The sequence below is a fragment of the Pseudarthrobacter sp. R1 genome (genome assembly GCF_024494415.1).
GTDB lineage: Bacteria > Actinomycetota > Actinomycetes > Actinomycetales > Micrococcaceae > Arthrobacter.
On sequence record NZ_JAMKFI010000009.1, the window covers coordinates 576972 to 634642 of the forward strand.

At 58.7% G+C, this 57671-nt stretch carries 41 protein-coding genes and 3 pseudogenes (1 of these 44 only partly in view); 17 read left to right on the top strand and 27 right to left on the bottom strand.

Features of this window, described 5'->3' with window-relative positions:
* Positions 1–741: 741 nt before the first annotated feature.
* The 5 genes and pseudogenes from M8J71_RS23715 to M8J71_RS20080 all read right to left on the bottom strand — a co-directional run.
* Positions 742–1082, bottom strand: a pseudogene (locus M8J71_RS23715) (Re/Si-specific NAD(P)(+) transhydrogenase subunit alpha); the annotation flags it as partial.
* A 338-nt stretch (positions 1083–1420) separates the two neighbouring features.
* Positions 1421–3061 carry a malate synthase A gene (aceB, locus tag M8J71_RS20065; RefSeq protein ID WP_256249553.1) on the bottom strand — a complete coding sequence of 547 codons (1641 nt, stop codon included), beginning with the start codon at positions 3059–3061 and terminating at the stop codon, positions 1421–1423.
* 80 nt (positions 3062–3141) lie between these two features.
* Positions 3142–4458, bottom strand: a complete 1317-nt coding sequence (gene aceA / locus M8J71_RS20070; RefSeq protein ID WP_256249554.1) for an isocitrate lyase — start codon at positions 4456–4458, stop codon at positions 3142–3144.
* A gap of 228 nt (positions 4459–4686) precedes the next feature.
* A complete protein-coding gene (locus M8J71_RS20075; RefSeq protein WP_256249555.1) occupies positions 4687–6930 on the bottom strand; it encodes a glycoside hydrolase family 2 TIM barrel-domain containing protein in 2244 nt (747 codons plus the stop codon).
* 166 nt (positions 6931–7096) lie between these two features.
* On the bottom strand, positions 7097–7228 hold the full coding sequence (locus M8J71_RS20080; protein ID WP_256249556.1) for a hypothetical protein: 132 nt from the start codon (positions 7226–7228) through the stop codon (positions 7097–7099).
* Between the two features lie 1307 nt (positions 7229–8535).
* On the opposite strand from M8J71_RS20080, the gene M8J71_RS23720 reads away from it, so the two are divergent.
* On the top strand, positions 8536–9471 hold the full coding sequence (locus M8J71_RS23720) for a nuclease-related domain-containing protein (RefSeq protein ID WP_374114871.1): 936 nt from the start codon (positions 8536–8538) through the stop codon (positions 9469–9471).
* 307 nt (positions 9472–9778) lie between these two features.
* Here M8J71_RS23720 and M8J71_RS20085 read toward each other — a convergent pair whose 3' ends face one another.
* The 6 genes from M8J71_RS20085 to M8J71_RS20110 all read right to left on the bottom strand — a co-directional run bounded on the left by M8J71_RS20085 (position 9779) and on the right by M8J71_RS20110 (position 18424).
* Positions 9779–10588: a carbohydrate ABC transporter permease gene (locus M8J71_RS20085; protein ID WP_256249557.1), complete on the bottom strand. Its 810-nt coding sequence runs from the start codon at positions 10586–10588 to the stop codon at positions 9779–9781.
* Between the two features lie 56 nt (positions 10589–10644).
* Positions 10645–11493 carry a carbohydrate ABC transporter permease gene (locus tag M8J71_RS20090; RefSeq protein ID WP_256249558.1) on the bottom strand — a complete coding sequence of 283 codons (849 nt, stop codon included), beginning with the start codon at positions 11491–11493 and terminating at the stop codon, positions 10645–10647.
* 147 nt (positions 11494–11640) lie between these two features.
* Positions 11641–12822: an ABC transporter substrate-binding protein gene (locus M8J71_RS20095; protein WP_256249559.1), complete on the bottom strand. Its 1182-nt coding sequence runs from the start codon at positions 12820–12822 to the stop codon at positions 11641–11643.
* A gap of 1373 nt (positions 12823–14195) precedes the next feature.
* Positions 14196–15443, bottom strand: coding sequence for a D-arabinono-1,4-lactone oxidase (locus M8J71_RS20100; RefSeq protein ID WP_256249560.1), 1248 nt, complete (start codon positions 15441–15443; stop codon positions 14196–14198).
* Positions 15444–15729: 286 nt separating this feature from the next.
* A complete protein-coding gene (locus M8J71_RS20105) occupies positions 15730–16770 on the bottom strand; it encodes a proline racemase family protein (RefSeq protein ID WP_256249561.1) in 1041 nt (346 codons plus the stop codon).
* Positions 16771–17083: 313 nt separating this feature from the next.
* On the bottom strand, positions 17084–18424 hold the full coding sequence (locus tag M8J71_RS20110; protein WP_256249562.1) for an ABC transporter substrate-binding protein: 1341 nt from the start codon (positions 18422–18424) through the stop codon (positions 17084–17086).
* A 976-nt stretch (positions 18425–19400) separates the two neighbouring features.
* Here M8J71_RS20110 and M8J71_RS20115 point away from each other — a divergent pair.
* A pseudogene (locus tag M8J71_RS20115) lies at positions 19401–20619 on the top strand (AMP-binding protein); the annotation flags it as partial.
* A gap of 39 nt (positions 20620–20658) precedes the next feature.
* Here M8J71_RS20115 and M8J71_RS20120 read toward each other — a convergent pair.
* The 4 genes from M8J71_RS20120 to M8J71_RS20135 all read right to left on the bottom strand — a co-directional run bounded on the left by M8J71_RS20120 (position 20659) and on the right by M8J71_RS20135 (position 26768).
* Complete coding sequence (locus M8J71_RS20120) at positions 20659–22017, bottom strand: MFS transporter (RefSeq protein WP_256249563.1); 1359 nt, start codon at positions 22015–22017, stop codon at positions 20659–20661.
* Positions 22018–22904: 887 nt separating this feature from the next.
* A complete protein-coding gene (pdxS, locus tag M8J71_RS20125) occupies positions 22905–23801 on the bottom strand; it encodes a pyridoxal 5'-phosphate synthase lyase subunit PdxS (protein ID WP_256249564.1) in 897 nt (298 codons plus the stop codon).
* A 60-nt stretch (positions 23802–23861) separates the two neighbouring features.
* On the bottom strand, positions 23862–24455 hold the full coding sequence (locus M8J71_RS20130) for a short chain dehydrogenase (RefSeq protein ID WP_256249565.1): 594 nt from the start codon (positions 24453–24455) through the stop codon (positions 23862–23864).
* A gap of 768 nt (positions 24456–25223) precedes the next feature.
* Positions 25224–26768: an APC family permease gene (locus M8J71_RS20135; RefSeq protein ID WP_256249566.1), complete on the bottom strand. Its 1545-nt coding sequence runs from the start codon at positions 26766–26768 to the stop codon at positions 25224–25226.
* Between the two features lie 500 nt (positions 26769–27268).
* On the opposite strand from M8J71_RS20135, the gene M8J71_RS20140 reads away from it, so the two are divergent.
* The 3 genes from M8J71_RS20140 to M8J71_RS20150 are packed head-to-tail and all read left to right on the top strand — an operon-like array spanning position 27269 to position 30001.
* Entirely contained in the window at positions 27269–28042 is a 774-nt protein-coding gene (locus M8J71_RS20140) for an electron transfer flavoprotein subunit beta/FixA family protein (RefSeq protein ID WP_256249567.1), read from the top strand.
* A gap of 12 nt (positions 28043–28054) precedes the next feature.
* Positions 28055–29026: an electron transfer flavoprotein subunit alpha/FixB family protein gene (locus tag M8J71_RS20145; protein WP_256249568.1), complete on the top strand. Its 972-nt coding sequence runs from the start codon at positions 28055–28057 to the stop codon at positions 29024–29026.
* A gap of 42 nt (positions 29027–29068) precedes the next feature.
* Positions 29069–30001 carry a cytochrome b/b6 domain-containing protein gene (locus tag M8J71_RS20150; protein ID WP_256249569.1) on the top strand — a complete coding sequence of 311 codons (933 nt, stop codon included), beginning with the start codon at positions 29069–29071 and terminating at the stop codon, positions 29999–30001.
* A 471-nt stretch (positions 30002–30472) separates the two neighbouring features.
* Here M8J71_RS20150 and M8J71_RS20155 read toward each other — a convergent pair whose 3' ends face one another.
* The 5 genes from M8J71_RS20155 to M8J71_RS20175 all read right to left on the bottom strand — a co-directional run bounded on the left by M8J71_RS20155 (position 30473) and on the right by M8J71_RS20175 (position 37258).
* Positions 30473–32134 carry a CocE/NonD family hydrolase gene (locus M8J71_RS20155; protein WP_256249572.1) on the bottom strand — a complete coding sequence of 554 codons (1662 nt, stop codon included), beginning with the start codon at positions 32132–32134 and terminating at the stop codon, positions 30473–30475.
* Between the two features lie 449 nt (positions 32135–32583).
* Positions 32584–33633: a proline racemase family protein gene (locus M8J71_RS20160; protein ID WP_256249573.1), complete on the bottom strand. Its 1050-nt coding sequence runs from the start codon at positions 33631–33633 to the stop codon at positions 32584–32586.
* Positions 33634–33687: 54 nt separating this feature from the next.
* Positions 33688–35169 (bottom strand): aldehyde dehydrogenase family protein, encoded by a 1482-nt coding sequence (locus M8J71_RS20165; protein WP_256249574.1) that lies wholly within the window; start codon positions 35167–35169, stop codon positions 33688–33690.
* A gap of 38 nt (positions 35170–35207) precedes the next feature.
* Complete coding sequence (locus M8J71_RS20170) at positions 35208–35642, bottom strand: hypothetical protein (RefSeq protein WP_256249575.1); 435 nt, start codon at positions 35640–35642, stop codon at positions 35208–35210.
* Positions 35639–37258 (bottom strand): GMC family oxidoreductase, encoded by a 1620-nt coding sequence (locus M8J71_RS20175; RefSeq protein ID WP_256249576.1) that lies wholly within the window; start codon positions 37256–37258, stop codon positions 35639–35641. The genes M8J71_RS20170 and M8J71_RS20175 overlap by 4 nt, the downstream gene beginning before the upstream one ends.
* 347 nt (positions 37259–37605) lie before the next feature.
* On the opposite strand from M8J71_RS20175, the gene M8J71_RS20180 reads away from it, so the two are divergent.
* The 5 genes from M8J71_RS20180 to M8J71_RS20200 all read left to right on the top strand — a co-directional run bounded on the left by M8J71_RS20180 (position 37606) and on the right by M8J71_RS20200 (position 43951).
* On the top strand, positions 37606–38316 hold the full coding sequence (locus M8J71_RS20180) for a FadR/GntR family transcriptional regulator (protein ID WP_256249577.1): 711 nt from the start codon (positions 37606–37608) through the stop codon (positions 38314–38316).
* Between the two features lie 178 nt (positions 38317–38494).
* Complete coding sequence (gene dapA / locus M8J71_RS20185) at positions 38495–39373, top strand: 4-hydroxy-tetrahydrodipicolinate synthase (RefSeq protein WP_256249578.1); 879 nt, start codon at positions 38495–38497, stop codon at positions 39371–39373.
* Between the two features lie 486 nt (positions 39374–39859).
* A complete protein-coding gene (locus M8J71_RS20190; RefSeq protein WP_256249579.1) occupies positions 39860–41329 on the top strand; it encodes a gamma-aminobutyraldehyde dehydrogenase in 1470 nt (489 codons plus the stop codon).
* A gap of 122 nt (positions 41330–41451) precedes the next feature.
* Positions 41452–42123, top strand: a complete 672-nt coding sequence (locus tag M8J71_RS20195) for a 3'-5' exonuclease (protein ID WP_256249580.1) — start codon at positions 41452–41454, stop codon at positions 42121–42123.
* Between the two features lies 1 nt (position 42124).
* Complete coding sequence (locus M8J71_RS20200; protein WP_256249581.1) at positions 42125–43951, top strand: putative nucleotidyltransferase substrate binding domain-containing protein; 1827 nt, start codon at positions 42125–42127, stop codon at positions 43949–43951.
* A gap of 295 nt (positions 43952–44246) precedes the next feature.
* Here the strand turns inward: M8J71_RS20200 and M8J71_RS20205 are convergent, their stop codons facing one another.
* From M8J71_RS20205 to M8J71_RS20225, 7 genes and pseudogenes are all read right to left on the bottom strand, one after another.
* On the bottom strand, positions 44247–44957 hold the full coding sequence (locus M8J71_RS20205) for a FadR/GntR family transcriptional regulator (protein ID WP_256249582.1): 711 nt from the start codon (positions 44955–44957) through the stop codon (positions 44247–44249).
* A 160-nt stretch (positions 44958–45117) separates the two neighbouring features.
* Positions 45118–45558 carry an aconitase X swivel domain-containing protein gene (locus M8J71_RS23725; protein ID WP_374114872.1) on the bottom strand — a complete coding sequence of 147 codons (441 nt, stop codon included), beginning with the start codon at positions 45556–45558 and terminating at the stop codon, positions 45118–45120.
* Complete coding sequence (locus M8J71_RS20210) at positions 45545–46786, bottom strand: aconitase X (RefSeq protein ID WP_256249583.1); 1242 nt, start codon at positions 46784–46786, stop codon at positions 45545–45547. The genes M8J71_RS23725 and M8J71_RS20210 overlap by 14 nt, the downstream gene beginning before the upstream one ends.
* A complete protein-coding gene (locus tag M8J71_RS20215) occupies positions 46773–48431 on the bottom strand; it encodes a dipeptide ABC transporter ATP-binding protein (protein WP_256249584.1) in 1659 nt (552 codons plus the stop codon). The genes M8J71_RS20210 and M8J71_RS20215 overlap by 14 nt, the downstream gene beginning before the upstream one ends.
* Positions 48428–49168: an ABC transporter permease gene (locus M8J71_RS20220; protein WP_256249585.1), complete on the bottom strand. Its 741-nt coding sequence runs from the start codon at positions 49166–49168 to the stop codon at positions 48428–48430. The genes M8J71_RS20215 and M8J71_RS20220 overlap by 4 nt, the downstream gene beginning before the upstream one ends.
* Positions 49169–49192: 24 nt before the next feature.
* Positions 49193–49369, bottom strand: a pseudogene (locus M8J71_RS23730) (hypothetical protein); the annotation flags it as partial.
* A gap of 2 nt (positions 49370–49371) precedes the next feature.
* On the bottom strand, positions 49372–50445 hold the full coding sequence (locus M8J71_RS20225) for an ABC transporter permease (protein ID WP_256249586.1): 1074 nt from the start codon (positions 50443–50445) through the stop codon (positions 49372–49374).
* Positions 50446–52421: 1976 nt separating this feature from the next.
* Here M8J71_RS20225 and M8J71_RS20230 point away from each other — a divergent pair.
* From M8J71_RS20230 to M8J71_RS20260, 7 genes are all read left to right on the top strand, one after another.
* Positions 52422–54017: an ABC transporter substrate-binding protein gene (locus M8J71_RS20230; RefSeq protein WP_256249587.1), complete on the top strand. Its 1596-nt coding sequence runs from the start codon at positions 52422–52424 to the stop codon at positions 54015–54017.
* 56 nt (positions 54018–54073) lie between these two features.
* Positions 54074–54880, top strand: coding sequence for an SDR family NAD(P)-dependent oxidoreductase (locus tag M8J71_RS20235; RefSeq protein ID WP_256249588.1), 807 nt, complete (start codon positions 54074–54076; stop codon positions 54878–54880).
* 1 nt (position 54881) lies between these two features.
* On the top strand, positions 54882–55682 hold the full coding sequence (locus tag M8J71_RS20240) for an SDR family NAD(P)-dependent oxidoreductase (RefSeq protein WP_256249589.1): 801 nt from the start codon (positions 54882–54884) through the stop codon (positions 55680–55682).
* A gap of 479 nt (positions 55683–56161) precedes the next feature.
* A complete protein-coding gene (locus M8J71_RS20245) occupies positions 56162–56551 on the top strand; it encodes a transposase family protein (protein WP_256249591.1) in 390 nt (129 codons plus the stop codon).
* A complete protein-coding gene (locus tag M8J71_RS20250; RefSeq protein WP_256249593.1) occupies positions 56457–57119 on the top strand; it encodes a transposase in 663 nt (220 codons plus the stop codon). The genes M8J71_RS20245 and M8J71_RS20250 overlap by 95 nt, the downstream gene beginning before the upstream one ends.
* Positions 57056–57337: a transposase gene (locus tag M8J71_RS20255; RefSeq protein ID WP_256249594.1), complete on the top strand. Its 282-nt coding sequence runs from the start codon at positions 57056–57058 to the stop codon at positions 57335–57337. The genes M8J71_RS20250 and M8J71_RS20255 overlap by 64 nt, the downstream gene beginning before the upstream one ends.
* A gap of 229 nt (positions 57338–57566) precedes the next feature.
* A protein-coding gene (locus tag M8J71_RS20260; RefSeq protein WP_256249595.1) for a hypothetical protein crosses the window boundary here: on the top strand, positions 57567–57671 show its start. It continues 312 nt past the right edge of the window; only the first 105 of its 417 coding nucleotides appear in the window; its start codon is at positions 57567–57569; the stop codon falls past the right edge of the window.

Below are 57671 nucleotides of genomic sequence, written 5' to 3' on the forward strand. Positions count from 1 at the left end.
CGCAACCAGGACCACCAGTGGAACACCAAAGGCAGCAAGGCCGGGCACCCCAGCACGCCCTCAGCCCGCAAACCACCAAAAACCGCATCCAGCGGGACCAGCGCAAGCGGATCGGTGGATCAAGGCTAAGCATTCAACCTGGAACAGGACCACGAGCCTAATGGGAGTGTACCGTTTGGCCCGTTCGGGACAGCTCGGTATCCGAGCCGCTGGTAGGTGAGCACTAGACGACGTCATAGCGCTGGAAATGACACGCTAGTCGGCAGGGTGAAGAGAATCGCAGGACGGAAGAAACGCTCACCGCAGCTTGACACCTTAGATCCGATGAGCGATGGCCGGCCGGCGCAGATGTCAAAGCCGACCAGCCCCGGGCTACGCGAGTCATCGCGTCCCGGAGGCAAGAACGCCGCCTTCAACGACTCCGCGATATTCCCGTCGCCGGGCCGGCGGACATGCTCTGGTACAAGTACCGCTGGTACTGCGAGGAAGTCGCGTACGGCCGGCCGCCGTTCTTCGGATGAACCCCGCAGGTGCCGCGCTGTGCCCGCTCCACGGCCAGGCTGCGGGACGGGCTCGTGACAGCGGTCATCCACCCAGGCAGGGCCGTGTTGGAGACCGCCGCCGGTGGGCAACCAGGCAGGATGCGATCCAGGAAACAGGATGCTGGATCGGGGAACTCTACAACCGCTCCCGGCAACCCTGGGTAACACCCACACCAGTCGAACCCGAACATTCCCTCACCAGCGAGCTGAGCACGTCCATCGACTGCGCCCGTGAGATCCGCGGAACGGCGTCCAGAGCGAGGGCTGTGAGCGGCCGGGCCGCCAAGGCCTCAACGAGATCCGGCTTGAGGCCAGGGGCAAGCATCCCAATCAGAGTTGCGCCGTCCGCCAACCGGGCGATCTCGTCCTCGGTGGGAGGATTGATCCGCAGCCCCAGGCTTCGTCGGCGCCAACAACCACGGCGCCAGCAGCAGCGTATGCCTTATCACGGAAGGATACTCCTTCCCCGGCACCCTTTTCGACGACCACGTCGTAGCCCAGTTCCAGCAACTGCCCGACGGTGACAGGCGTAGCCGCCACCCTCGATTCCTGGCCTCACTCAGCCACAATCCCGATTCTTGTCACAATAGTTCTTTCTCATCATTCACGCGGTTCGGCGAGATTCGCCCCCGGATACAACTGGTGTTGTTTATTCTTTAGAGGGCTCCCAGCTCAAGCCGACCGGTTGATGGTTGGCTCACAGATTAGGGACGGTTTTTGGTTGTGCCCAGGTCATCCACTGCAAGAACGCCTGGGCGAAAGTGTTTTCGTTGGTGGCGGCTGTGGTTATGTGTCCCCTTCTTGGGGCAACAGCAACTACAGCGAGAGCCGCCACGTGCTCGGCATTTTCCAAACCGGAATTCCGGGGGCCGCCTGGCTTAGGCCAGGGCGACTTCTTCAGCAGTTGCCTTTTCGCGGGCTTCGGTGAGGTAGCGGGCGTAGGCGGGGAGCGTGAGGAAGGACGGGAAGTCGCGGGCGAGGGTGACTTCTTCGAAGATGTCGCGGGCGTCTTCGAAGCGGTCGCCATCGAAGCGTTCGAGCCGTGCGAACTCTTCATCGAGGAGTTCCTCGATCCAGTGGTGGGTGATGATTTCGCCGTGGTCGGTAATAGCGCGGGCGTAGATCCACTGCCAGAGCTGGGAGCGGGAGATTTCGGCGGTGGCGGCGTCTTCCATCAGGTTGTGGATGGTAACAGCGCCGTTGCCGCGCAGCCAGGACTCGAGGTAGCGGATCCCGACTTCGATGTTGTTCCGGATGCCCTGTTCGGTGATGGTGCCCTGGGTTGCGGCCACGTCAATCAGGGCCCGGTCATCAGGGGTGACGTCCTCGCGGGTACGATCCAGCTGGTTCGGCTTTTCGCCCAGGATTGAGTCGAATACCTCGCGGCAGACCGGCACGAGGTCGGGGTGGGCCACCCAGGAGCCGTCGAACCCGTCATCCGCTTCCCGTAGTTTATCTGTACGGGTCTTGAGAAAAGCATCAGCATTTACCGCCGCGTCCCTTCTGCTGGGCACGAATGCGGCAGGGCCGCCGATGGCCATGGCGCCGCGTTTGTGGCAGGCCCGGACGAGTTGTTCGGTGTAGGCGCGCATGAAGGGTGCGGTCATGGTCACCTGGCCGCGGTCCGGGAGGACGAAGCGGGGGCCGCGGGTGCGGAAGTTCTTGATGAGGGAGAAGATGTAGTCCCAGCGGCCGGCGTTCAGGCCGGAGGCGTGGTCGCGCAGTTCGTAGAGGATTTCTTCCATTTCGAAGGCTGCGGTGATGGTTTCGATCAGCACGGTGGCGCGGATGGTGCCCTGCGGGATGCCGAGCAGGTCCTGGGCGAGGATGAAGATGTCGTTCCAGAGCCGGGCTTCGAGGTGATTCTCGATCTTGGGCAGGTAGAAGTACGGGCCTTTGCCCTGGGCCAGGAGGCGGCGGGCGTTGTGGAAGAAGAACAGGCCGAAGTCCACGATGCCGCCGGCGATCGGGGCGCCGTCGATGAGCATGTGCTTTTCGGGCAGGTGCCAGCCGCGGGGGCGGACCACGATGGTGGGCAGTTCGCCGGCGGGGCGGAGCTTGTATTCCTTGCCCTCGGGGCTGGTGAAGTCGATCCGGCGTTCCAGGGCGTCGGTGAGGTTCAGCTGGCCCTTGATGACGTTCCGCCAGGTGGGGGTGGAGGAGTCCTCCATGTCCGCCAGCCAGACCTTGGCGCCGGAGTTCAGGGCGTTGATGGTCATCTTCTTATCCACCGGGCCGGTGATCTCCACCCGCCGGTCTTCCAGCCCCGGTGCCGGCGGAGCGACCCGCCAGGACGGGTCGTTGCGGATGTGCTCGGTCTCCCGCAGGAACCTCGGATCCTGGCCGCCGGCAATGTCAGCCCGCCGGGTCCGGCGTGCCTGCAGCAGTTCCTGCCGACGCTCGGCAGTAGCCCGGTGCAGCTTCGCCACGAACTCCAAAGCGTCCAGAGTCAGTACCTGATTCTGACGATGCACGGGCTGCGCCTTCAGGGTGACGCCCTGGATGGTAATACTGTTCATTAAAATTCTCCTGGTGCAGATACAACTGAAGAGCAGCAGGCCACGCGCCGCGTCGCCTGCTGCCAGTCAGCCGAATAGTCTTAGTGGAACTGGTCTTCTTCGGTCGATCCGACCAGGGCGAGGGTGGATGCGTTCGGGTTGAGCGCGGTGGCGATGTCGTCTAAGTAGCCGGTGCCGACTTCGCGCTGGTGCTTGGTTGCGGTGTAGCCACGGGATTCGGAGGCGAATTCCTTTTCCTGGAGTTCGACGTAGGCGCTCATGCCTTCGCGGGCGTAGCCGTGGGCGAGGTCGAACATTGAGTAGTTCAGGGCGTGGAAGCCGGCGAGGGTGATGAACTGGAAGGTGAAGCCCATGGTGCCGAGTTCGCGCTGGAACTTGGCGATGGTGGCGTCGTCCAGGTGCTTGCGCCAGTTGAACGAGGGTGAGCAGTTGTAGGAGAGCATCTGGTCCGGGAATTCGGCCTTGACGGCTTCGGCGAATTTGCGGGCCAGTTCCAGGTCGGGGGTGCCGGTTTCCATCCAGATCAGGTCCGAGTAGGGGGCGTAGGCCTTGGCGCGTGCGATGCAGGGTTCGATGCCGTTGCGGACCTTGTAGAAGCCCTCGGCGGTGCGTTCGCCGGTGATGAATTCCTGGTCGCGTTCGTCGACGTCGGAGGTGATCAGGGTTGCTGCCTCGGCGTCGGTGCGGGCGATGACCACGGACGGGGTGCCGGCGACGTCGGCTGCCAGGCGGGCGGCGTTCAGGGTGCGGACGTGCTGCTGGGTGGGGATCAGGACCTTGCCGCCGAGGTGGCCGCACTTCTTCTCCGAGGCGAGCTGGTCTTCCCAGTGAACACCGGAGGCCCCGGCCTGGATCATGGATTTCATGAGTTCGTAGGCGTTCAGCGGGCCGCCGAAGCCGGCCTCGGCGTCGGCGACGATCGGGACCAGCCAGTCCTCGACGGTCTGGACGCCTTCGGAGAATTCGATCTGGTCGGCCCGGAGCAGGGCGTTGTTGATCCGGCGAACCACGGTGGGGACGGAGTTGGCGGGGTAGAGGGACTGGTCCGGGTAGGTGTGGCCGGAATTGTTGGCGTCCGCGGCGACCTGCCAGCCGGAAAGGTAGATGGCCCGGAGCCCAGCTTTGACCTGCTGGACTGCCTGGTTGCCGGTGAGGGCGCCCAACGCGTTGGTGTAGCCGCCGGTCTTGTGCTCTTCGGTGAGCTGCTTCCACAGCTTCTCGGCACCGCGGCGGGCCAGGGTGTGCTCTTCGGAGACGCGGCCGCGGAGACGGACGACGTCGGAGGCCGTGTAGTCCCGGGTCACACCTTCCCAACGCGTGTTGGCGGTCCATTCAAGTTCCAGCGCTGCGGCCTGCTGCTCTGCGGACTGTTCTGCGGGTTCAAATGAAGCCGTCATCGTTGATCTCCTGATCATGCTGTTTGTCTGGTTCCATGATTGCGGCTGTGCAATCCGGTCCATTTGTCTGTTCATGCTTTCCGCCGTTATAGGCAGTCGGCGTTGCGAGCGACCAAAGTAAGGCCGACGCCGACCCGCCGGGATTCGGCGGGTCGGCGGGTTCTCTAAGATTCGGTACCGCGAAGGCTATGAGATATTGGTTTGCGGAGAGTGTTTTGCTTGCTCAACTCAGCTCAGCTCGAACGCTTGTCCCAACTGAGCGTCTACGATTGCGGAGGGCTGCACCGATTCTTCCTGCAAGGTCAGCCACCTCCGGCTGACCGTAGAGGAACCGTCGGCCGCTGTAGCCGACGCCTGTAGCGTGTAGGTGCCAGGCTTTGCCGGCAGAGTTACATTGAAACGGATTGTGTGCTGCCCCAGGCTGCCCAGAAGGAAACGTTCCTCCGCAAGCTCGATTTGCCCGTTTGATCCCTCGAGGGTCAGACGAAGATTGCCTTCCTTGATTTCGGCCTCGTCATTGCAGAGCATTACATCTATCGTTCGTTGCGTTCCAACTTGAAGCGTGCGCTGCCAGAAATTGAGGTAGACGCCTAGTGGTTTGAAGGATTCCCCTACGTAGTCTTCAAAGTCTGCGTGAAGTTGCAGGCGTTCGATGTCCGCAAAGTAATCCGATGTATATCCGCCTAGCCTGCTGCTGGCGAGGTATCCGTAAAAAAGAACCCCCGCGTGGTGTCGGTACGAACGCCAGTACTCTGTCAAGCCCGCAAGAAGGTAGCATGCGGTTTTAATTCGCTGTTCCGCGGTCGCTGTCGGATATGGCAACGTGGGGTAAATCGGTTGGGTCAATAGCGTCGGATCTCCCTCTCGTGTGAGCCATAACCACCCGTATTCGCCCACGATGGAGGCGTGGCCGCTTGGCGCGGACCCAAGATGAGGCCCTTCAAAAGCTCCTCTGTTCTCGAGAGAAATCATGTCGAAGTTGGGAGTTTGAGCGTTGCCGTTTGACGAGAACTCGTAGGGGTGGGCTTCGGTCGGATCGTCCGGGCCCGGTGGTGGATTAAGGCTGTCTCCCCATGCTCGGCCGGAAAGATCGAGCTTTCGCACTTCAGGGATTATTTCCTTACCAAGCCATGGCGCTACGGTCTCGAGGCTACTGGCCCACCAAATAATTGACGGGTGATTACTGTTTTCCTTTACCCAATCACCCATCTCTTGCTTGACCACAGCGCGGTCGTGTTCTTTCCGGTATCCAAAAAACAATTCGGGGTGCAGCGTCCATATTGGGAATTCATAATTCACCATGATCCCGAGTTCATCAGCGATATCAAGCCATTTCCGGGGAACGGGACCGATAGTGAACTTCAGCACATTCCAGTTCATCTTTTTAGGCCCGTCACCCAGGAGCTTACGAACCCAGTCTTCGTTCCATGGAAGGGAGCCGCACATTGGATCTTCAAAGAACCGATGAAGGGCTAGGGCAGAGCCGCGCAGAAAAATTGGCTTACCGTTGAGGTAGGCACGTTTCGTTGGGGTGTCGAAGCGGAACTCGCGAACACCGAAACGGGTCAGGGTAGAGTCACCAGATGTTGTGCTTTCGAGTACATAAAGCGTGGGCGAACTTGGACTCCACAGCCGCGCGTCAGGGACGGGAATCGTGCAACGATGGATAGTCCGCTCATAGGGGTCCAGGTGCAGCGTTTCGCGGAAATCTCCGAGCGACTCGTTCATGTCCACGGTGAGGACCCGATGCTCGAGTGAGACCACAGCGGGGGAGCCTTCAAGGTTTTCCACGACAGTCTCGATCACAACTTCCCGTGGGGTCAAACGTGGCGCAACCTGGACCGACCGGATTGACGGTCCGTCGAAGCAGTGAAGCTCCACGTTGTCCCAGATTCCGGGATGCCAAAACTCTTTCTCGAAGTCGTAGGTTCGCGGGCCACCGGCGGGAAGGACACCCGGATGAGCGCCCACTCGGACAAGCAATTCGTTCTGTTCACCCCATCGAATCACCTCCGACAGATCGTAGCTTCCGGCTGTAAAGCAGGCTTCCCGCTTTCCCACCTTGACGCCGTTGACCCAGATTTCGGAGCCGAATTGTGCCTTTAGAACGGAAAGGGTTGCATGATCCCGCGCCGACGGAGCTGTGAAGGAACGGCGATACCAGAAGTACTCGCGATCCTGGTACGAAACACCTCCGGCCTTCGAGTTCTTTGCAGCTTCGTCGATCTCAGGGCTCGACGTGCCGTCTGTAAGAAAACTCAGCAGCTGCCGGTTGTACTGCCCTTCGACGCTCGAAAACTTGCCTACGTCCGCAAAGGGCGGCTCGGCGGCCGAGAGCAGGCCAGGAACATGCACCTGATGGGCGAATGTGGCGGGGACTTCCTCTCGGCTATTCCCTTCTTCCACTTCCCATATGCCATCCAGGCTGATAGTGAGACGATTTGACGTTTTTTCTGCGGTGGACTCTAACAACGTTGTTCTCCTGCCCAGTGATCGTGATCCAACGACGGTATCAAAAAACTGTGGGATTTGAAAATGATTTCATATGGTTGTAGCGAGTCTACTCCTGCTTGTTTCGTCCGGGCGCGAAGACCGGACGGTGTTGTTACTTACTGCCCGGGCTTGGTGCGGCGAATGCTTAAAGGCCCAGGCCCAGGCCCAGGCCCAGGCCCAGGCCCAGGCCCAGGCCCAGGGCCACGCCCGGCAAAGGCTGCCGAGCGTCGTCAATTCCTATCAGTTCGCCACTCCAGACACCCGACACCCGCCTCAAGTCGTCGTTTGGACTGCTGCGGCGTCCTTTTGCCTCCCGCCGGTTACCTGTTCGGCAGGTACCCCGCGCGTTAGGATCCAGAGTGCCGAATATGCTGCTAGCCTGAAACGCAAACTTGTAACCGGACAATGATGATGTTGTTCGGCGCCCGATGATGCCCCGGTTGGCCACTGGCTGCTGATGATCGAAGTAACTGACTGGGACACACCTACCGTTCGGAAGGTTCATCATGAATATGAGTGCGCGGGATCGTGTGCTTTCTGCAGCTGATCTGATTAGTTTTGAGTGCCCCCCGACTGTTGCAATGGTGCAGGCGACGGCTGGTGTTAGCAGCGAAGACGCAACCCGATACCTGAGGGAATGGGAAGAGGCACACGTCACCCCAAGGGGGCAAGGCACCTCGACCGCGCAGGCTCCCTCGACGGGTGGAACAGAGAAGCCAGACACGGAACTCGTTGCCCGTATTAGCCGACTCGAGGAGCGGCAGGTCTCCGACCAGGATCAGTTGAGCCGTGCGCGGGCAGCGGAAAGGGAAGCTCTGAGGGAAGCAGCGGAGCTGCGTAACAGATTATCCTCAGCGGAGGCCCGCGGGGAAACCTTGCAGAAGGCGTACGACGCTCTGCTGCAGCGTATCGCACCCGAAGGCCTGCCTGAGGGGCCGCAGACATCCATGAGGCAGGATCCGTTCCCGACCGCCGGCCCGATCCCGTAATCCGTCACGGAGCGAGTTCTCAGCCCCAGCCAACTCACTGCCGAGAGTCCCGGAAATTGGTAGCTCAGTTCTCTCGGGCGGAGGCGGGCGCGGCCGCTCCGAGTCTTTGGCTACGAATGGCGGTCGCGGTTCAAGCCCAATGCCGGGCCGGAGGAGGGGTTCGCCGGCTAGCTTGATCAGGCGCGGTAATCGCGCACATTCCCCCGGCCTCTGCTTCATCAGCCGGGCCTTTCAAAAAGCTGAGTAGATTTCGCTGTAGTGCGTGAAGGGCCCCAAAGCCAGACATCTGCCTTCCTGTCGGTGGATGCTGTTGTTAACTATTTGAAATAATATCGCTCATACTTCAGATGAAGATGATATCTTTGAGTAGGTAATTCATCCTGAGCGTTTCCTTAAACTACTGCTTTTCAGGGCCGATCCCTTGAAAACAACGTGGCGGATTAGCGGTGTTGACTACTGTTACCGCTTGGACTCGAGAGATATCAGACATCTCATGGAGGAGAAGTTGGTTGTAGCGGAACTCCCGACGTGAGCGCAGTTCTTTGCCCTACGAGTCGAGTTGTCCGAGGCGCCTCACGCCGCGCTGGTCACAATCATGAACACTCACAGCAGTCAATCAGCGTCCCTTAAAAGGGGCGCATCACCCTGCAGAGAAGGGAAACCTGTGGAATACCGCAGCATCAATCTGGGACATTCCGGCGGAGCGGCCGTTCCACAGGACGTACACGGTCGTATCGTTGCTCAATCATCTATCGAGAAACTTTTGGCAGGGCAAAAGAAGGTGGACCCCTGGCCACTTGTAGGACGGATTCTCGGCGTCGATCCGTGGCGGCCGAGCAGTCAATCTCGGTATAGGGAAGCTGTTGGGCAAGTGGCCGTTGGCCGCTTGCTTGAACAGTTAAGCCACGAATGGACCGTCCTGCACTCGGTACCGATTGGTGCTGGTTCTTCCGACGACGTAGACCACGTGGTGATCGGGCCGGGCGGCGTGTATACGGTGAGGACCAGAAGTTATATCGGCCAGGCTGTGTGCGTTAGTGGACAAACCATGTGGGCTACTTGCGAGGCAACGTGGGTCGCCGGTCAGCCCGTCATTGTTTCGAGCGAGGAGCAAAAGCACATAGGCATCGCCAGGTGCGAAGCATCGAAGGTCGCATTGCAGCTTGCCACAGACGTAAGCGGCCAGGTTCCCGTAACCGGGATCATTGTCATAGTGCACGCGAAGAGCGTGACCATTCAAGAAGGTCCCTCCGATGTTGTTGTTCTCACGGACCGCCAACTTCTGGGTTGGCTCAACGCGAGGCCGAGGATTCTGGCTCCACAGCAGCTGCAGCAGGTGAGTGAGGTTGCAGTAGAGCCCCGAACGTGGCCCGATGCACCTGTAAAAACCTCGGATCCTGCACACATTGGGGACGCTTTCAGTGCCCTACAGCGAGCAGTGGACACCTCAAGAAGTCGCCAAGTCGGTTGGCTCATTGGGCTCGTAGCTGGGATGCCGCTTCTGTGGGCAATCGCGTCGCGCCTTTTGTAACAAGGGGTTCTGGTTGCTTACAGAGTCGATCCTCCGCACGCGCGCTTGTTCCAAATGCACAGGATTTTACTGGATCGCGGGTCAGCCGGCCATGTAGAGCTCGCCTTTGACATGAATGGCTTCGCCCATCATGAAGTTGGTTGCGTCTATAGGCTGATCAAAGGTACTTGGAGAAGAAACACCCGAAGGCAAAGTAGGGCCCGCTCTCTCATCTACTTTGTTCCTGATCGGAATATTTGTAGTGCATGGCCATTTGCTAACGGGTCCTCCGACTTGGCACGTACGACTATTCGTGTAGCGCTGGTGGTTATCGGCCAGCCAGCGATCCGCCGATGCCGCCCACGCTGAAGTACCTGTTCAGGAAAACGAAGAGCAACACAGGTGGAGCCATCATGACCACGGCCACGGCCATCACGAGGCCCCATTCGGTCGAGTTCTGCTGGAAGAAAGTTTGCAGCCCGACGGGTAGCGTGTAGTTACCGAAAGAGCGTAGGAAGATGACGGCCACCAGATAGTCGTTCCACGCGACCACGAATGAGAAGATCGCGGTCGACAGGATACCGGGCATGGAGTTGCGAAGTACGATTCGTGTGAAGCTGCCGAACATGCTGGCGCCGTCGACCCAGGCCGCTTCTTCTAGCGCGATAGGGATCGAATCGAAGTACGCGGCGAGCATCCAGATCGCGACCGCAAGGGAGACCCCGACGTAGACGATTGTGACACCGACGAGGTTATCCACCAGTCTGAGACCCGCGAAGAGGATGAAGAGCGGAACAATTGCGGTGATGACGGGCAGTGACTGGAGGACGAAAAGGGTGAGCGAGTACGCCGAAACGGCGCGTCCCCGGCCCCGCGAGAGTGCATATCCCGCTGGCGCTGCGACCACGATACACACCGTCACCGTGCACAGCGTGACGACGAGGCTGTTGCTCAGCCACGTTAGGACGTCCGTCTCCTGGAAGACACTCCGGAAATTCTCGAAGGTGATGCTTGCAGGGGAGCCAGGTGCTGCGCGTACCGAGAGAAAGACCACTAGGGCGACGGGGATAAGGACGATGGCTGTGGCCACGGAGATGACCAGAAATCGCCACCATTTTCCTCGATCGGGGGAGGCCACCGACGCTCCCCGAGGGCGTACGGCGGGCAGATTCGTGGTCTTAATCGGAGACGTGCTCATTCGATGTGCGCCTTTCGGATCTGGCGGAACAAAACTACGGACACGAGGATGAGCGCCGTCGTCATGAGGAAGGCGATGGCGACGCCGTGGCCGACTTGGAAGTTTTGGAACACCGTCTGGTAGGCGAGCACGACCAACGTGGTCGTGGCCCCCGTCGGTCCGCCCTGAGTGAGAAGGTAGATGGTCGGGAAGTCATTGACGCAGAAGATCGTCATCAGCACCCAGCTGACGTAGGTGGGACGGGCGATGAGCGGCAACGTGATCTTCCGGAACGTCTGCCACCTCGTGGCGCCGTCGACCTTGGCCGCTTCGTACACGTTGGTGTCGACTGAGGCGAGGGCGGACGAGGTCATCATCATCATGAACGGGAAGCTGACCCAGACTTTGTACATGCACACCGTGATCTGAGCGAGCACGGGATCGGCGAGGAACAGAGCACTCGGGAATCCCAGGGCTTGCCCGATTGCCGGCAGAAGGCTCTGCGGTGTGGCCACCAGGAAGTTCCAGGCCGTTGTGGTCACGACTATGGGAACCACCCATGGCAGAAGCAGCAGGGTCTTGAACAGCGGCCGCGCAGGAATGACGGTCTGAAGAAGCAATGCGAAGCCCAGACCGACCAGCCAGCTGCCGAAAACCCCAACGATCGTGAAGACCAGGGTGAAAAGTACCGCGCGCAAGAACGACGGCTGCCCGAGGACGTACGCGTAGTTCTCGAGACCGACGAATTTTCCAGGCGCGATGAGATCGCCGTCGCGCACGGATTGGAGCCCCGCGTAGCCGAGCGGGTAGAGGTTGATGAGCAGGAGCAGCACCACCGACGGCATCGCCAGCGCGATCAGTAGCAAGCCCTTTGAGGGTAGAGGCCGGCCGCGCCTCTGCCCCTCGGGGCGCCCCGCAGTCGTGGGAGGTGTCGTGTGCACTGCCCGAACGTCCGTCATTCAGCGCGCTCCTCTTTCATTGGGCGTCGATGGTGTGAGAAGCCTGGCCGGCACTTACTTGTTGGGCAGCGTGTCGATGATGGCCTTCTGCAGGGTCGTCAGCGCCGTGCGGGCGTCGGTGTTGCCCTGGAGGATCGCCTGGGCGAAGTCGATGGGAGGCTGGGTACCGTCGACCGCGATGACGTTCTCGAAGATTCCCTGGTTCCCCGGCGCGCCATAGGTCTTGCCGATGGGCAGCCACTCCTCCAGCACCCTGGAGGCCACCTTGTCGGCCTTGAACTCCGGTGTCTCGGTAGTGGACTTGAGAACGGGCAGCCCCAGCCCGGTGTTTTCGGTCCAGAGCCGTGACATGTTCTGGAAGTAATAGGTCATGAACTCCTCGCTGGCCTCCTGGCTGGGCGTGTTCGTGTGCATCATGATGTTCGAAAGGAACGCCAGAGCACCCTTCGTGCCGTTCGGGCTCGTCAGGGGAGGGTTGAGTTCGATGTCGGCGGCGGTGGGAGAGTTCGGGTTGGTGAGGCGGCCGACCGTCGGCACGTCCCAGCCCATCCCGAACCGCCCCTCGGCCCAAGAGTTCACCTTGTTCTCCAGGGTGTAGCTGACCGACGCGGGGTCCGAGTACCCCTTTCGAACGAGCTCGAGGACGAAGTCGACAGCTTCGATGTTCTCCGGCGTCACACAGTTCGGCTGCTGTTCCTCGTCGAACAGCCCGCCACCGTTGTTGATCATGAGGCCTTGGATCGTCTGCGCGGCGAGGGAGCTTCCGGCGCCGCCGGCCGTGCCGAATCCATAGACTCCGATCTTCTTCAGCCCCTCGCAGGCGTCGAGGTAGGACTGCCAGTCAGTGGGTGTCTCCACGCCGGCCTGCTCGAGGAGCCTCCTGTTCTGCCACAGCACGCGAACGTCCTGGGTGTAGGGAATCGCGACGTACCCCTCGTCGATCTTGAGGCGGTCGAAGAGACCCGGGAGGAAGTCGTCGTAGAGCCCGTTTTCCTTCCACTTCTTCAGGAGGTTGTCCGCATACGCAATCTTTCCCTGCGCGGCGTATTGGAATGCCATGGTCGAGCTACCCGACGACACGGCAGGGCCAGTGTTCGACGCGATAGCGGTCGCAAACGTCTGTGCGAAGGCACTCCACTGCACGACCTGGTACTCGGCGCGGCGGCCACCCTCGCCCTGGAATCCCTCGGTGATCTCCTTGTCCACAACATTGAACGCTGGCGATCCCCATGGCATGTTCCAGAATTTGATCGTTCCCGCGTCGTTCGAGCCGCCACCGCCTCCGGAGCTGCAGCTGGTGAGGAAGGCGGTAAGCGTCGCCCCTGCGCCTAGGGCAAGTAGCCTACGGCGGGTCATCATCATTAATTGGGGAGTCATCATCGAGTCCTCTCAAAGGCGGCTTTTGCCTAACAAAGTCCGTTCCGGTTGTCTAAGACTATGACCGACGCATTACAAATAGTCAATCGTATTTCGCTCATATGAAAAACGGCCTGAGGCGTTAGTGGGCAAAGGCTCGCTCTAACCGTCCTCAAGCAAGACTTAGCTCGGGTTGACGGCGCTCCACGGACACTTCCACGCTTCCTTCGGTTCCACACACATGACCCTCAAGGACTGCCGACCCCGGCCACATCAGACCTAGAGCTCATGGCACCCGCATGGCTTCCTGGTCGCATTCCGATCCCGTCTCGTCAAAGTGAGCCGGAAGTACCAGCCGTATCTGATGGCTGCTGCTCGCGTCGGAATCCGGAACCGCGCAGGCACTCCCCGGACCAATATAAAAACGCCGATAACGATGATTCGGTCAACTAGTGATCGCGTTAGCCCCAGGGGAGCAGGAACCGTAGGAGTGTCCCCTCGCACCCGCTCAGGTTCTCGGAGATCGCCTCGCCGAAGAGCCGCATTGGACGGCCTCGCAGGGAGCACGGGGCCACTTGAGACCGCCGATCGGCCGGCCTCGCCTGGCACCCGAAACTCAAAGCAACGATCACGTGGCGTCAGAATAGGGCGAAATTTCCATCTTATTGACAGTCGCTCATGATGTCTCACATCCCACTCTGCCAGTCGAACGGCAGGAAACCGAGGTGCGGTAGCCCGAGAATCATCGAAGTAGGCCAAAGAAGCCGGACTCGATGAGACTCGCTTGCGGCAGGAGTTGACGAAGTTCCTCTTGCGGCTCGACGGGTGCCTGAGAACAAGACGGTAGCCCCCCACCGGCAGGTGAATCCTCCCTTGTAAGAAGCCTTTACGACAGGTTGGGGTGTACCCCGGATGAGGGCCAGAGGCTCCCACTTCTTGATAGCTGAAGGCGGCCTATGCCGCTGCAGTACCGCGGGCGTGTCCAAGGAACGATCGTTTTCGCAAAAGAGTCAGGGTCTGGGGGTCAAACAGCTATCCGCTCCGGGGGAAGTCGGCGCGTGTCAAGCTTTCGTGCTGGTTCCCTGAGTGGCACTGTTGAAGCCCGCCATTTCTGGCGTCTCGACGTCAGATGTTTCGCGATGGAATCGGAGGCAGGATGTTCCGCTGGCAGTTAGCGCCGACCTCGACTTCACTGAATGACAGAGCCGCCCCAGTCAATAATGGCTGGAACGGCCTGATTCCAAGCGAACTGTTCAGATATCGAACATTTCGCGGAAGTGGTTATTTAGAAAAATTCCATCGGGGTCGAACTTTTGCCGGATCTCCAAGAACTTGTCGAGTGCGGGATAGAGTGCCCTTACCCGGCGGGCGTCAAGATAGTGCATCTTGCCCCAATGGGGCCGCGCGTCCCATTGCTGGAGTACGTGGTCTACTGCTTTGAGGAAGGAATGGTAGTCGCGCGTCAGGAGGCCTGACACCGAAATGGAAACTGTGTCCTGCTCGTACTGAGCAGAAAGGTAGGCGTTGTCTCGTTGTTGCCATCGGACCTGGACTGGCGATAGTTCTTCGGGAAACTTGTGCAGCATGAGATCCCTGACGGCAAGGAACGCGTCGCGTCCTTCATGGGCCGGCACCATGTATTCGAGTTCTACATAGCCGGACCCCTCGGCGTCGGATATGTCGGGGTAGACGAGGTGTGAGTGCCCTGTGCGATTTCCCCATTCGCCTGCAATCGAAGGCCGCTCGGAACCGTTTTCGTCCAGCTTTGGCACTTCAGCGAGAAATTTTACCCATGCATGGTCAGCGGGGATTGCAGGAAGGTCGTACAGGACGGATGAAGCATCTGTGGGAGCCCAAAAAAAGGAGAAGTGCCGGTATTGTTCAACACAGTCATCCCAGCGGTCGATCAGGTCGTCGACATGCAGGACAGTATTGTCCTCTTTGAGGCAGTATGCCGGGGTGACGCGCAGATCGATCTCGGTGACCACGCCGAGCAGGCCGATAGAAACTTGGGCTGCTCTGAGCAGTTGCGGTGTGCTCTCGTCGATATTGACGGTTTCGCCTGAAGCGGTAACGACCCGCATGCCGGTTATGGCTGACGACAGACTGCCGAAGCGTGCGCCTGAGCCTTTGGTCCCTGTTGCTGTTGCACCAGCGATGGTTTGGGCGTCAGTGTCGCCTTGGTTGAGGGTGGAGTATCCGGCTTCCCACAGAAGACGGCCCATATCCTTGAGGCAGGTGCCGGCGGCGATGGTTGCTATATTCTTTTCTGGGTCGATGCGGATGAGCCCGCTCATCGGACTGATATCGATCAATGTCTGGGTTTCGACGACTGGTGTGTAGGAGTGACCGCTTCCGGCGGCACGAACGGTTGAACCATTATGCGCTGCTGAGGAGACCAAATTCACCACGTCTTCGGCTGAGTATGCCCTCTGCCGTTTGGTGGGGACAAAGGTCTGGTTCTGGCCCCAGTTTGTCCAACTGTTCGTTGCCGATGTCATGTCCGTACTCCTTCGATAGATCACTCTTATTTGTTCCTTTACCTGAACTGTTGGACGGCGTCGCTTTGAGCCACGATCAGGAACTCAAACACCTGTCCACGGCAATGACACTGTCTATGCCGATGCTCGTCGTTACGGGGTGTTGAAGAATCTGCATTGCGGAGAAGACAAAGCTCCACGGGATAGCGATGGACATGATGGGAGTAGTGATCTTTCCGAGTGTAAACGGCCCATTATTGAAATCGCCGCGAAGGCCGAGGCCTGGTCGAGATCCCTAGTACTTCCATCAAAGCGGGAGTTCCGGGATGGAGAACCCGGCTCGCAGCGGATCGTCACCGTATATGTGTACCTTTCCGCTGCCAATCACGTAGCCCCGACCCGTTATCTTCACAGTTACTTGAAGGTTCGTGCTCAACTGCTCCACGCGGTCCACAAGCCCGGTGAAAGATTCGCCCAGGGGTCCCTCATGAGTTAGAGATTCCCCAGAACGCATGACCCCTCGGGCGACCAGCGATGCGATTCGCGCTGTCGTGCCCGTTCCGCAGGGAGAGCGGTCGACAGTCCCGGGTGCGACGATTACGACAATCGGCCAAGCCCCTCCAGGCTCCGGTGGCTCGTTGTAAAAGAGGACGTGATCCACTCGCCGAAACGATGCTGCTGAGGATTTTTCAAGTTTGCTCAGTAGTGCTATACCCATACTCTTCAGAGCGTGGATGTCCCTTTTGACGCTCATGCCGAGGTTCGTTGCATCTACAAGCGCAAAGTAGTTGCCCCCCCATGCAATATCAAACGCCACCTGATGGCCATCAGAAAGGTCAATTTCTTGATCCAGCGCAATGCAGTGAGCCGGGATGTTCGTAAAGGTCACACTTTTCACGCGGCCGCCGCCAACACTGGCTGCGGCCTCCACGAGCCCCGCCGGGGTCTCAATCACCAAATGTGTCAACGGTTCCGCCATAGAGATTGCCCCTGACTCCAAGAGTGCGGTGACTGCGGCGATAGTGTCACTTCCACACATGTCCAGGTAGCCATGTGCTTCCATGAAAAAAAGACCTATGTCTGCCCGCTCATCACCCGGTTCAACCAAGACGGCCGCGCTTGTAAGAGCACCACCGCGAGGTTCAAGAACCAAGGCAGTACGGATGTAGTCGAACCGTTCACGGAATTCGGCCTGAGCGTGAGCCACGCTTTTTGCCGCTAGCTTTGGGAAGCCTCCTGTGAGCACTCGAGTAGGATTTCCCCCCGCGTGGGCGTCAAGGACGTCCAAAGTAACCATGTGCGTCTCGTCAAGATCCGGAAACGTCTTATTTTCAGTGAAGGCACCCATGAGATCTCCTTTGGTTTTTGAAAAATGTAGTTGGGAAGCCCACTGGTCCCCAAGTCCAGCGCACTGCTAGGAAACGCTCCGATCGCAACTTTTTGCTGTTCGCAGCGTGTTCCCAGCTCTGCTTTTCGTCTCGCTGGTGTCTTAGTACAACAGCCTTGTGGCAACAACCAACTGGACTACGACTAGCGAGTTTGTCCGTTCGGTTTTCGCTTGCCTCAAGGCCAAGCTCCGTGCGGCAGCAAGACTCTGGTCCACTTCAGTCCTCGACCTCATGAGCCTGGCTCTAATATGGGCTTTATCGGACATTGACAGGTCAAGGCTGGAGCCAGATGTCCTGGTATGTATTGTTGCCCAATGGAAAACCCGAAATGTCTTCAACTACGCCGCCGACTTTGGGAGTGACTGCATCGATTATGGGGTAGAACACAGGGATGATGTTTCCTCCGCGGTCGTAGTCGATTTTCTGCATCGCCTGGACGTAGCCAGCACGTTCCTTGGCATCGAGTGTAGAAATGGCCTTTTGGAATAGCTGGTCGTATTCATCATCATGGAATGCCGTGGCATTGAAGGGAGCGGTCGAAAGCGTAGCTCCCGCAACGTTGGCCAGATACGGCACGTAATACCAGTAGTCCTGGGTGAACGGTGCCTTCAAATAACTCTGAGCGAAGAAAGTCGTTGCTGTCTGGAATTCCACCGATACATCGATGCCCGCCTCTTTCGCCTGGGCTGCGAAGAGAGTAGCGACGCTGCGCTGCGCCGGAACGACATCATTTGTGATCAGCGTGAGCTTCAGGTTTTGATGTCCGGCCTCAGTGAGCAGCTCCTTGGCTCTGCCTACATCCCGGTTCCTCGGGGGAACGCCGGCGGAGAGTGGGTCGTCCACGCCGAATACATCATTGGCGATTGTCCCATAGCCACCGTAGACATTTTGGTTAATCTGCTGGCGGTCGATCACCAAGCGGAGCGCCTCCCGTACCTTTGGGTTATCGAAAGGGGCTGTGTCGCAGCGCACTGTAATGGGCGCCCACGCGCCGGTCTTGGAAATAATCACTTGGTAGTTTCCCGCTTGGACCTGACGTACCGACTGGGCAGAGAGGTAATTGATAGCCTCTACCTGTCCATTTTGAAGAGCGTTCACCTGGGTGGTTTCGTCCGCCATGTTCAGGACCGTGATCTGATCCAGGTAGGGTTTGCCGGAATCCCAATATCCGTCAAAGCGCTTCACGGAGCTGCTGACGCCTGGTTTAAAGGAGTCCAGGACAAACGGGCCAGTGCCCACGGGCTTGTCAGCCGTCCAGTTTCGAGGAGCCATGTAGTAGAAAGGCAGTGCGGCGAGCACTTCTTCGAGAATAGTAAAAGGCGAATTGAAAGCCAGTTCCAAAGTCGTGCTGTCTACTATGCGGGAAGCGCCGATGTTGATCGGCCCCAAAGGCACTGCCCCTTGGTAGTTGTTCTCAACAATGCGCCTGAAATTCCACAACACGTCTTCGGCCGTGAACGGATTGCCATCATGCGTTCTGGCATTAGGGCGCACTTTTACTGTCCATTTCGTGCCTTGCGCGTCAACCTTCAGGGACTCCGCGAGGAAGTACTTGATGCCTTTTCCGTCATGAGAAAGCTTGACCAGCGGATCATAAACCTGGGGCAAGCGCATGTAGTCCGTATTACTGGTTCCCAAATGGGGGTCCAGTGTGTCAGTAGCGGCGCCCCCAGAAGCACCGACACGCAAGTGACCACCTCGCTGGGCTGGTCCCGACGGGCCTGAAGGCCGGGGTGAAGTGTTCCCACCCGACGTGCAGGCACTGAGGCTGACTCCCAAGGCTCCTACACCGAGCGCGCTCAACTGCATAAAGCGCCTGCGTCCCACATCCGTAAGTTGTCCTGAATGCATGATTGCTCCAATTGTCTGCCCACCACAGGGTTCAGTTGCGGCAGCAACCGCCGGCGGGGTCGTGTACATGTAAAGGATAGTGGAAGTAACCATTTCTGGATAGTGCTTTAGGGGTAATTGTGTAGTCCGGCAAGGCTGAAGACGCAACTGAGGCGAAAAATGGCAAGAAATGGCAAGTTGATATGGCCATTTTAATCACTCGATGTTACCTTATACGGTAGGTGGCGCGCTCGGTGCCGCAGCTAAGAAGATGATCTGTCCTCGGATCACCAGCGGCGACAACGGCGCGTACTAACCGCCACAGCTAGAAACGATGGGTGTTTATGCTCGAGAAGTTTCTAGTCCTCCACGGACATCGTCAGAAGCTGCTGAACGGCGTAACAGGGGACAGAATCAGAGGTTCATCCCTAGAGAGGCCCGCCACCCGGGTGCGGAGATCGGGGTCCGGGACGCCGTCCGCTCGGCACTAAGCAAAGGTGAATCAGTCCGCATGGCTGGGTCGGGCCATTTCTATACCCCTGTTGTTGATGCTGAAATACGTGTGCCACTTTAGGCTTGCGGACTCCCGGCGTCGCCAGAACTTGCCGGTCCTCTTCCGCCCGCACAAGTGCGGCTCGGGGCTCGATATCTCTGCCGCCCAGCTACTCATATGGCCGAACCCTGTTGTTTCGGAAAGAGGTTCTGCGACGAGGTTGTGCTGAAAATGTTGCAACGGACAATCCAGGCTAGCTACTACAGAGCAGTGCCAGCAGCACCGGTGCAGGTCGCAACCACCGATCCGCTTTACATCCTTTATACTTCCGGAACCGCCGGGGCTCCCAAAGGAGTAGTGCGCGATAATGGCGGCCACGCTGTGGCGCTCAGCTGGACGATGGAGAACATGTACGACATCGGACCCGGGGACGTGATGTAAACAGCTTCGGACGTGGGCTGGGTGGTGGGGCACTCCTACACCATCTATGGGCCGTTACTGGCAGGCAGCACGACAGTCCTCTTTGAGGGAAAACCCGTGGGTACACCGGATGCGGGGGCTTTCTGGCGCGTCATCCAAGAACACCAGGTCAATGCGCGGTTTACCGCCTCCACCGCTCTGCGCGCCATTCGGAGGGCTGACCCGGGCGCGAGTCTGCTGAAGGATTACGATGTCTCCAGCCTGCGGACTCTTTTCGCTGCCGGGGAACGGTTGGACACGGACACATTTCAGTGGGCCATACAAGCACTGGGTGTCCCGGTGGTAGATCACTGGTGGCAGACCGAGACAGGCTGGGCTATTTGCGCAAACCCGGGGGAATGGAGCCATTGCCGATAAAGGCAGGTTCTCCAAGCGTGCCCATGCCAGGGTTCAAGCTCAGAATCGTAGACGGCATGGGGGTGGACGTCGGAGTTGAGACAGAAGGCAACATTGTGCTCTAACTGCTGCTTCCTCCGGGCGCACTTATGACTCTCTGGGGTAACGACGAGCGATATATCTCATCGTATTTACGGGCGTTCGAGGGCTGCTATGCCACAGGAGGCTCCGGATATCGCGACAAGGACGGATACGTATACGTGATGGGTCGAACAGACGACATCATCAACGTCGCCGGCCACCGGCTCTCAACCGGAGCCATAGAGCAGATCCTCGGACAGCACCCTGCGGTCGTTGAATGTGCGGTAATCGGCCTCTCGGATCCCCTTAAGGGCCAACGGCCGAGCGGGTACGTGGTGCTCAAGTCGGGAGTGGAGTTGACGGAAGAACTTTTGGTCCAAGAATTGATTGCTTTGGTCCGCCGGGACATCGGAGCCGTTGCCGACTTCAAACAGGTGGCAGTCGTGGAGGCCCTGCCTAAAACGAGATCGGGCAAGATCCTCCGGAAAACCAGCGTCAGATCACAGACGGAGAGGACTACGAGGTGCCCGCCACCATTGAAAACCCCAAAGTTCCGGAGCACGTGACTAACAAGCTCCGGCAGGCGTAGACGAGGACCGGCAAGTTACTCCGTCGCGCCTGCTGGATCTTAATCCCGCCCTGCAAGAAAGTCAGCTGGCAAAGCCTTGGACCTCCTGCTGGCCAGAGCGAGGGAGCCGGCCGGTAGTAGTGTCAAGGCGACCATGATCGCTCCAACGAGTGCTGGCCCACGCATCCCGAGTGGGGACTCTAAGGTGACTCGTGCCATGGCCGTGCCCAGGGCGGTGCCCGCGTTGAGAGCGGAAATGCTCAGTGCAGAGCCCAGGGTAGCTGACTGGCCGGCAAATCTGACCGCGAGGTGGATCAGGAGGCTGTTAGCGCTTAGGCCGAACAAACCCAGCATTGTTACAAGTGCGACGGCCAGCCAAGGCGCATCGCCCGACGAACTAATCCCAAGTAGCAGGATCGCTGTGGTGGCTGGCGTAACTAAAATGATCAAACTCCAGTGAGCGTCACCGAAACGACCGATAAGGAGCGTGCCGACGACCAAGCTAAGTCCGAATCCCGTCAGCACTAGCGGGACTTGGGGTCCAGCGATTCCGACGTAATCGGTGAGTATTGGTGTGATGTATGCATAAGTAGCAAATACGCCGGCGGAAATTGTGGTGCAGGCAGCTAATACCAGCCAGAGACGTCCCGACCGGACACCATAAAACTGGCTCACGAATGAATTCGACGAATGGACTGGTGCGACTTTCGGGACCAGTGAAGCCACGAGGACGGTGGCTAGAACCGCGGCTCCCGCCAGCACCCAGAACGTTCCTCGCCATCCGATCAACTGAGCAACGAAGGCGCCGGCGGGAACGCCAAGCACTGTGGCAACGGCGCCACCAGTACCTACTACCCCTACTGCGCGGGCGGCGGATGACGGCTCAGAGGCTGCTGTGGCCACCACGGCGGATACCGACCAGAACGCACCTGTGGCTAGAGCACTGACGAACCGCGCCACCAAGACCGCTGTGAGGTCTTGGCCTACGGCTACGATCACATGCATCACGATGAAGACAATCAGAGCCGAAACCAAAGTCATACGCTTCGGCATCGCTATAGTAAGCATTGCCATCAGCGGCGCGCCCACGACCATCCCGATAGCAAAGGTTGTGAATAAGGCCCCGGCCTCGGCCACTCCAACTTCTAGGTCTTCTGCGATCTGCCCGAGAACGCCGGCCACCACAAATTCACTAGTCACCATGAGAAAGGCGCCTACCGCTAGTACGTAGACAACAAGCGGAAGCCGGGAGCGCCGTTTACTGCTTGAATCCTTGTGCCAAGCCATCGACGGAGCGACCTCAAGTTCATTGGCTTCACTCTGCATGTAGGTAGTCCTCGCTGCAAGGAACTCGTCATAGAGTCCGGGGTGGTAGGTGACGCTATTTGTTCGCTCGATAGTCTCGCGAAAGACGGCCACTAAGGACTCTTCCTGATAGCCGGTGATGAGGGAGAGAAGTCGCCAAGCTTGCCATAATCCCCATCGGGGGACGTAGGAACAGCAAGCTTTCCCCTAAAGGTTGCCTCCCTTTTGAAGAAGCACTGCGTTCGTTTGAGACAGTCCCTGTGGGGGAGAGGAACCACGGCGAGGTGATAGTCCCTACCTACGGACCGTGCGTCCGCGGGTAGTACCGTCAAGCCGAGGTCAAGGATATAAACAGAGGTACTGTTCCAAAGGGATCCACGATGACGATGACGAAAAGTGTGGCTGGGACGGAGATAAGCAGACTGCCCGCTAATCCAGTTCATCTGGCTCCACCGTTCGCTCCGGTCCCACTGCTGTCATCATGCTTCCGAAGCGACAGCTGCACCAGTTCGCGGACGACCGCATCTATGGCTTCTGCCCGGCGCGCTTTTCTCCCCTTGGGCGTGTGTTGGTTTTTGGACTCCCGTCTACGGGAGCCAATGGTGCCCAAAGGGCGCAGCTGGGCGGGTTGAAGACTTGCTGTAGCGAGGGGGTCGTAAAATATCACATCGGAACTCTGCCGACCCGAGCTAAGGTAATGAGGAAGATGCAACATATCGTTTCTCGTGGCTCTGGAACGCTCCCTTAGGAGGACAACGATGCTTCCGTGGACGTGAGTAGCTTCGCTACAGGTTTGGAATTCGAACCTTGGTCTTCGCCCCCATGCTGCCGTTTCTGCCTGTCAGGTGGTTCCATTCATTCCCCTCGGTCCGGATAAGCCACAGCGGGCAGAGACCAGGTCTCAGCGTCATCGCGTTCTCGGCATGGAGTCAAAGCCGTCCCTTCGAGCATGGACTTGCCCGGAAGGAACGCCTCTCACCTCCAGGTTCGCCATGGCTGAATTACCAGCCGCGTTGGGCGAGGCGGTGGGGTTGGGGGATCTCGTCGACGTTGATGCCTACCATGGCTTCGCCCAGGCCGCGGGAGGCCTTGGCGATGACGTCGGGGTCGTCGTAGAAGGTGGTGGCCTTCACGACGGCGGCGGCACGCTGGGCGGGGTTGCCGGACTTGAAGATGCCGGAACCGACGAACACGCCGTCGGCGCCGAGCTGCATCATCATGGCGGCGTCGGCCGGGGTGGCGATGCCGCCGGCGGTGAACAGGACCACGGGAAGCTTGCCGGCAGCGGCGACTTCCTTGACCAGTTCGTACGGGGCCTGCAGTTCCTTGGCCGCGACGTAGAGCTCGTCCTCGGGCAGGGCGGCGAGCTTGGCGATCTCGGAGCGGATCTGGCGCATGTGGCCTGTGGCGTTGGAGACGTCGCCGGTGCCGGCCTCGCCCTTGGAGCGGATCATTGCCGCGCCCTCGTTGATGCGGCGCAGCGCCTCACCGAGGTTGGTGGCACCGCAGACGAAGGGAACGGTGAAGTTCCACTTGTCGATGTGGTTGACGTAGTCGGCCGGGGTCAGGACCTCGGACTCGTCAATGTAGTCCACGCCCAGTGACTGCAGGATCTGGGCTTCGACGAAGTGGCCGATGCGGGCCTTGGCCATGACCGGGATGGACACGGCGTCGATGATCTTGTCGATCATGTCCGGATCGGACATGCGGGAGACGCCGCCCTGGGCGCGGATATCGGCCGGAACGCGTTCCAGCGCCATGACAGCAACGGCACCGGCGTCTTCGGCGATGCGGGCCTGTTCGACGTTGACGACGTCCATGATGACGCCGCCCTTGAGCATCTCAGCCATGCCCCGCTTCACGCGGCTGCTGCCCGTGCGGGTCTGGTCGGTAATCATTATGCTCCGTAGCTGTAGTGGGGGCAGCGAGGTTACAACGTTAGTGTTGACGCGGTCTCGTTAGCCGAGTGAAAAAATACGACCGGTTTGGATTCCGTCAACGGATTTCACGTACGCCTGTCCTACGACTTCGGCGGGGACGCGTGAAAACCCGGGGAAGTAATCGTGATAATTGGTTGCTTCCTCCAAGACGGAAGGACTCACGGCGTTGATACGCAGTCCACGCGGGAGTTCTGCAGCTGCAGCCATAACGAATGACTCGAGGGCGCCGTTGGCCAAGGAAGCGACGACACCTGTATTGATGGGCTCTCGCGCCAAGACGCCAGTCGTGAGCGTCAGGGAACCTGCGTCGTTTAGATAGGGCACGCCCAGGCGCACCAGGTTGACCTGGCCCAGAACTTTGTCTTGGATACCCTTATTGAAGTCTTCTTCGGAAAGATCTGCCATCGGCTTGAATGGGACCGAGCCCGTGCACGCCACAATCGCATCGACTTTGCCGACCTTCTCGAACATTTTTTGAATAGACACTGAATCAATCAGGTCGACTTCGACATCTCCCGAACGCGAGGCGCGGATGACTTCGTGCCGTTCCGCCAAGGCGTTCGCGGCTGCCGTTCCCAAACGTCCACTCGCACCAACGACCAAAACTTTCATACGGATCTTCCTGACTCTTATAAAACTGTTTGCGTACCTAAAATGTGGGCAACGGCGGCCCACCTGGGGCCTTAACGAGGCGACGGAATAGGCAACGTCGGTGGGAGTACTTTGACATCGTCACAACTGCAGCCGTGCATGAGGGTGTATCACGAGGACTCAGCCGTTGGTCCGTGCAGCACACCTCTATCAGTTGAAGGGAGCCATTCAACAGGGGAGCCCCCCATAGCTGGCATTAGGGTCCCTTCGCTAACGTAATGTTCCTTGCCTGCGCGGATCAGCGCTGGAGTTTGCGACGTACCACCACCCGCTTCGGGGGAGTGTGCCGATGTGCGAATAGCACTTGAGAGGGGCTGGCTTAGAGCAGAGGCTGGCGCCTTTTCATGGGTGCTCCCGAATGCGGAGTGAAGGACCGTATCCAACTACATTAGCGGCGCCGTACACCCGCCGGTTCATTCCATATGTCCAAGCAGCCGGGGCGTGAGACTCCAAATGTCAATAGGCGCAGATGGAACGGTTTGTAGCTCTGGTGAGCAGAGGCAGGCGTCAGCAGAGAAGTCCATTCCGAGCCCAGTGACATCCTGACAAACTCTGAAAGCGACAACGAGCATGACCGTCACCAACGAACTTCCTGTTCTGCCCTACTGGAGTCGAAGCCGAAGCGCTTTCCTCAGGAGGCTGCACTGCTCCCGTTTTGCATCGGGTTGACTGCGGCTCAAAAAAGCAGCGGCCCCGGATCTCGGAGCCGCCGCCTTCAGGATAGGAGTCTTACTTCGACTGGCTTAGGAGCCTTGCAACCTCGATCGCGTCACCCTCAGGCGCCGTGGACTTGCGGTGCGGCTTGGCAACCAGCATGTAGACGGTGCCTACGGCTACGACGGTCAGGAAGCCGATAAGGGCAATCCACCTGTCTGTGAAGGCCAGGCTTTCGTCGCCTGACGGCATTGACAGGACAACGATGGCCGCCACTCCATACACAAGTGCCGCCACGTTCACCAAAGCTCCCCATCTTCCGAGATTCCAAGGCCCTGCCGGCTTCCATCCCTTTGAGCGGGCACGCAAAGCAGCGAAAACTACCATTTGGAATGAGAAGTAGACAGCGACGACTTGGAAGGCTGCGATCCGGAACAGCGAGTCGGGGAAGAAGAGCACAAAAACGATCAGAAGGACTGGTACTACGTTTACGGCCAGAAGGGCGTTCACCGGAACGTGGCTGCTTTTCTTAACCTTCGCTAGATGGCGAGCCCCCGGGAACATGTCGTCGCGGGCGAAGGAATACACCAACCTGCTGACCGCTGTCTGTTGCCCCATAACCCCGGCAAGGAACGAGGTCAGTGCAACAACGATGAACACCTTGGAACCGAAAGTTCCCAGTGTGTCCTGAAGGATGTTGGGGATGGGGTTGGTCGTCTCCCCGCTGACAATGCTTTGCAGGTTGGGAGCGGCCAGCACATAGCCGGCAAAGGCAAGGAAGGCAGAGCCGCCGCCCACAATGACCGTAAGGGCCATGGTGCGGGGGATCATACGCGCGGGGTTGGGCGTTTCTTCCGCGATTTCGCCGCAGGACTCGAAGCCGTAAAGCATGTACAGGCCTACGAGAGACGCGCCTAGGAACGCTGCGACCATGCCGTTTTCGGACACGGTACCCATGGTGTCGAACAGGATGGACAAGTCGTTCTTCCGTTGGAAGATCAGCAAATAGAGGCCGAGGAGAATGACACCTGCGAGTTCTGCGAAAAGGCCGATCTTGGAGATACGTGCCAGCGTACGCGTGCCGGTCAGGTTAAACAGAAGGCAGATTACCAAGACCACTATTGCAATGAAGGACTTTTGCAAAGGTGACGCCGATACGGAGGGCTCTTCCGGCGTGCCCAGGAAGAGACTTGCCACGAAATCGGCACTGAACAGCGCGGTCGTTGTAATGCCGATAGTGATGCCTGCCGTGTAGATCCATGACATGAGCCAGGCGTACGATCCGCTCCATAGACGACGGGCCCACTGATACAGGCCGCCGGCCAAGGGGAACTGCGAGACAACTTCCCCAAAGACCAGTGCAACCAACAGTTGGCCTACGCCAACGATCAGGATCCAGAAAATGGATGCAGGGCCGGCTGATGTGAGGCCGAGACCGAAGATGGATACGACACCCACCATTGGGGAAAGGTAGATGAATCCGAGAGCAAAGTTGCTCCAGAAGCCCATCTTCCGGTCGAGCTTTGGCTCGTATCCTAGGGCCCTGAGGTGGTCGTCGTCAGACGATACTTTTATGCTTGACTTTTGCACCGCATCGGCGCTGTTTGTTGGGCTAGACATGGGAGCCTCCGCATGCTGGGCGGTCTGGTCCAGGGGCTTATCCTGACTGGACGCAAACCTCGATTGGTCCTTGACGAACATGTTCCGTCACTTTCAGCCCGGCTAGGCATTCCGCCTGCCAGCTCTTGAATAAAGGCTAATCTGATTTACCGTTAATGGCAATCGGTCTTTGTGACTTTCGACACCGGACCACCTCCGCCGCGTCATGATCCCCCGAGTGGGGGGGGGCGGCCTGCCACTTCCCATACCGCCCCTCAAGTGAACCATCGAACTGAAAATCCACTATCCTTAACGGCAAAAGTACATTACCATTATCGGTATGTTGACCCTCCGAGGAGGGTGTTGGGATAAGAAATACATCCGGTCCTGAGCCGTCCACGGGAGCCGGTCTGGATCAAAATCCGAGGTGCGGTCTTACGTCGCGCACAGCCGTCGCACACTGGCTTTGGATGTCAGAGTGACCAGCACTGACTCAGCCACCAATTCGAAGGAGTTGCAGAATGAAAATTGTTGTACTGATCAAGCAGGTAGCGGATACGGCGGAAGAACGTCTACTCGACGTCAACACCGGCCGCCTCGATCGTGAGGCGAGTGAGGCAGTCTTCGACGAGATTAATGAGCGGGCTTTAGAAGTTGCCCTGCAGTACAAGGACTCGAACAAAGGTACCAGCGTGGTCCTCATGTCCATGGGTCCTAAAGATGCCTTGGAGGCACTGCGCCGGGGCCTGTCTATGGGCGCTGATTCTGCCGTCCACGTATTGGATCAGCGCTTGGAGGGTGCTGATGCAGCAAAAACGGCTTCTGTTCTCGCAGCCGCTCTTAGGACGGTTGACTTCGATCTAGTCTTGGCGGGCAATGAGTCCACCGATGGCCGCTCCGGCGTTGTACCGGCCATGGTCGCCGAACATTTAGGCCTTCCGCTGCTTGGCGGCCTGATGTCGGCCGAGATCACCGAGGGCGATGTCCGAGGCCAACGCCAAGGTGAGGACGGCGTCCTGCAGCTTCGCTCAAGCCTTCCTGCCGTCATCACAGTGACGGAACGCTCAGCCGAGGCCCGCTTTCCAAGTTTCAAAGGCATTCTCGGCGCAAAGCGTAAGCAGGTCAACGTGCTCAGTCTTGAGGACCTGCCGCCGCTAAACGAGCAGGGCGCTTCCCGCACTGTTGTTCTCTCAACCCAAACCCGTCCCGCACGCAGCGCCGGCAGGAAGATCATCGACGACGGCACCGCAGCAGAGGAACTTGCAGAGTTCCTGGTCACCAACCGCTTGGCTTAAAGGAGAAATGAAATGTCAAATGTACTAGTCCTTGCCGAAGTTACCCGTGCTGGTTCCGTCAGCGGTTCTGTCGGCGGTCTTTTAGCCGCGGCGGCCAAGCTTGGTTCGCCCATTGCACTCGTATGCGGCCTGGACCCAACCAACCAGGATGTAGTCGAGTACTTGGGCAGTCTCGGAGCTGAAACGGTACTGTTCGCGAAGAATAGCGGGGCGGGGGATCTGCAGGGGGCACTACCCGTCGAAGCGCTAACTGCGGCAGTCAGGGAGCTGCACCCAGTTGCCGTGCTGATTTCCAATTCCCCTGACGGGCGAGAAATCGCGGGACGACTGTCGGTACGGGTGGGGACAGGTGTTCTCGCTGATGTAGTTGATATGAAACTGATCGACGGCCAGGTTGTGGCGACACATTCGGTATACGGCGGAAAGTATTCTGTTGATGCAGTCATTGAAAACGGGCTGCCCGTCCTGACCCTGCGACAAGGGGCTGTTGAGGTCAAGGCCGCTGGCCCGTCGACCGCCACGGCCGGAACACTTGAGGTTACCGTTGATCCGCGGACGGCCGCAGTGGTGGACTCATATTCTCCTGCCTCCGCTTCTGAACGTCCTGAGCTTCGAACTGCCGACAAGGTCGTATCGGGCGGGCGCGGTCTCGGGTCCAAGGGAAACTTCGTTCTCGTGGAGCAACTTGCGGATGCCCTTGGTGCGGCTGTAGGTGCCTCACGGGCAGCAGTGGATGCAGGTTACGTGCCGCACGCCTATCAGGTTGGACAGACAGGCGTATGGGTCTCGCCCAAGCTCTATGTCGCATTAGGCATCTCGGGCGCTATCCAACACCGGGCCGGGATGGAGACTGCCAAGACCATCGTTGCCATCAATAAGGACGAAGATGCTCCCATTTTCGATGTTGCAGACTTTGGCATCGTCGGCGATGTCGATGTTGTGGTGCCCAAACTGATCAGTGCGCTGGAGTCCCGGTCGGTCTGACGCTTACCACCACTCACGGAAAACAGAAAGGCGCGACTAGCAATGTCACCAACTAAGGCGGCTGGGAAGCTTTTGAACAACCCACGGTCCAGGCTCTACTGGGGCGTACCCGCAGTTCTTCTCGCGCTGCTTGCTGTCGTCTTCGTAGCCAAGTGGCTGACAGGCCTCGGTCCTGTAGCTGAATTCATGAGGACCTACCCTGGCCACTCGGAACTGCCGCCGGACACACCCACGGGCATGCCCGCATGGTTGTCCTGGCAGCATTTCCTTAACGGGTTCTTCCTACTGTTGATTATCCGGTCCGGGTGGCAGGTCAGGACGATGGCCCGGCCGTCAGGGCACTGGACGCGCAACAACAAAGGATTCATCAAGACGAAAAATCCGCCGAAAAAGATCAGCCTGGAACTTTGGTTCCATCTCACGCTGGATGCCTTGTGGGTTCTAAACGGTGTGATCTTTGTGGTTCTGCTCGCCGTCACCGGCCGTTGGGTCCGTATCGTTCCGACAAGCTGGGATGTATTTCCCAACGCTTTATCGGCGTTGTTGCAGTACGCCTCATTCAACTGGCCGACGGAAAACGGATGGGTCAACTACAACTCCCTGCAAGTCCTGGCCTACTTTGTAACGGTGTTTATAGCGGCTCCGCTGGCACTAACCAGTGGCCTTAGGATGTCGCCCGCATGGCCCGCCAATGCCACGAAGCTAAACCGTTTCTACCCCATCGAAATCGCTCGGGCTGTTCATCTTCCGGTCATGATCTACTTCGTCATCTTTGTCGTAGTCCATGTTTTTCTTGTCCTCGCTACGGGCGCCCTGCGGAATCTCAACCACATGTACGCAGGAACAAACGATGACGGGTGGGCCGGCCTCATCGTGTTCGCTGTATCTCTCCTGATCATGCTGGCAGCATGGTTCGCTTCCCGTCCACTGCTGCTTCGGCCTATAGCTTCGACGATGGGAAAAGTTTCCCGCTAGGCAGGCAGTCCGCCGAAAAAGCACTACCCTCGGTCCCCTTCCGGTGAAGGGGACCGAGGCCCTTAAGGAGGGACGCGTGCCCTCTTTCCAAGAACCTAACTGCCTTCACCGGGAAAATAATTCGAAGTTGCAGGGTAGGCAAAGCCCTTGCGAGGACTGAAGACTCTACCGTTGTTCCCTGCTGATTCGGCTAAGTAACGGCTGCGGCTGCGGCTGCGTTGCTCAGAGGCGAGCCGCGGAGCCGTCCGTACCGTTGCTGAGTGGATGGGCGGCGGCGTAACGGAGCAGCGCGTTTGGTTGCTGCAAGGTGACAGGCCGGGCTGCCTTTCCAGGTATGGAGGACACTTTCAACGACCTGCATTTGTCGAGTACGTCACTTTCGAAACCCGAGAGCGGAGCCGTTGAACTGGTTATGGAAAAATATGAACGCTCCAAACGTCCGGGAGCAGTTCAACGGCAGGCCTCTCCTGCCTATGAAGCGGGCACGATTGGAAGGGTCAGGAAGGACTGGTGGCCGCCACCAAGATGGATTATTTGGTTGGCTACCCGCATCTTCCCGGTTTTGAGCCCGTCTGCCGTGTTGAGGTTTCGGTCCCATCGCGGGAAACAACTGGATGTTACCTGTACGCGTATCCGGTGTCCCTTTTTGAACAACATGCTTGTAGACCACAGGTCCACTGCCACTGATGCGGTCTCGCCGGGTTCCCCATTTACCCTGGTGATTCCATCAGTGACAACGTATGAACGGCCATTCGGATGAACATCACACAAGCGCACCACCCAGTCAGTGGTCCGTCCATCTGTCTGGGCTGAAAGGGTGGCACTCACGCGGCCTGTGACCTCAACGTTGTCGTTCAAGACGTCACTTGTGAACACAAGTACGTCCTCTCGATCCTCCACCTGTCCTTGGTCTATGGCGCCTGCGGAAGGGCTAGGAACAATGAAGCTGGCACCGCCTACGGAAGGGACGGGATCTTGAGGGTCGTACGAGAAGGTCACGGATGAAGCCGTGCTGTCCGCCTGCGCCTTAAGCGCCGCTCCGGCGCCTAGGAACCAAGGTGTTTCGATGGCTCGGCGAAGTGGCCATTCCGCCTCTGACCGCCATTCATTGGCCCCCATGACGTAGATCTTTACGGGCAGCTCATCGTTGGGTGCCTTACCATCCGTCAACCATGAATGCAGCCAGTCAAAGGTGAGCTCTAAGATTGAAGTTGTGTAATCAAGGGCAGACCCGTTTCCGGCGAAGCCAAAGTTGATATCACCTTGTTGAGCGGTCATGACGGTGTGACTCCAAGGGCCGATGACCAGGGTTGCGGGAGTTTTTTCGGCAGCAGCGCAATAGTTGTCTATTGTCCCTTGGATGAAGACGTCGTACCAGCCACCTATGTGCAGGCTCGGGACGGTGACCTTCTCCTGATGAGGTGGAACATCCGCCACCGCTCTCGAGTCGGGACCCGAGAGATTGGGAAGCTCGTATCGAGTGATGACGGCATCAGGCTGTGTCGGTAGTTCCCAATAAGTTGGTCCTGGAATCCCATCTGAGGCTTCGGCAAGCATCCGAATGTGCTTGTCCAGTTCGTTACTGTTGTGACCATGGCGGCGGATAACCTGGTCGAATCCCATGAAAACGCCCCAACTGCGGACGAGCCCCACTTCATTAGCGCCTCCCCGTGCTCCCAACCCATCGGCGGTTTCCCGAAAAGTGAAGGACGGGACAATTGCCTTTAGCGCAGAAGGCTGCCGTCCGGCAGCTTGCCATTGCACGTTTCCCAGGTAGCTGAGGCCCCACATGCCGACAGCGCCGCTAGCACCGGAAAGGGAGGCGGCCCATGCGATAGTGTCCTCGCCGTCCGGTGCTTCGGCCATGAATGGCCGGAAATCACCCTCGGATTTGAATCTGCCTCGAACATCTTGAACGACGGCAATAAAGCCACGACGAGCGGCCAACCAAGGGTCAAGAAACAGGAGTTCGGGAACCTCCCCCTTGTCGTAGGGCGTTCGAGCGACGATAACAGGCCACGGCCCGTCTCCTTCTGGACGGTAGACGTCGGCTTGCAAAATGACTCCGTCTCTCATTGGAACCGGAACGTTGTACTCAATTTTCACGCTGTCCATCAGCTTCTTCACCTTCACCTTAAGCTCTTTACCTTTGAAGCGAATGTTTCTTTAGGCGCTGACTCCGGGGGCGATCGCTAGTGCAGTGATCGGAACGTTCCCTCGAACAGGGGACTAAGTTCTCTGCCCTGAATCAATCCGACCGAGCATTCTTGGCGCTCGTTACGCGCACATGGAATCCAGCCGTTTTCGGCGGTGTGGCTGATCTTACGTTTCAAGAGTTTGGGCGATACGCCGGCGCCCTGAGAGTTGGCCGTCGTCTTATCTGCAACGCCCTTCGCCAATCACGTTTAGCGGCATCGCGCTGGTCCTCGAACAACGAACTAGATGGATGAATAGAAATGCTCCCCGGGAGTCGGATCTGAATTTCTCCGTCCAACTCCCGGGGAGCAGTTCCCTTCGTAAAACCTTGTTCTGCGAATGCTCCACCCTGCCCGGTGCAATCGGCTATATGGCCGTGACCAGAGTCAGGAATCAGCCATCCAGGTGTCTCCCATGGTGAACCCGTTGGGGAAAGGATCGCTCGGATCAAGTCCTAGGGTGTTGATTGACGTGATCCAGGATCGGCCCGAGATGCTTGGGATAACCGCATCGTACGGTCCAACCTTCACGTTCTCCTCGATCCGGGCGTCAAAGGTGGTATCCAGGATGGACTCATTACGGAACGTCTGCCCCTGCTTGATCTGTCCCTTAGCACTAAGCACCGCAAGCCTGGCCGAAGTACCGGTTCCGCACGGTGACCGGTCCACCCGTCCCGGGGAGACGATAACAGCATTCCGGGACCGGATAATCTCGCTGCCATCCGGGTCAGTTTCGGGCGTCAGGGGACCGGCGAAGAGTGTCTGTGTGATCCCCGGAATCAGAGGATTGATGGGGTGCTTTACCTCGAGCTGCTCTGCACCTGCCTTCTTGATCTTCTGGCCGAGCTCACACATGAGGCGTGCGTCTTTGGATTCCAGGTGCACGCCCGCTTCTTCCGCATCCACGATGACATAGGTCATGCCACCGTAAGCGACGTCAACGGTGAGCGTGCCCAAGCCCGGCACCTCAAGAGGCGCTTGCAAGTGATAAACAAAGGCTGGTTGGTTGGTCAGGCGCGTCCTGACGACTTTGCCGTCCTTGCATTCACATTCGACCTTGATCAGTCCTGCCGGTGACTCGAGCACGATCTCAGTTATCGGTTCCACCATGGGCAGCATTCCGGTCTCGAGAAGCACAGTGGCCACGCACATGGTGTTCGATCCCGACATTGCAGGATACTCAGTGGATTCGAGAATCACGTATCCGAGCGATGCTTCCGGGTTGTTGGAGGGCAAAACGATGTTGGCATTGTGCCAGACTGCGCCCCGGGGTTCGAACAGTAGAAGCTTTCGCAGCTGGTCCAGGTTGTTTTCGAGGTATACGCGCTTGTCGAACATTGTCTCGCCGGGAACGTCGCCGACGCCTCCGGTGACGACCTTGCCGCTCTCGCCCTCAGCGTGACAGTCAACAACAGTCAGGGTGCGTGAAAATCGCACTGGTGATTCCTTTCGTAAGAGGCTTTAGGGCCTTCGATGATCGCGGATGGCTCGTTAGCGCTGGTCGATCATGATGTGCTTCAGGCGGGTGTATTCCAGTAGGCCGAGTTCAGCGTTCTCTGTTCCAATGCCAGATTGGCCAAAGCCGCTGACAGGCAGGTCAGCTGCGAATACCAGGTGGTTGTTGACCCACACCGTGCCGAAGTTCAAGGCATTCTGGACACGAGTCGCGCGGCCGACGTTGGAGGTGAAAACTGATGCCGCGAGCCCGTACCGAGTGCTGTTTGCCATCGTGATTGCTTCTGATTCGGCGTCGAAAGGCTGCACCGTAAAGACAGGGCCGAAAATCTCTTCCTGGACGATTTCGTCGTGCTGGCCTGCCCCCGTGATGATCGTGGGAGGGAAGAAGAACCCGTCGCCTTCGGGGCTTACCCCGCCCAGAACGACCTTGGCGTCAGGGCCAAGCGCAGCTATTTTCGCTTCAACACGGGAGCGCTGCTCCGCGGAGTTCATCGGCCCGATTGCAGTGCCGGGATCAAGGACGTCCCCAACCTGGTACTCCGACAAGCGTGCTTTCAGGCCTTCCACTGCCCGGTCCAGAATGCTGCTATGAACAATAAGCCGGCTCGCCGACATGCATTCCTGGCCCGTGTTATAGACACCGCCGGCGGCGATGGCGTCAAGAGCAGCATCCAGGTCAGCGTCATCGAAAACAATGACAGGCGAGTTTCCCCCCAGCTCAAGGATGCTCTTCTTAACCCCGTCAGCGGCGGCAATTCCAACTTTCCGGCCGGTTTCAATGGAGCCAGTGAAGGAGACGGCTGCAACCTTGGGATGCCTGGCCAGCGCGTCTCCGGCGACTGCGCCGGAGCCGAAGACCACATTGAACACCCCTGCCGGAAGAACCTGGGCGGCAAGTTCAGCCAGCAAAACGGTTGAGTAAGGTGTGGTTTCTGCAGGTTTGAGCACCACGCTGTTTCCGGTGGCGAGGGCTGCGTAAACCTTGGCAACGGCCTGCAAGAGCGGATAGTTCCAGGGAGTGATTGCGGCAATGACTCCAAGCGGTTCCCGCCTCATTACTGAAGAGACACCTTCCAGATAGTCTCCGCTGGCAGGTGCCGGCAGAGTCCGGCTGGCGCCCGCGAAGAACCGCATGGCGTCAAGAGTGCCGTGCATTTCATCGTCCCGTACTGCAGAAATCGGCTTGCCGGCGTCGACAGCTTCAAGGACTGAGAAGAGCTCGAAGTTTTCCTCGGCGAGGCGGGCGAGGTCCAGGAGGGCTTTGGACCTCTGCGACGGGGTCTTTGCGGCCCAGGAGTGCTGCGCCGCGGCGGCGTTCTCAACCGCTGCTGCTACTTCATCGGCGGTCGAGTTGGGAACTTCGCCCAGCGTCCTGCCTGTGGAAGGATCAAGGATTTCAATGGTGGATCCGCTCTTCGAGGGAACCCAGTGACCTCCGATGAAGTTGCCTGTCACCTTCTTGGCATACTCCAGGACGAGGCTTCTTTCCTTCTGGTCAACAATCTGGTGGTTCATAGTTTCAACTTTCATATGCGGTGTAGGTGGAAGATTTCTTACGCTTCGCGGTATTTGCCTTCGTAGGCCATGGCGCCTTCGAAGATGTCATCCGAAAGCTCGTCAGCTGCCAATTCGACCGGAGCCGGCCGGCGCTCCTGCCCGGGGTATCCAATAAGTTCCCGTACGCGTGGAACCATGTAGTAGGTGCCGGCGACTATCGCAGCCAAGTTGTCAAAGTCCTCACGGGACTCGGAGTGCCAGCGGATCAGTTCCGTACTCAGGTTGACTACCACCCCTAGCTCTTGTAGATACCTTTTGATGTTGTCGATGATGTCCGACCGGGCGTCGAGTGCCCTGGCAAGCCAGTACGAGTCGGGGTCGGCCTGCCTTAGGGAGGGCATTGTCTCTGTAGCCGGAACCAGGACGTCCGCAACGGCCCAAAGGGTGTCCAGCTCGGCATCGGTAAGGGGGAGAGTGCTCGGTGTGCTCATTGGGCTGTCTCCTGCAGGCGAGCGTTCTTGATGAGGTAGTCGGCGGTGCGAAGCGCCATGGCTGTGATCGTTGCGGTGGGATTGACGGCCCCTGATGTGGGCATTGTGCTGCCGTCCACAATTGCCAGGTTTGGCACATCGTGTGCGATGCCCCATTCATTGACTACTGACGTGGTGGCGTCGAAGCCCATTTTCGCCGTCCCCAGAAGGTGTCCTGGCTGGTCGGGCCAGAGGTCGGTGGCGAACGTCGCGACTGCCCCGGCGGCCTCATGCGCCTCTGTTGCTCTGTCCAGGTTGAACTTCAGAAGCTGCCTGGTGTTTTCCGAGATACGGTACTGGATCTTGGGGGCTGGGATGCCGCTGGAGTCCGTCAGGGTCGAGTCCAGGGTTACTTGGTTGCTTTCTTCCGGCATGTCTTGGGAGTTGATGCCCCATTGCAGGCTTCTGCCCATTGTTTCTTTCATGCGGTCGTGAATAGCGCTGCCCCATTGCTCGTGGAAGCTGTGCCTGTCCCACAGTGAAAGGGCCCGAAGGGGTCCACCGGTGGGCATGACCTGCCACTTTGCACCGCCAACGAACCCGCGTGAGGTGTCGGTCTCGTAGAATTCAAGCGAATGAATCGACTGCCCGGCCGGTCCAAGCCAGCTTTCCAGGGGCTCGTCATAAATTCCCGTCACCTCCGCGTTGGGGTGAAGCATAAGCCGCTTCCCGACCAGCCCGGATGAGTTGGCAAGACCGTCAGGGGCTCCAGCATGGGCTGAGAGTAGCAGTAGCCGGGGAGTGCCGATGCCATTGGAGGCCAGAACGACGAAACGGGCCCGTTGCCGCTGTTCTTTGCCGTTCTCGTCGTAGTAGAGAGCGCCGTCTGCGAGTCCTTTAGCGTCCACTGTAATTTTGTGGACGCGGGCTCCCGTGATGAGGCGCGCTCCACTGCGCATCGCCCCAGGCCAGTGGGTGATATCGAAAGAGGCTTTGGCTCCTTCCGGACAGCCGGTTTCACAGGTTCCCCAGCGAACACATCGCGCCATTTCCCCCAGGCGCTGTGAGGCTATCGCGTTGGGGGCTGGCCACCAGTGCCACCCCAGCTTGTTCATGCCAACCGCGGCGCGGCGTCCAACCTTGCCGATTGGATGGGGAGGCATGGGAACCTCCATACCCTCCGGATACATTGGGTCACCTTCGACGCCGGCGGTGCCGACAGCTTTGTCTAGTCGGTCGTAGTAGGGCGCCAGATCGTGATAGGTCAGCGGCCAGTCATCGGCCACCCCGTCCAGGCTCTTCATACGGAAGTCTGAGGGCAAAAGGCGCATCCAGTGTCCGCCGTAAAGGAGTGAGCTTCCACCCACTCCTGCCATCATGACCGGATGTACATCACTTTCGGCAATGTTGGTGGGGTAATCGTCTGGTGTCTTGCGGATATTCGGCTCGTGATGCCACTTCTGCTGCGATAAGAGCTCCCACTCCTGCTTGTCGCCGGGAAACTCACTGTTGTTGTGCCAGCGGCCCTGCTCCAGGCAGGTGACAGAGAAGCCTGCGGCGGCCATCTGACCGGCAACGACCGCGCCGGAAGGTCCGCCGCCGATGACCAGCACATCCACCGCCTCCGACATGCCCATGGTCGATAGAGAATTCACGATGCTTCCTTTGTTTGCGAGTCGTCAGGTTGGTCAGATGCCGGCAAGGTACACCAGCAGCTTCGTCACCCTCTTGTATGACGGGGGTTGCAAGTATTGTAAGCAAACTTTGCCCGAAAAGGATAGATCTGTTGGCCATTCGGTATCTTTCGTGCGGTCTGGGCTAGTGAGGCTGAATCCGAGCGAGTGCTAAAGCGTCTGCCTGCTCCGGCCAATAAATATAGCCATTAACCCTCAACTGGCATACCATTCGAATCAAAGATTAGGGAGGTGCCACCGTGGTCGCTGAGTTTAGACCGGTGCGCAGCCGGCGCGTAAGTGCCGATGTGATGAACCAGATTCTCGACCGGATTAAGTCCGGCGAGCTCCGGGAGGGGGACGTCCTGCCCGGGGAGCGGACACTTGCCGCGCAGATGGATGTCTCGAGGCCCACGGTGAGCAGCGCCTTGGCCCAGCTTGTGAAAGCGGGAATCTTGCGCACCGGGCACGGCCGGGGCGGCAATTCGGAAATTGTCTCGATCTGGATCCCGGCCTGGCTTGAGGAGCGGGGCCCGGACAACGCCGACGAGCCGGGAGCCGAAGCAATCTTCCGTGTCCTGGAAGCCCGCAAGGCTGTCGAACCCCGGGTGGCCCAGCTCGCGGCCCTGCGCGCCACGGACACCCACTTCCAGGCCATGCAAAACTCCATTGAGCTGCTGCGCCAGCAGCGCGATGACCTGAATAAAGCCGAGCAAGCAGAGATCCTCTTCCACCGCATCATGTGGCGGGCCGCAGACAACCCGCCCCTGGAGCGGATGATGAAAGATCTCGCCCGGGAACTCTCGCCCATCCGGGACATGATGCTGCGGACACCCGAGGACTATGCGGCCGCGATCGAACTTCACGAAAGGACTTTGGTCGCGCTCAAGAGGGGCCACCCTGACGACATCGAACGCGAAATGGTTCATCATCTGGAGCACTTCGAGGCCATCGTCGCCGACGTGCTCCAGCGCACCCCCCATCGGCGCGTGCCTGATTTCATGCTCCCTTCGCTGAGTTAGCCAACCGCCCAGTCCAGAATCGAAAAAATCCTCCTCTACCAATTTTGGATAGCTTGTATTACCATTATCGGTATGGACAGTTTGTGCGCGGCGCAGGACCATGCGCGTGCTTCACAAACGGTTTGGTCTGCACCCACTCGGGCAGTGAACCACCGAGTGCCAAGAACCGGAGGAACAAATGTCAGAAACCCTTAAAGGCGTCTATTCGGCCGTTGCCACGCCCTTTGACACAAACGAAGCATTGGACGAACAAGGTCTGAGGTCGCTTGTTTCACGTACTATCGACGGTGGCGTGCACGGCTTGGTACCGTGTGGCTCGACCGGCGAATTCGCGGCCCTGACCCAGGGTGAGCGGAAGCAGGTTCTCGAGATCGTCCTCGACGAAACCAGGAACCGCGTCCCCGTCATCGCCCAAACCGGCGCGACCAGCACGCGTGAAGCGATTGAACTGTCCAAGCACGCAGAAGAAGCCGGTGCGGACGCCATCATGGTAGTCGCGCCCTACTACGAGCCGTTTTCCATCGCCGAGGTAAAAACCTACTACCGGGACATCGCCGGCTCGGTCGGAATCCCGGTCATGGCGTACAACCTGCCTGCCGCCACGGGAGTTAACCTTACGCCGAAAATTCTCGGAGAACTGGTCAAGGAAGTCCCCAACGTCAAGTATGTCAAGGACACCAGCGGCGATTTCACGGCGGCGGCTGAACTCATCCATGAATTCGGAAACGATATCTCTGTATTCGTCGGCTGGGACACACTCTTCCTTGCGGCCCTCTTTGAGGGTGCCGCCGGCTCGGTCATCGGTGCCGCAAACGTAGTGCCAAAGGAACTGGTCGCTGTGTATGACGCAGTTCAGGCCGGCCGGTTGGAAGAGGCGCATTTCCTCTGGTCCAAGCTCTTCCCCATTATGGACAGCTTCGTGAGCGGGGGGTACAACGCCGGCATCAAGGGTGCACTCGAACTTATCGGGCACTCGGCTGGCCCGCAGCGTTCGCCCGGCCAGGACATGGATGAGGAACGCCGGACCATCCTCAGCAAGCACCTGGCAGCTCTCTAAGGAATCTTGCCCCCGGTAGGACAATTCCTGCCGGGGCAAGTGCCTGTACGTCCCGCCGGAGCTCTCGTCCGCTAACACGCTTTAGTTCTCCCCAGTCCTCCCACTCTCACCAGAAAGTCTTGCCATGTACTTCGTGCAAATTGACGACTGGACTGCACTGGTTGGCTTGGACATTGACGTTCGCCTCCAGGGCAACACCATCTGCTCCGGGCGGGTCGACGCAGTAACACCCGATGGAAGTATCTTGTGGGTTTGCCCCGCCGCGGGAACCAGGCGCTTGTTCGAAAAGGCCGAGTGGTTTCAGGCATGGGCCTTATCGGACGACGTGGCCGTGCAGTATCACATCACCAAAGTTCAGTCCTCCGAAACTGCCCACAGTACCTAGACCAACTCGAGCACCGTCGCTCATAGACGGCGGCCGACCTATTCGCCCCCGTGTAGGCAGCAAAAGAAATTGGCTGCCCCGACCAAATGAAAGCAGGAACTGTGAGCCAGTTCATAAATGGCACGCGACGCGCTGGTACCTCAGGACAGACGAAGGACGTCATTGATCCATCCAACGGCACCACTGTGGAAACCATTACTCTGGCCGGCAGCGACGACGTAAAACTCGCTGTTCAGGCGGCTAGGGACGCCTTCCCGGCTTGGTCCCGAGCAACACCGGCTGAACGGTCTGGCGTACTGATTCAGTTTGCCGCGCTCATGGCCGAACGTGCGGAAGAATTTGCTCAACTGGAAAGCCGCCAGGCAGGAAAGCCCATCCGCCTAACCCGGGAGTTCGACGTCCCCGGAACAATCGACAACATCGCATTCTTTGCCGGCGCCGCCCGCAACCTCGAGGGCAAAGCCACCGGTGAGTACTCCGCGGACCACACGTCCTCAATCCGGCGTGAAGCCATCGGCGTGATCGGCTCCATTTCACCATGGAACTACCCCTTGCAGATGGCCGCCTGGAAGATCCTGCCGGCCATCGCCGCCGGGAACACGATTGTCCTGAAACCCGCCGAGATCACCCCACTGACAAGCCTGCTGTTTGCCGAAGTAGCCACGGAAGCCGGGGTCCCGGCCGGCGTCATCAACGTCATCAACGGGCGCGGTTCAGTAGTGGGCGCCGAACTGCTGCGCCACCCGGATGTGGACATGCTCTCCTTCACCGGTTCCACCGTCGTAGGCCGGACCGTCCTGGAAGCCGCCGCAACCACTGCCAAGCGAGTCCACCTTGAACTCGGTGGGAAAGCACCTTTTGTGGTGTTTGACGATGCCGACTTGGAAGCGGCAATAAACGGCGCCGTTGCTGGCAGCCTGATCAATAACGGCCAGGACTGCACCGCAGCTACCCGCGCTATCGTGCACCGTTCCCTCTACAACCAATTCGTCGATGGAGTAGCGGACCTGTACTCCAAGGTCCGGCTCGGGCCTACCGCGGATCCGGCCACAGACCTCGGTCCCCTGATTTCCATGGACCACCGCGACAAGGTGGCAGGCATGGTCGACCGAGCCCGGGGCTACGCGCGCGTCCTTGGAGGCGGCATTCCGGAAGGCGACCTGGCCGATGGGTCATACTACCGGCCAACGCTGGTGGCTGACGCCACGGCTGACAGTGAAATTTTCCGGGAGGAAGTGTTCGGTCCGGTGCTGGCCGTGACACCGTTTGATACCGACGATGAGGGTATAGCGTTGGCCAACGATACTCCATTTGGCCTTGCAGCCTCGGCGTGGACGAAGGATGTTTACCGCGCCCTGCGCGCCACCCGTGAGATCCGCTCCGGCTGCGTATGGGTCAATGACCACATCCCCATCATCAGCGAAATGCCCCACGGCGGCATGAAGGAGTCGGGCTTCGGCAAGGACATGTCCACTTACTCCTTCGACGAATACACCGTCATTAAGCACGTGATGTTCGATCTCACCGGCGAGAAGGCCAAAGCCTGGCACAGGACTGTTTTCAGCCTCTGAATCAGCACGGAGAGACACAAAGGCGGCACCGGTTGATCGACTGAGATGAACCGGTGCCGCCTCAGTCCAAAAGTAGCTGAGACTTGACCCCTACCCAACGGAGAATAGCTGAAGGGCGCACCATGGCGATGCCACTTCGTTCTCGTATCCGTGATGCGAGGGCTTGGCGTGAGTCCCAGGCCAGGGAATGGACCGAGTTCAACTACTGCGTGATTGATATTGAAACCACGGGCCTGGATCCAGGCAAGGACAGCATCATTTCCTTTGGTGCAGTGCCCATAATCGAAGGCCGCATCTCTGTGCCGCACGGAACCAGCTTCCTGATAAGGCCGGAATGCGCTGTCGGCATTGAATCCGCCAAAATCCACATGCTGCGGGATCAAGACCTCAGGGAGATGCCCCGAATCGGTAGCTACGCCCCGGCTATCGCCGCCGCTGTAGAAGGAAGAATCGTCGTAGCCCATTCTGCATGGATGGAGCAAAACTTCCTTACGCATGCCCTCGGACGTCGGGAGCTGCCGTTTCGCCTCCCGATCATTGACACGGCTCGCATGGCTGAGAAAGCGCTGGACCTGCCACCACTTGGCCGGGCTGATGTTTCCTTGGAGTACCTGTCGCAATCCCTTGGACTGCCGACGCACACTCCCCATGACGCACTGTCCGACGCCCTGACCACCGCCCAAGTCTTCCTGGTGCTTGCCCACAAGCTCGCAGCCCAACAGCCCTTGGTGCTGCGCGAACTCCTCTCCCTTTCACAGAGCACCAGCACGGGAGTCCACTACGGCTGGAGATGAAATGAAAGAGTTTGTAGATTTCCTGGGCAGCCATTCTCCCTATAACCAGCTCGCTATAGAGGATCTGGAACTGCTGGCCGGAACAGTGGAAGTGGAATTCTTTCCCCAGGGCCACGAGATTATCAAGTACGGGGCAAAGGGTATTGACCATATCTTCATAATCCGGACCGGAAGCGTCGAAGTATCCGACCGCGGCCGGGTAGTTGATGTCTTGGCCTCGGGCGACACGTTCGGGCATGTTGCCGTGCTTTCGGGTTTGCCAGCGGCAATGAGTGTCGCCGCCGCCGAGGACACGCTCTGCTACAGGCTTCCGGATCCCGGGGGCGTTGTAAGAGATCCCACGAAACTTCAGTTTGCTCACTACAGTACGCTTGCTGCCCGCCATCGGCTGATAGCCGCTGGCGGTGTTACCAGTCGGATGGACAAGCAGACGTCTTCATACATGAAGGAGCTGCTGTGGTGCAGCCCCGACCACACGGTTCGAGAGGTTGCCGAGAACATGACAGCGGGCGGCTTCCGCAGTGTTCTCATGTGGATGGGCAACGCTCTTGGCATCATCACAGATGATGATTTTCGGTCCAAGGTTGCCACCGGGAAGGTTGCCCTGGACGCTCCAGCGCACCTCATTGCCAGTACACCCGTCTACACGATGCCGGCCGAATCGACCATGTGGAATACATACCTAAGGATGGTCAGGCAAGGCATCCACCACATGGTGATCACCGGAAGTAACGGAACCCCCGTGGGCGTGGTGAATGTATTGGATATGGCGGCTGCTGACGTGAAACATCCTCTCGTCGTGAGGAGCGCAATTGCCGCTGCATCGTCTCTTAAGGAATTGAAAGAGGCCGCCGCCCTGCTCCGACCGACAATCGTGGAATTGTGGGACGCGGACGTGTCATCCATGCAGATCAGTGCGGTAGTCGCCGCAGTCGTTGACTCCATACTGCTTCGCATATTAGATCTGGAGGACAAGACACAGTTGCCGGGTGTGGAACAATCCTGGCTTGTTACGGGCTCCATGGCCCGCTCCGAGCCTCTTCCCGGCTCCGACGTCGACACTGCCGTTGTGTGGCGTCCAGCAATACCCAGGCTGGCATCCGATACAGCCAGCCCCATGGCCGCATCACGGGTGTTTGTCCAGGACCTTGAATCCAGCGGACTGCAGCCTTGCCCAGAAGGCGCTAACGCTTCCTCTCCACTGTTTAATAAATCGCTAGTGGACTGGGAGAGGTCCATCGACAACTGGATTTCCCGCCCGGATGTCCCCAAATATCTGGTTCTGGCCGCAGTTGCCGCGGATTCCCGGGCGCTGAACAAACCCGCCCTAGGGGCGTTCATGAAAACCTACCTGGTTGAACGAGCCGGCGAAAACGACCGCTTTCTGAGGAGCATGATCCGCTCTGCTCTCAGCGAGCGCCCACCGGTCGGTTTTGTTCGCAACAGGGTTATCGAACGCCTTGGTGATGGCAAGCGAAGCCTTAATCTAAAGGAGTCCGGGCTGCGGCCCATAACTTCCCTGGCACGCGCCCTTGGGCTCCGGGCAGGGGACGTTGGAGGATCCACTTTCCAGCGGCTGGAAAGGGCCGAGGCCGCGGGAATGCTGACTAGAAATGAAATGGAAACTCTAAAGTCCGCCTTCACTCTGTACCATTCACTGGTCACCGATCAGCAGGTTGCGGCTCTTCGGCGGGGCAGCAGTCCGCAACTATCAATTACTCCTGAGCGGCTGGATCCACTTACGCGCCGGCATCTGCGCGACGGTTTTCGGGAAACGGCCATAATTCAGGAACGAATCGCCAACGAGCTCGCCGCCCAGCAGCGGTGAAGCTGTAAGAGGATCCCTGCAGGCCTGACGGCTCACAGGAGCGTGGACCCTACTACGACTGTGCGCTGAAAGATGAGAACCGCCATCTCTTCACTGGACATTGCTGCTGAGTTAATGAAGAGGACCCAACGCGGGGCAGGCGTAATCCCGCCTCCTAGTTCATATGAACGCTGCAGGTTGACGAGTCCCTAGTTACCGGGACGGGTAGCGGTACTTCCCATAATGCCCGTGAGAAGTAGGTTGGTCCGCCCATGGAATGACAGGAAGGCTCGTCCGATGGTCGGAATAAGGCTGGCTAGCGCAGGGAAGGGAGCATGAACTCTGGTATCCGCCGGTGGGGGGTGCGCTGGAGCACGTCTGCGACGATGCCCTCGAAGTGCTCCAGGTGGTGAATCATCTCTCGTTCGATTTCGTTTGGGTCTCCCCGTTTCAGCGCCCGGAGGGTTCTCTCGTGCAGTTCAATGCCAGCTTCGTAGTCGTCGGGCGTCCGCAACATCATGTCGTGAATGGGCGACAGTTCGCGGGCCAAATTCTTCATCATCCGCTCTAGAGACGGGTTTTCGGCCGCCCGCCACATGATGCGGTGGAAGAGGATCTCTGCCTGCTCGGCTTTATTCAGGTCATCGCGCTGCTGGCGCAGCAGGTCAATGGAGTTCTGCATGGACTGGAAGTGGGCGTCGGTTGCGCGCAGGGCCGCCAGTTGGGCTACTCGGGGCTCGACAGCCTTGCGGGCTTCCAGGACACGGAAGATTGCCTCAGCTCCCGGCTCGTCGGTCTGGTCCGGGCCCCGCTCCTCAAGCCAAGCCGGGATCCAGATCGAGACAATTTCCGAGTTACCGCCCCGGCCTTGCCCTGTGCGCAAAATTCCCGCTTCAACCAGTTTGGTAAGCGCTGTGCTGACCGTGGGTCTCGATACATCCATCTGCGCGGCCAGTGTCCGCTCCCCGGGCAGGACGTCTCCCTCCCGGAGCTCGCCGGACTTAATCCGGTCGAGAATCTGGTTCATCACATCAGCACTCACACGCCGGCTACGCACCGGGCTGAACTCAGCCATCATTGGACGCACCTCCTCATCCCCTAAATGGTATACACGGTTGGCCAAAATCGGCAATGAATGCCTATGCTTGGTGATTCGACCGATGATGAGGGAGATGTCCCGGCTGAGATTAAGAAGCTGAAACCACAGTTAACTCAGCTGGTTCGCCTGCACTTGCCGAGACGCGAAGCAGAACACTCGCGTTTTCGTCCCAACCCTCATCGGGCCCGGAAATGACAGGGCACTGAAGACCGTACAGCCTTTTGGCAACCATCGCCCCCACGGCTACAACATAGTCCGGCGCGAACAAAACCACTGCGGCCGGGCCCATCCCCCGAGCGCAGGCCTGAGCGAAGATCTGCGCATTCGTACCAGAGCCCCGTGTAGGGGGAGTTAGTACGATGCGTCCGGCAATGCAGAGGCCATATTGGGGATGGCGGGGATCAACGATCGTGCCGCTTGCGGGGTCCAACCCTCCCCAAATGTTGAGCGGTGCAGTTAGCCGAATCGTTGGCCCTTCTGCTTGCCCTTCGTTGAGGACCTTAAATTGGAGAGCTTTAGCAGAAGGCATTCTCGGGGACCTTTCCCGTCACCGCAGCGTCCACGCAGGCGCCAAGACCTGCGAAAATTACCTCTGCCCCAATGTTCATGGGACCGTACCAGGCCCATTTTGCTGAGTTGGTCATGACAACGCCAGTCATAGGACCAAGAACCCTCGAATTGTAGGTGCAGGTATCCACAACGACCTCCACGCCGCTTTTGATGAGTTCAGCGTATATACCTGCCGCGTCCACTTCTTCAAGGGTCCGTCGGCTTGTGCTGATTACCAGGCGGACGTTCGAGGCGATGGATCGACCGCGCAAGGCGTGGTGGAAGGCAACAAACTCCTGAAGGGAAAAGTGGGGAGTTCCCAGACAGACAAACTCCAGCTCTCCCTCGGTCGCGGTACTCAGCTCTCGCCATGCCTCAAGCAGGTCGGCGTCCGTCAGCGCGACGACGGGGATGTCAGGGCCGGCAGCAATGGCGTCCAGGGTCGGTGCTTCCGGGGTAGAGCCAACCAAGTGAAATAACGCCGTGGAACCTGAGCTCGCGGCCGCGGCGCCGAGAGCTTTCATTTGATCCGATGTAGCTGGCGGCAGGCCCGAGATGACAGGTACGCGGCCGTCAGCACGCTTTCCTACGATATGCCCGACAAGGGAAAACAGTACGTCGTCGGCGCTTCGATCCTCCGGTATTCCCGTTGCATCGAAATGGACTGTAGCGCGTCGATTCTCTGCCAGATGAAGTCCGGCGTGTGGAGCCCTGCCGGTGATGGCGCAAGCGACGTCGACAAAGTCACCGTATCGTTCTGTGCGCGCACCAAGTACGGAATTGGCATAGATGATGGCGTTGGACTCGCCCCACGCTACATGCTGGCCTAGGTTTGGCCTGTGCTGCACCTGGTAGGGCGCGCATGTCCAGGTGGGGGAGCAGCCCAGCCGAGCGTAGAGGTCCATGAGCTCCTTGGCCGCTTCCCCCGCACCCACCAGGGGTTTGAGTAGGCCATGCAGAAGATCAACAGAGCCAACGTTCAGGGTCGTTGGCACAGCGACCCGTGCGCCGCCGTCCACAAGAGTACGCACGAAATCAACGCTGGAGTCGCCGACGTAAAAGCACCCGTCAACGTGTGCAGATGCGATGTCCACCAGCGACTCGGCACCCATTGCCGTGGCGAGGTCGCAAACAAGGTTCATTGCCAATTGCGCCCCCGGCCCGAATTCGCCATCCAGGAAAGCCTGGTCCCGATCAGTTAATTGCATGGCTTCCGTTCTCCATACCGGTGTTGAAAGAGGATTTGATGCGGGGAACATCGGCGAGGAGCCGTTGCGTGTAGGGGTGTTGAGGGTTATCCAGCACCTGGTCGGTCGAGCCATGTTCGACGATGGTTCCGTCGCGGAGAACGACGATCTCTTGGGCGATTTCCCGTACAACGGCCAAATTATGGGTGATGAAAAGAAGGGACAACTCCCTGCTCTTTTGTAAACCTTTGAGTTCTTCCAGAATTGAAGCCTGGACTGAGACATCAAGGGCAGAAGTGACTTCATCACAGAGAATTACTTCCGGCTCTACCACCAGGGCGCGGGCAATTGAGACGCGTTGGCGCTGACCTCCGCTCAGCTGGGAGGGATAACGGTTGAGGTAGCTGGCGGGGAGTGACACGCTTGCCAGCGCCGCCCGTACTCTTCTGTCCCGTTCGTTCCGCGGCAGGTCGAAGAAGTATTCCAGCGGTTCGTTGACAATATCGGCAACCGTGCGACGTGGATTCAGGGAGTTGTAGGGGCTCTGAAAAATGTATTGAAAGCGGCGCCTCTGGTCTTTGGTCCTTTTGGAACTCTTGGTTTGCAGAGGTTCCCCATCCAAGAGGACTTTGCCTTGCCACTCGTGGTGAAGGCCGATAAGGGACCGGGCGAACGTGGACTTACCGGATCCGGATTCGCCCACAACTGCGACGCAGCAACCCTTCGAGAGTTCGACCGTGACCTCACTGAGAACCTGGCGGGATCCGTAGGATGCCTGCACACCGTTGACAGCAAGCACAACTGGGGATCGCGCTCCGTCATCCTGTTGCGGAATGAGCGCGCCTCCCTTGTCCACCGAGGGTGCTGCGGCAAGGAGCTTCTTCGTGTACTCGTGCTGGGGATCGCCGAAAATGCGGGTTGAATCGTCAATCTCTACGATTTCGCCGTTATACATCACGGCAGTTCTGTCGGCGATTTCTGAAACGACCGGGAGGTCATGGCTGACGTATACCGCCGAGATGCCGGTCGTGACCGTGAGGCTCCGAACCAGGTCCAGGAATTTGCGCTGGGTGGTTACATCGAGACCAGTCGTGGGTTCATCAAAAACCACTAGGGCCGGCCGGGCCGCCAGTGCCATGGCAATGCCGACGCGCTGTTGCTGCCCCCCGGAGAGCTGGTGAGGGTAAGCCTTCAGAATTCTGTCACCGCCGGGTAAGCCCACCTGATCCAACAGAGCGCTAATCCTCGTTGCGACCGTTTCGCTTTCTTGAAGGCAACCCGCGTGGGCACTGATAGCTTCAGCAAGCTGGACGTCTATTTGCATGGATGGATTTAGTGCGCTTGCCGGATCCTGGGGCACATAAGCAACTGTCCCGCCGCGAGCCTGGCGGAGCGCTCCATTTCGCAGGGCGAGGATGTCTTCGCCATCGACTAGGACGGACCCGCTTTGAATTTTTAGGCCCGAGCGGACGTAGTTGAGCAGGGCAAGCCCGGTTGTTGTCTTCCCCGACCCCGATTCGCCCACGAGGCCAAGGACCTCACCCCTTCGAATGTCAAAGGAGGCGGCGCGGACGACGCTCTTACCCCCATTTTTAAGGGTAATCGTGAGGTCCTTGACCTGAACGCGGGGTGATTCGGCAACATCATGGTTGGTTGCATTAATCATCGGTCAATTACCGTTCCTAGTGAGCTTGCAATGACTGCTTCTTCGCCGCTTTCATCTCCCATACAGGCCCGGGCAATGGCGTCACCGAAGGTGTTTGCCCCCACAGCGAGTATCGCCAGAAGGAGTGCGGGGACGACGACAGCAAGCGAGTTGAGCTCAAGGCCAAGCCTGTTCTCGTTGATCATTAGTCCCCAATCTGCAGCTGGAGCCTGCCGGCCAAACCCCAAAAAGCTCAGACCGGCAAGGATGATGATCGAGAAGCTCAACCGTAGACCGAACTCGACAATCATTGGCCCCAGAAGGTTGGGAAGCACGTCGCGCCGTAGCACTCTGGCAACGCTTACTCCCCATAGTCGGGAAATTTTCACGAAATCTCTCTCGGTTACGTCCTGGGCCGCGGCAAAAATCACCCGGGCAACCTGGGGGGCATGGGAGAAGCCCACAGCCAAAACAAGCAACCACAGCTGCGGGCCAGCGACGCTCAGCAGTAGCAGCGCGAAGATCAGCTGTGGAAGTGCAAGCACGATATCGACAAGCCGCATAATCACTGTCTCAGCCCAGCCACCGACGTAGGCGGCGATCAGTCCAGCAGCCGCGCCGAGTAAGACTCCAATTGCAGTCGCCGACGCAGCCAGTAGGAGCAGAACCCAACCGCCGTTCAAAACTCTGGACAGCACATCCCGTCCGAGGGAGTCACTTCCAAAGAGGAAGGAGGCATCCGGGCTGCCGAAGGTCAAGGTGACTACCTTGTCGGAAGGGAACGGCGCCACGAAAGGACCGATTGCTGCCAAGAGCACAATGAACAGGAGCAGGCCAGCTCCTACTTTGCCTCTCGTACTGCGCATGGTGCGTTTGAAGATGATCAGCGCTCCGGATCGGGACCGTTCCACGTCAGTGGGGGGCAGGGCCGGAGAGGCTGGTAGTTCAACAGCGGACATAATTACACCGACTTCCTGCGACGAGGCGTAAGAGCAAGAACAACCACGTCAGTGGCAATGTTCAGCAGGACATAAAAGAATGCCAAGAGCAGTACCACGTACTGAATGACAGGAACATCCCGGGTTGTAACGGCACTTACCAAAGCCAGGCCGACCCCCTGATAGTTGAAGACCGATTCAACGAGGACGACCCCGCCGGCAAGGTACAAGATATTGAGACCGACTACCTGCACGGTGGGAGCAAGGGCATTCGGCATCGCGTGCCGTATCAGAATCCGCCTTCTAGAGAGCCCCTTGAGCGTTGCCAGCTCCGCGTATTCGCTCGAAAGCGCTTCAATCGTCGCGGCACGCATCATCCGGAAAACATATGGCGTCACAACAATGACCAACGTCAGCGCCGGCAGTACCAACTGATCAAGGTGACCAAGCACGGTGTCACCAGGTGGCATCACGGACACCGCTGGGAACCAGTGGAACACGGCTACCGAGAAAACGAGAATCACGAAGATCGCCACAACGAACTCGGGGAGGGCGCTGGCAACCAAGGCCGCCACACTCGCGACATGGTCAAACCAGCCATCACGGCGAGATGCCGCGACTATGCCGAACACAATGCCAAGGACGGTTGAAACAACAGTTGCAATGAGCAGAAGAATCCCAGTGTTGACGAGCCTGGGTGCAAGCAAAGCGACGACGGACTCGCCATTGGCCAGCGAATTGCCGAAGTTGAGAGTGAGAGCATTTCCGATCCATGACAAAAACTGCTCCAAAGGCGGCTGATCCAGCTTCAATTTTTCTGTCAGCTCCGCCAGCCGCTCTGGCGTGGCGCTTTGCCCAAGAATTGCTGTGGCAGCGTTACCGGGTAAGACGAGTGTCGCCCAGAACACAATAATGCTCACGGCAGTAATCGACAGGACCCCCGAGCCCAGTCGTGAAAGGGTCAGCCGAAGAAGCGGCGGCAGACGAAAACGAGACCGCCCTTGAGTGTAAGGCGTCGTCGCGCTCATCTCCGGCTCCTTGCCGGGGACCCAGGCGTTGGACGGGATTTCTTCATCGGTGCCTCCAGATTGGTTCATGCCTTGTGGTGTAGCTCACTAATAGGCTAGAGGTATTGGCCATTAATGGCAATGCTTTCTGCTTTAGTTTCTAAAGCCTTTGCCCCAGTCGGGGGGCGGCCAAATGCCCTTCAACAGCATGCCGAGCAGGATGGGGCACTGGTAAGAAGGAAGCCCCTACCGCAAGCCCCGGGGCGGAAGCCCGCAGCCTTTGCATCGCCCGGCAAGCGGGCGGAGGGCACGCGTAGCCCAATGAAGGTAACATGAACTCCAAACAATGGCCATAGTAATTTGCCTTTATTTCGCCGCCCCTGCCCCGGATCTTACTTTTCACTTGGATGGAGGGGGCCTGAGGCGGTCCATCCCGACTGGGCTGTAGAGCTGTCCCGGATGGGTAAGGAAATCTAACTTCCACGCCCGTTGGGGGGTGGCGGGCGGGCAGTTGTTCCAGCAGTTGGTGCCACAGAAGGACATTGGAACGAACGGGCATCATGCGGTATCGCTCGGGCACAGCTACAAAGCTTGTGCGCTGGTGCCTGGTTGCCGGGGTCGGAGGTCTGGCCCGTGGTTGCCCATCCGTAGAACACCCCACCTGCGTCATGGTTCAGCCGTCGACGCCCCCGGCCCGGCGGTACGTTGCGGATCGTAGCTTCCGGTGGTGCCACTGACACGCTTGATGCACATGACCGTTAACAAAAGTCAGCTAGCCCGCTGCGGCAAAACTCTATGATCCAGTGCTGCGGATGAATCAGGAGGTAAAAGTTCAGCTGGTTCTGGCGAAAGAAATTTGAACCGGAGGCTACAGGGTCGGTTTGGACCATTCGCATTTGCGAAGCAACACGGAGCAGGACAGCGGCATCTTGGGGGGAGCAGGTGTTCTATGCAACTTCCCGAAGGTCCCCGATGACAAGTTTCCGGAGCCTCCATCGCGTCCCGCTCTAGCGTGGACCCTGGAAACTACGACCTCAAGAACATCTGGATGAGCTCCTGACCCCGTCCCGGCGGCTTACAGAATCTGGGCACGACGCTGGCCCTGAAGGTACAGAAGCTCCCTGCGTCACAGGAACCCGCGTGGGTCGGTGTCCGAAAGCTCGTACGTCTGCAAGCGAGGAGCCGAATGCCCGGAGTGCGGCAATGGACCACCCCTCGCTTCATCCTTTTCCTTGCCAATAAAGGCCAATACGCCTAGCCTTTCTTGTGTGGGCGCATTGCCAATGCCCTCGGCTCCTTGGGTTACTACGAGCTGGCGCCCAATACGAAGGGGTATGACTGCATGCACTATCTGGGTATGGCCCTGATGCTCTTGGCGTTTGTCGTCTTATCAAAGGAGTCCAAAATTTGGGCTCGCTGGCTCCCGCCGGCGAGGACGGCATCCGGACGAACTTTCCACACGATTTCGCCCTCGGCCGCAGCTGTTCTCATTGCAGCCTCCGGCGCCTTCCTTCTGGTAAAGGGCCTGACTGGCCAGTAATAGACCAATCGGCTAGCTAATCCCGGTCGCCATTCCGCTGCGGAGGCTTGTGGCGCTGTGGGAGTCGCGTTGGGTTCCATTGCTGGCAACGTCCGTGTGCCTGGTGGGGCCGCCACTGACTCAAAATTCTGGGGGGCACTACCTGCTCCGCCCGCCATGCTAGCAGTCCTCGCGTTACTCCCTGCTGCGGTGCAGCGTCGCTTCTGCTGCATTGACGATGAGGCAGTCAATTGGCATTGGCGACGCGTGATCGTTGCTGAACGCCCGCTTTATGCCTAGGCGTCGCTTTAGGCCACAGTCGTCCGCCCGGCAGCAAGATGTCCTCGCCGATAGAGGTGGAACGTGGCGTTGCACTTCAACAAACTACTTCCGCGGCGTATACGGAACCCGTAATCCAAACATCATCGAGGAACGACGTGCATGCCGGCAGCCTCCTTAAACCAAAACCCATTGCCAGCAATGGGCACTTCAGCTAGCCTTTAAATTTATCAGGTCTAGCCATTTTGACAACAGGAAGCTGATCCTCATGAACCCTCTGCTCCTTCCGCATGGAATGACTTCGCAGGAAATAAGGCGACGCACGTTGCTGCAGGGACTGGGCGCCGGCGCCCTGCTGGCTGGAGTAGGAGGCCTGGCCACTGCATGCTCTCCAGCAGAAGATAAAAAAACCGTGACAGGTGCGACGGGAGAGCCGCGACGGGGCGGCATTCTTAGGATCGGGGCTTCAGGGGGAGCTGGAACCGACACCCTGGATGCACATAATCCACTGACAAATACCGACTTTGCCCGGCTCGCACAGCTCTATGATCCCTTGCTTCGCTTGGACCATGAAGGGAAATTCCAGATGGTCCTGGCCGAGGAAGCCGAGCCAGATTCTTCAGGGCAGGTTTGGACCATCAAGATCCGTGAAGGCGTGCAGACGCATGATGGTGCCACCCTCGAGGCCGCAGACGTCCTGTACAGCTTCCAACGGATCCAAGAAAACAAGCTTGCAGGATCATCCCTCCTGATACCCATCGACTTCTCAGCTTCAAAGGTGCTCGACAAGAGAACCGTTCAGCTGTCGTTCATACGGCCAAATGCCATCTTTAAGCAGGTCATAGCGAATCACGCGTCGTTTAACATCGTTCCACGTGGTTATGATCCGGCACGCCCCATCGGAACCGGACCCTTCAAGCTCAAGTCATTCAAGCCCGGCGTGGAAAGCACTGTAACCCGCTTCGACAATTACTGGGATGCCGGCAAGCCCCACCTTGACGGCATCGTCACCCTGAACATGGCCGATGAAACCACGCAGGTAAACGCCCTGCAGAGTGGGCAGGTCGATGCGGTCAACTACATGTCTGCACAATCGATCCGGCAGCTGCAAAACAGCGGTGCCGTTGTCACCGTCTCGGAGACCGGCGGTTGGGCCCCGATCACCATGAGAGTCGATCAAGCACCCTTCGAAGACGTTCGAGTGCGCCAGGCACTCAGGCTCCTCGTGGACCGCCAGCAGATGCTTGACATCGTTTTCGCAGGCCACGGCACCATTGGCAATGACGTATTTGGAGTTGTCGATCCCTTGAGTGGTTTCGACAAGGTGCGCCAGCGGGACGTCGAGCAGGCTAAGTCCCTACTGAAAGCCGCGGGTAGGAGCGACCTGCAGCTCACCCTGCTTACCAACGACGTGGTTCCCTTCCAAAAGAGCGTCGCCCAGCTCTTCGCCCAGCAGGCCAAGGAGGCTGGCGTCTCCGTCAACGTTTCCCAAAAGACGGCTACTGATTTCTTCGCCACTGATTATTTGAAAGCTCCCTTTGCCCAGGATTACTGGTTCAACCTTCCTTACCTCGGCAACGTTGCGGGTGCCACAGCCGCCTCGGCCGCATATAACGCTACACATTTCAACGACAGCGAGTACGAAAAGCTCTTCGAGCAGGCTACAGCTACGCGCGACGAGAACCTGCAACGGCAAATAATAGCCGACATGCAGAATATCGACTTTGAACGAGGGGGCAACATCATCCCCTTCTTCTACCCACAGATCGATGCCACAACTACCAAGGTCGGGGGCATTGTAAAAGATGTCAGCGGTTTCCCGTTTGGGAACTACGACTTCAAAAATATTTGGCTGAATTCCTGACCTTCGGAAATCACTGCTGAACTGCTGTATAAATAGAAGAAACGAGAACAATAACCATGTTTGATATGGGACTAGAAGACGACCGGAAGCTTTTCCAGGGCGAATCTGTCATAGTTACGGGTGCTGCCCAGGGGCTCGGGCTTCAGATTGCCGCCAGTTTCGCGGCGCGTGGCGCCGGCGTCCTCATGGCTGACCGCAACAAGGAAGGTGTCGAAAGTGCCGCCGATGAGTTGCAGAAGTGCAGCAGTTCGAAAATTTCCTGGACCGTTACAGACGTCTCAGATGAAACGTCCGTTACGGCCATGAAAGATACTGCGTTGGCCGAGTTCGGCCGCATTGACCACCTCGTGAACAACGCCGGTATCCTCCACATAGGCTCCACGGTAGAGACGCCGTCGAACAAATTCCGCCAGCTAATGGATGTCAATGTCCTCGGCGTTCATCTAGGAATGCAAGCAGTTCTGCCTGTAATGCTCCGGCAAGGATCGGGCAGCATTGTGAACCTTTCCTCATTAGCAGGAAAGAAGGCATTGGAAAACCTTGGGGCATATTGCGCCTCCAAGGCGGCAGTCCTGTCACTGACACAGGTCGCTGCATTGGAATACGCTCCAACGGTACGAGTGAACGCCGTGTGTCCGGGTGTTGTGGAAACGCCTATGCAACAGACCGAATACCAGGTCTTCTCTGCCATGACCGGGAAGACGGAAAGCGAGCTCAAGGATGACTGGTTGTCCGGCCTGCCCATGGGCCAGTTTCAGCAACCTGTAAACATTGCGGAGGCAGTATGTTTCCTTGCCAGCAAACGGGCAGCCCAAATTACCGGTGAGGCCGTTGCTGTCAACGGCGGATTGATGATGGATTGAAATGACTGGAATTCAAGTGAATCCTTTGGATGGCAAGCGGGGTATCGTCACAGGCGCTTCTCGGGGCCTGGGACGTTCAACGGCCTTGGCTCTCGCTGAGGCCGGCGCCCATGTCGTGGCAGCTGCTCGCGACCGGGAGAGTCTCGCCGAAACGGTGGAACTCGCTTCAGGCCTCCCCGGCAGGATTGTCGGAGTCGTGGCAGACATTACGAGGGAAGCGGAGGTGAAAGACCTGGTCAGTCGATGTGTCCACGACTTGGGAGGATTGGATTACATCGTCAATAACGCTGGAACTCAAGTTGAAAAATCGTTGCTGGAAACGACCAACGAAGACTGGGACCTCGTCGATTCTACAAATGTTCGGGCCGCGTTCTGGGCTTGCAAATATGCCGTTGAATGGATGATTGAACATGGGGGCGGAAGCATAGTAAATATCGCATCGGTTCTGTCGGTGACGGCAGACCCCATGCTGCCGGCTTACACAGCCAGCAAGCATGCTGTTTTAGGACTGACCCGAAGCATCGCGGTCACGAGAGAATATGCACGGGCGGGTGTCAGGGCTAACGCAGTCCTGCCAGGAGACATGGAAACTCCCATGGTTACGAAGTACTTCGCCTCGCATGACGATCCAGAGGCCGCGCGCCGCCAGGTCGCTTCTTCCTACCCTATGGAACGGATTTCTGACCCCATGGAAGTGGCACGGGTCGTCAGGTTCCTGGTGTCTTCCGATTCGTCGTTCGTCAACGGGAGTGCCATCACAGTGGATGGAGGCATTCTCGCTAGCCTCTATACCAGCGCATAAACCCCGAGGATGAGGTCGGGGCAGGAAAAAGCAACGTGCTCCGACCTCGTCCTGACCACCAGACCATAACAGTTGGTCGACAAGCCCATCTTGATCCAAAAACTGATCGGTGGGCCTGGGCTGCAAATCAGCCGAAGATTACGTCTACCGTAACGCCGCCAGTGTGTGGCCCAGCCCTCGCCCTTCCGAAGCCTCATCACAGAAGTCCCGGTCCGAGACTTGGGCGGCGAGCTAGTTGTACTGTCCCGGCAGGTTGCTGACACGGGGATTGATGGCTCTTCGCGGTCGATGGGAATGAGTTCGTGTCGTTGAAGACAAGGGGGCCCGTGGCCCTGCCGGGATGAGTGTGTCTAAGCATTCAACCTGGAACAGGACCACGAGCCCTTGAACGAGCCTACCGGGGTCGCAGCCGACGCTACCACCATTCTCTTCAACCTGCCCGACTACCGTGTCATTTCCACCGCTATTATTGCCGGCACGTGACCATCGAAACCGACCAGCTTCCGGTCTGCTCGAGCTGCGGGGTCCATTCGTCCCGGCGGAAAGAACGCCGTCTTCAACGACTCCGCGATATTCCCCTCGCCGGGCCGGTGGAGGTGCTCTGGTCCAAGTACCGCTGGTACTGCGAAGAGACCACATGCGGCCGGCTATCGTTCTTCGAATCCACCCCGCAGGTCCCGCGCCGGGCCCGCTCCACAAGCCGGCTCCGGGACCAGCTCGTGGACGCGGTCATCCGGTCCGGCAGGGCCGTCTCTGAGACAGCCCTCCTTCGCCGTGTCCTGGTGGATGGTCCGCGCCGCCGTCACCGAAGCGTACCTGCTGAAGCTGCCCGACGTAGACCAACTCAGCCCGCGGATGCTGGGCATTGACGAGCACCGGTTCCGGTCCGTGCGCTACTTCCAGGACCCGGGAACAAAGACCTGGACCCGCTTCGAACCCTGGATGACCACCATCGTCGATCTGGACACCGGCCAGGTCCTTGGCGTGGTCGACGGGCGAGACCACAAGGGCGTCGGGGACTGGCTATTCGCCCGGCCCTTGGAATGGCTGCAGGTCGTGGCGATCAACCCCTCCGCGGCATTCAGAAGAACCTTGCGGATCTGGCTTCCCCGCACCGCGGTCGCCGTCGATCACTTCCACCTGATCTCCCTGGCCAACCAGGCAATGACTGAGACCAGGCAGAACCTCTCCCAGCAGGTCAAGGCCGCCGCGGCAGGGCCATCGACAAGGCCTGGGCGCACCGGATGCTCCCGCTGCGCGGCGGCGACACACTCAGCTGCCGGGCGGGCGCTCCGGCTCGAGGAAGTCTTCGCCGTCGACGATCCAACCGGCACCCTCCAGGCGGTCTGGCAGGTCAAGAACAGCTCAGGGCATTGCTCCGCACCGGCTCCCTGGAAGACGCCGCAGCACCGAAAACAAAGCTCGAAGAACTCGTGAAGAAAGCAGCACGGTCCGAGACCAACAGGCTCTACCGAACAGTCTGCCGGTGGTGGAAAGAGATCGAGGTGCTGATCATCACCGGCGCCATGACAGGCAAGGTCGAGGCCAACAGCACCGCGATAAAAAACATCAAACGAACCGCCCGCGGCTACCGCAACCCTGCCAATTACAAATCGGTTATTCTCTTGAGAAGTGCCGTCCGGACAGCGGCATGACACATATCTCAGGGACCCGTTTCCCCACGAACCGCGAAGAGCCTGGTTGATGTCTGGCCTATGCGACGTGCCGCTGAAAGATTCAACGTCTCCGTCCCGACCGCGGTGCGCTGGTCCGCCCCGGTATCGGAAGCTGGGTGAGGCTGGTCTGGAGGACCGCCGGAGCCGGCCCTTGACCTGCCCCCACCGAACCGGTAGGCGCACCGAGCCGCGCGTACTGGGACTGCGCGTGAGTCGGCGCTGGGGTCCGGCCCGGACCGCCTACCAGCTGCACCTGAACATCTCCACGGTCCACCGCATCCTGACCCGCTACCTTTGCCCTTCGCTGCGCTTC

Bases quoted from the DNA above. Each gene is read 5' to 3' on its own strand.
- aceA (WP_256249554.1), bottom strand. From the start codon at position 4,458: ATGACGGCTTCATTTGAACCCGCAGAACAGTCCGCAGAGCAGCAGGCC.
- M8J71_RS20110 (WP_256249562.1), bottom strand. From the start codon at position 18,424: ATGCGCTTGCCCCAGGTTTATGATCCGCTGGTCAAGCTTTCTCATGAC.
- M8J71_RS20135 (WP_256249566.1), bottom strand. From the start codon at position 26,768: ATGTCTAGCCCAACAAACAGCGCCGATGCGGTGCAAAAGTCAAGCATA.
- M8J71_RS20200 (WP_256249581.1), top strand. From the start codon at position 42,125: ATGAAAGAGTTTGTAGATTTCCTGGGCAGCCATTCTCCCTATAACCAG.
- M8J71_RS20100 (WP_256249560.1), bottom strand. From the start codon at position 15,443: ATGACATCGGCAACGAACAGTTGGACAAACTGGGGCCAGAACCAGACC.
- aceB (WP_256249553.1), bottom strand. From the start codon at position 3,061: ATGAACAGTATTACCATCCAGGGCGTCACCCTGAAGGCGCAGCCCGTG.
- M8J71_RS20130 (WP_256249565.1), bottom strand. From the start codon at position 24,455: ATGAAAGTTTTGGTCGTTGGTGCGAGTGGACGTTTGGGAACGGCAGCC.
- M8J71_RS20150 (WP_256249569.1), top strand. From the start codon at position 29,069: ATGTCACCAACTAAGGCGGCTGGGAAGCTTTTGAACAACCCACGGTCC.
- M8J71_RS20205 (WP_256249582.1), bottom strand. From the start codon at position 44,957: ATGAACCAGATTCTCGACCGGATTAAGTCCGGCGAGCTCCGGGAGGGA.
- M8J71_RS20235 (WP_256249588.1), top strand. From the start codon at position 54,074: ATGTTTGATATGGGACTAGAAGACGACCGGAAGCTTTTCCAGGGCGAA.
- M8J71_RS20230 (WP_256249587.1), top strand. From the start codon at position 52,422: ATGAACCCTCTGCTCCTTCCGCATGGAATGACTTCGCAGGAAATAAGG.
- M8J71_RS20225 (WP_256249586.1), bottom strand. From the start codon at position 50,445: ATGAACCAATCTGGAGGCACCGATGAAGAAATCCCGTCCAACGCCTGG.
- M8J71_RS20165 (WP_256249574.1), bottom strand. From the start codon at position 35,169: ATGAACCACCAGATTGTTGACCAGAAGGAAAGAAGCCTCGTCCTGGAG.
- M8J71_RS20140 (WP_256249567.1), top strand. From the start codon at position 27,269: ATGAAAATTGTTGTACTGATCAAGCAGGTAGCGGATACGGCGGAAGAA.
- M8J71_RS20170 (WP_256249575.1), bottom strand. From the start codon at position 35,642: ATGAGCACACCGAGCACTCTCCCCCTTACCGATGCCGAGCTGGACACC.
- dapA (WP_256249578.1), top strand. From the start codon at position 38,495: ATGTCAGAAACCCTTAAAGGCGTCTATTCGGCCGTTGCCACGCCCTTT.
- M8J71_RS20180 (WP_256249577.1), top strand. From the start codon at position 37,606: ATGAACCAGATTCTCGACCGGATTAAGTCCGGCGAGCTCCGGGAGGGG.
- M8J71_RS23725 (WP_374114872.1), bottom strand. From the start codon at position 45,558: ATGCCTTCTGCTAAAGCTCTCCAATTTAAGGTCCTCAACGAAGGGCAA.
- M8J71_RS23720 (WP_374114871.1), top strand. From the start codon at position 8,536: ATGAACACTCACAGCAGTCAATCAGCGTCCCTTAAAAGGGGCGCATCA.
- M8J71_RS20195 (WP_256249580.1), top strand. From the start codon at position 41,452: ATGGCGATGCCACTTCGTTCTCGTATCCGTGATGCGAGGGCTTGGCGT.
- M8J71_RS20215 (WP_256249584.1), bottom strand. From the start codon at position 48,431: ATGATTAATGCAACCAACCATGATGTTGCCGAATCACCCCGCGTTCAG.
- M8J71_RS20175 (WP_256249576.1), bottom strand. From the start codon at position 37,258: ATGGGCATGTCGGAGGCGGTGGATGTGCTGGTCATCGGCGGCGGACCT.
- M8J71_RS20240 (WP_256249589.1), top strand. From the start codon at position 54,882: ATGACTGGAATTCAAGTGAATCCTTTGGATGGCAAGCGGGGTATCGTC.
- pdxS (WP_256249564.1), bottom strand. From the start codon at position 23,801: ATGATTACCGACCAGACCCGCACGGGCAGCAGCCGCGTGAAGCGGGGC.
- M8J71_RS20210 (WP_256249583.1), bottom strand. From the start codon at position 46,786: ATGCAATTAACTGATCGGGACCAGGCTTTCCTGGATGGCGAATTCGGG.
- M8J71_RS20095 (WP_256249559.1), bottom strand. From the start codon at position 12,822: ATGCCATGGGGATCGCCAGCGTTCAATGTTGTGGACAAGGAGATCACC.
- M8J71_RS20105 (WP_256249561.1), bottom strand. From the start codon at position 16,770: ATGGGTGCCTTCACTGAAAATAAGACGTTTCCGGATCTTGACGAGACG.
- M8J71_RS20145 (WP_256249568.1), top strand. From the start codon at position 28,055: ATGTCAAATGTACTAGTCCTTGCCGAAGTTACCCGTGCTGGTTCCGTC.